This window comes from Bacteroides caecigallinarum, assembly GCF_021530995.1.
Classification (GTDB): Bacteria; Bacteroidota; Bacteroidia; order Bacteroidales; family Bacteroidaceae; genus Phocaeicola; species Phocaeicola faecigallinarum.
In genome coordinates this window covers 1-57671 of the sequence record NZ_JADYTF010000001.1, presented here as the reverse complement: position 1 = coordinate 57671, position 57671 = coordinate 1, and the positions used below count along the sequence as shown (strand labels likewise).

The following is a 57671-nucleotide window of genomic DNA, read 5'->3' as shown; positions in this document are numbered from 1 at the left end:
GCTTTTTCGGCCTCTTCAAGGCTGATTCCGTCACAAGGTTTTCCTGTTATATGGAAAAGTCCGCTATCAAGACTTCCTGAGATATAGGCATCCACCGAACTGAATATCTTTTTTTCTAATACTAGTCTCTGTATTAGGCGAGAAGAGCGTCCGTTGCACAGAATGTCAGATATTAAATCGAAAGTGTGATAACCGCTGTCGCGTCGTCCGCATATATGGAATGCCATATAGAGGGTGTCCACTGGAACATCTCGGTACACCGTCATGCGGCGTTCTTCCGTCTGCAACTCCTCCTGTGGAATATTTCTTGGTTTGATGTCTCTAGCCGGGATATCTCCAAACCACTTCTCGGCGAGGCGTATTGTCTCATCGAAGGAGATGTTTCCGCTCACTGCGAGTATAGCGTTGTTTGGGGCATAGAATCTGTAGAAAAAGTCTTTTACTTCCTCAAGAGTGGCATTGGTGATATGGCTAATCTCTTTACCAATTGTCGGCCAACGGTATGGGTGAGTCTTGTATGCCATATCTCTCAGTATGTGCGACACGTCGCCATACGGTTGATTCAGGTTCCTTTGTTTGAACTCTTCTGTCACTACATTTTTCTGTACCTCAAGACTTCTTTCGTTGAAGTCCAGTGACAGCATTCTGTCACTTTCCAGCCAAAAGCCAATCTCTGCATTGTTTCGTGGTAAAGTGATATAGTAGTTTGTTATGTCGTTATTGGTCCACGCATTGTTCTCTCCTCCGGCATTCTGGACTGGTGTGTCGTAGTCGGGAATGTTTATGGAGCCGCCGAACATCAGATGTTCGAACAGGTGGGCAAATCCTGTATGTTCAGGATGCTCATCTCTAGCTCCTACATCGTACAATACGTTAAGTGCTACCATCTGTGTGGTAATATCTTCACTGTGTACAATGCGCAGACCATTTTTCAGAATATGGCGATTAACGGTTATCATTCAAATTTAAAAGTTAATGGAGTTATTGAGTTCATGATATTAATTGATTACTGTCGCCTTAGTGATACGGATGTCTACTTTTGGACGGTCGGCACGGTTTGTACCAACTTGCTCAATCTTTTCCACTACATCCATTCCGTCCACCACTTCGCCAAATACTGTATAAGCTCCATCCAAATGAGGCGCTCCACCAATTGTTGTATATGCCTGTTTCTGTTCCTTGGTGTATCTCAGTGCAGGTTCTTTATCGACAATATTTCTTGCCTGCGATTCCAAAGAGTCCTGAAGCTCAAGCAGACCTTCTGTGTCGCCGGCCTTGCGCATTTTGTAAATTTCTTTCATGTGTTTGCGTGCCAGATTATTGAAAACTTCTTCCAGACGAGCTTCGTTCATGTGGTTTTCCATATTTATCATCTGAGCCTCACTGAATTTTCGTCCTGTTACGATGTAGAACTGACAGCCGGATGATTCCCTTTCCGGATTCACTTCGTCGCCCTGGCGTGCAGCTGCAAGAGCTCCTTTTTTATGGAAAAAGTTTTTGTTGAACTCTGCTGGAATTGTATAACCTACATCTCCACTTCCCAGTGTAGTGGTATCAGTAGCATTTTTACTGAGAGGGTCACCGGCCTGAATCATAAAGTTTTTTATAACGCGGTGGAAAAGAGTGCTATCGTATGCCCCTTCTTTTACCAGTTTAATGAAATTCTCTTTGTGTTTAGGTGTCTCGTCATACAGTTTCACTGTGATGTTGCCCATAGTTGTTTCCAGGCATACCAATGTTTCTTTTACATTTTCCATATTTAGTTTTTTTTCTGATTTGCTGTTCCCTGCGCATGCTGTAATGAAGATGGCAGTAATTAATGTGATAAAAGTTTTTTTCATGGCTGTTACTGATTGTTGTGTTTTTAAAACGGATATCCGATTGCAAAATGCAGTCCCATTCCATCTTTGAAACGTGGTATGTTATAATATCCTTTCTTTCCTGTATCGTATGGCACATGGAGGGCGATACCCAAGTCAAGGCGTAGGACAAGAAATTCCAAATCATAACGTATTCCGGCTCCAGTACCGAGAGCTATACTGTCGAAAAAACGATTGAATGTGAATTGTGCATCAGGTCTTGCGGGATCTTCTCTGAGAAGCCATACATTGCCTGCATCCAGAAAGACTGCTCCGTTCAGATTTCCGCCTGCAAATTTAGACAATAATCTGAAACGATACTCTATATTAGCTTCAAGTTTTATATCTCCGGTCTGGTCGACATATGAATATGTATTGTCGGCTGACGGCTGGTATCGTCCCGGACCTATGGAACGGATAGTGAAAGCACGTATACTGTTTGCTCCACCAACATAGAATTGCTCGGTATATGGAGCTATGGTTTTGTTCCCGTACGCCCATATTATACCTCCCATAGCCCTGAAAGCCAGCTGGTGCATATCGTTGAACCATACGGTATTCCGTACTTCTGATGAATATTTCAGAAATTGGGCGAAAGGAGTTCCCAACAGCTTTTTGTCTTTTTCAGTGAACTTTTGTCCGAACGCTGCATATACCAGGGAAGTGATGTTCCCGGCACTTGTAAGCGAGTTTTCCCACCACACACGGTGCTTACGTTTCCGGAAAGAATTGTCAAATGTAACAGTGTACGACTGCGACGGGATAAACTGATCGTTCAAACTATAGAAAAGCATAGGATTTTGTGCCGCTATCTGGTTGAACTCATCAGTCCTGTTCTGTAGTGTGTTGAATGCCAAATTAAGTGGTGTAACAGAATGTTTCATACTTCTTTTCGGCTGAAAACTGTATGATACAGTTCCCCCGAACGACAGCATCTTAAAATATCTGGCACGGTTTATTTGCTCGGCATACAGCTTGAAATTTGTGTTCGACGGAAACCGGAACGGGTCAATCCTGTCTCTAAGCCAAGGAAGGATGATACGAGGAAACTGTAGTGATAGTGCTGCTCCAAGCTCATAAGAGTTCATTACTGAGCTGCGCCCGTCCACAGTGGAACTGGTTTGCCATTCGTAAGATCCTTTCAACTCCAGATTCAGCGACGCTCCCATACGCATGAAATTCTTCCTCGAGAGATTGAATTTCGCACCCGGACCTGTCTGTTTGGTATCTTTTGTAGTAAGATTGAACTCAAGTTCGCTGTCGTATGGCAGATCGAACATAGAGTTTACCTTTATATCAAGAGTATCCGAGCCATTTCGTGGGGTATATTGGAATTCGTTGAATTTAAACACTCCTAGTCTGGCAAGTGCCTCCTGAGTATAGTTCTGTCTTGTCAACGAATAAGTTTCACCGCTTCTATAGATAAATCTTTTCCTCAGTACTCCATATTTCAGTTCCGGTTTCTCCCCGAAATAATGAACGGTGAAGTCTCTTGCACAGATGGAATCACTGGGCTGTTCGCCATTGTAACCTATGAGCCTTACATCAGTTTTGCCTATTACGTACTGTGTTTTAGCTTCTTTGGGAATATTACTCCCGGGAACAATTTTCAGGCTGACGTATCCCGGTCTGATCAATGTGTCTGCCAGAAAAGATATATATTCGCTACGGAAGAAATAGTAACCATTATCCTTGAACAGGTTTACAAGTCTTTCACGTTCGCTATTCAAGCGTGTAACGTCGAAATTCTCATTGCTTCGGATTATTCTTTCGTCGAAATGCTTTCTTATTATATTGTCCGCTTTTTCCGGGAATCCCTCATATGTCACAGTATCTATCAGATAAGGCTGCCCCATATTGATGTCATAGCTCAGTTTTACCGCACGTGGATTTTTAGTGCTGTCCACAGTATAAGTGACGTTTCCATTGAAATATCCATAATCTTTCAGCAGATTGGACGCAATTTTCGTGCGGGTTTCAGGATTTACAGACGATACCGTCACGGGGTTTGCAGCCAGTTTCCGGAAAATCCATCTGCCCAGTCCTTTTTCATATTTCTGGAAACTGTTGTATATCCATAGTCCGAAAGGAAAGGGAATACGATGTTTCGCACTTCCCAAAACGGAGTTGTTCGGAGCTACACTCACGGCGGCAGTAACCTCGTCCAGAGTCTTTTGCCCATGTTCGGACATGTCTTTATCCTCTATACTGATATTTTTTATACCGGTATATAGAGTCTCGCCCTCGGGAAGATTTTTTGTAGTGGAACATCCCGAAAGTATGATTGCAAGGAAAGCTATTGTTATATATCTGTTTTTTGTCATTGTAAATTCTTTAATATCTGAAAACATTTAGTCCTCATCCTTTTTCTTTTTCCTTTGAAATATGAATAAATCCTTTATTCGTGCCACTTTCTTTTTCAGTACTATACCTGCTCCGGTTTCAGTCACTTCTCCTTCCAGCACATTGGCATATTTCTTGTCGTGGAAGAGCTTGACGTACCTTGTACCACTGTTGTCCAGTCTGTATTCAAGCGAGATATTGTCGATGAACGATTCATCCCTAACAGCGGCATTACCAGTCGAAATCTTTCCGCCTATCACCACACGTACTCTGTTGTTCCAGAAACGTTTTGCAAACTGGAAGTTGTAGTCCGTACGCTGGTCTCCGGTTTCCGTAGCGTTTGTAGTCTCCATGCCTACACTCAGGTCAATCGTCTTGAGTGCATTACCGGCTATATTGTTAATCTGTCCTTGCAGATATGAGTTCAGAGCACTGTTTGCATCCAGTTTAGCCGTCGAACTGTCAGAAATGTACATTCCCGTAACCAGCATTGTTACTGCTGCTTTGTTTTTTTGTGAGGCAGACATTGCCGCCAGTTCGTTCTGCATTGAGCCGTCTTCCGGTGCATCCAAAGTAAATTCGAATCCCAAATCACTTAATCTGTTGGTAATGCTTACACCAACGTCGAATCCTACCATTCTTGCTGCCTGTCCTTCCTGAGTGACAGACGTTCTTGTACGTTCGTATGCCTGGATGTTCAGTCGTGGATCCATTACGTTTCCAGTCCATTCTATGTAGCTGCCTTCACGAATACGGAATGTCTTGAGCGGTATGACCGGCATTTCATATTTCATTTCACCGCTCATAAGCTGGTAACGTCCGTTCAGCAGCATGTTTCCATCCGGAGTATATTGGAATGCCAGGTCGCCGCCACCCTCCACACGCATATAGTTCGATCCGCTTTCGTTTATATCAACCTTGCATTGTACAGCCTGGTCAATATGCAGGTTTACCAACATATCTATACCTCCTGGACGTACCTCCTGTAGAGGTTTTCTTTTTGCTGCGGCCGTATCCGCAAAATTTACGAATGTCACTGTCTCTGCCAGCCTGTCTTCCACAGTCAGAGGTGACTCTCTTAATACGTATGTAAAGTCGCTGCTTCCAAGGATATTTGCGTTACCTTTCACCGAAATGGCATCAGGTGTTCCTTTTATTGATGTATTTAGGTCTATATACATCTTTCCGTATACCAGCGATTTACGATTTTTCTTAGAGTTGAACACTTCGAAGTTTCTGGCTGTCATCATCAAGTCCATACGCATGTTTTCCATATCGGAGAAATCTATTGTCCCGTCTATTACGTATGGGTTTTTTCCTCTTGAGTAGATACTGTATTTATCGAACATCAGTCTGTTGTTCGTCACTGTTATGGGTTTGTTCTCAAACCTAAGGTTCATCGATGTCATTGGTATGAACACGTTTACACTGTCCGTTTGCATACTACCGTTTATTGCAGGCGATGATGTGGATCCGCCTATAGATACATCCGCACTTGCATATCCTGATAGCGATGCCATATCTTCAGGAACGAACGCGCCGGCAAGTGCCAGTGGAAATTGCCGGATGTTCAGACGAGCATTTATATTGTCTTCTTCTCCGTCTTTTTCTGCAGCCTTATACTGTCCGTTTATCTCCGCCAGAGTTTTGTCGTCGCGTGTTATAAATCCGTCCACGTGGTGTCCTCCATCGTCAGTAGGAAGATATACCGCACTCATATTCCAATTACCCAGAGGTGCTCCTCCGTATGCAAAACTTTCTATTCCTGTCTCTATGGCAGTCATAAACGATTCTTCGTTTTGCTGAACATAGTGAGCTTCGGCATTTATAATACCCTGTACAGGCGGCATATATGGAATTATCCGCTTGAATTCTCCTATGTCAAGACGGTTTATTGCTACAGTAATATCTTGTAATGAAGTTGAGTCCGGAACAGAGTAAATCTGAAGTCCCGTTCCGTTATCGTCTGTAAGGCGCATGTCTGCCAATATTCTTCCCTTATCGGCCAGGAAAATATAATTTTCCGGATTCAGATTGAATTTGCGGTATACTAGAATAGGATTTTCCGGTATTACATGCAGGCTTATCCCCCTTTTGCGTAATACGGATTTCAGTCCTATATGAGCTCCGGTTTCACCCTTTTCATTGTTGTATCTCACAATCAGGCTGGCATTATCATTCCGGATTTCACCATTCAATGTAATTCCGAAAGCCTCCTGCTTCTTCGTTTTTCCTGCTTTTACCCCACCTGTAAGTATAATACCTGTGGAGTCTTGTACGGCATTAAAATTTATTGTGTCCAGGCGTAGGCTGTCAGTATACAGACCATACAGATAAGCCTTGCTTTCTATTCCCTTTGCGGAAGATGTGGCAAATGATGCATACATTCTTTTTAAACCTATGCCTCTCATTTCCATAGTATTTACAAATGGATTGTCATCGCCGGCAAATATCCTGAATGTTGTTTCGGGCAGCATTTCTCTAATAGAATCCAGATTCATACTCCTGTTTTTCCATTGCTTTTCTATTACAGAAGAAATCCTTGAGATTCTTTCCGAGATTAAGTCTATACCGCCGGTCGTTCTAAGGAGCATAGTCATATCGCCTGAGTTAATGTAACTTCTCAGCGAATCTTCCGTCATACTGATACCAAGGTTAATATCCTTGGTTTTGAAAGTCCTTTTAGGAGTAATCAGCCTGATATCGCCCACTTTGACTTTTGCGCTGTGCCTTTGGCTCATGTCCGTTTGTGCGTCTATACTTATAGTTTCAGCCATCTTGAAAGGCTCTGGAGAAATTCCCATGGCATGCAGGTCAAGCCTTTTGATATCTGTTTTTATTCCTGCAGCAATTTTTTCAGCCGAGATATCAGCGCGCAACACTGATGAAATGTCCATCAGATTGTCATTGATGTCAATAAGAGCATTCAGATTGCCATTCTTCAGACTGGCGTTTATGTTTACGCCAGACACTGCACGCCTTGCATATTCCAGGTTCGTGATACTGGCTTTTGCTTCCATATTGCTTTGTGGCGACATGAAATCAAGCCCGCTTCCATCAGCCCTTACCGAAGCACTGACTCTGAACAGCGAATCTTCAGGCATGAAATTATGCATGTTCAAGTCTGCGATATCAATACCGGCAAAGTAAGCTTCACGCTTGGGTATATATCCTGCATTCAGACTGACGTTGCCATCACCTTGCTGTACATTGACCGATGCAGTCACGCTGTCGTTTTTCAGATCGAAAGTTCCGCTCATAGTCAAGTCGGCCGGTACTACGGTCGAGCCCAAAAATGATTGTGCAAACTTCACATCCGGAAAATCAGCTTTCAAGTCTATGTGTGCACACATTTTTGTAGTGTCCATGATGTCGTTTGCATATCCGTCGGCTGCAAACCTTATATGTCCGGGTATTTCAGCACTTACCGATGTTATACGCAAAGCATTGACACTTCCGTCCACTCCGGCTCTGATTTGGAGCGGAACAGAAGGAAAGTCTTTTTTGAATTGAGAAATTGGTAAAGCCGATTCTTCCGGCACGTCTGCGATAAAGCGTAACAGGTCGTGTTTGCCTATGTCGGCCATTATTCTGGCTGAAATACTTCCGTCATTATCCCATATTCCGGCACTTGCCTGCATCGTTATGTATGAGTCTGTAGTCTTCAGCTCAAAGCCGGAAATATTCATGCCTTTGTCATTCATGTTTATTTTTCCCTCGGCAGAAATAATTTCCATTGGCTTTGCCGACTTGTCAGTTCCGCAACTCTCCTTCATCCTCAAATGATTGATTCCTGCCCTTATGGTGTTGCCGCAGTAATAAACCGAATCCAAACCTATATTAACTCCTGTCAGTAATATTTGTGAAGGATTGAATCCTTCAGTTTTTATACTGTCTGTATTTCCGGTTATGTATTCAGCAGCAGAATTTTTTACAGATAAAGTTTTTAGTGAATATTCTTCCTTTTTCAGGTCTATCATACCACCAGCCAGTAATGCCTGATTAAGCTTAAGATTCATATTCATGCTGTCAAGAGGCATGTTAAGTTGTACAGCTACATTGTCTATTTGGGCTTTCTGTAGCATTATTTTCCAATATAGAGGTTCGCTGGCTGTAGTATCTGCAGCCGTAGTATCTGCTATACATACATCCAGATCAGTGTCTTTTATTCTTAGTTCATTTATTATAGCTGTTTCCGGACTTAATGCTATCCCGTGCGATTCCAGATAAAGCTCTCCCATCAGTCCTTTCAGTGTAAGCCCCTCTATCATATTTTTTGTGTTGAGGCTGATGTCTTTCAGCTTGAAAGCATCAATCTCTACTTGTTTTTTCAGAAGCGGGCGCATCTGTATTTTCAGGCTTATCTGTCCTGCACTAAGTAGCGTATCTCCATTCTCTATGGCCGAAACACGGTGAATATTCAGATTAAGTGGAAAAGATAGTGTTATTTTGCCTACGTTTATATCCATACCAGCAGCCTCCGAAGCTATGGTAGCTGCTTTCCTGACTGCAAAATTTTGTATAGGTGGAATGTATATCAGGATTGAAATTATGATGAGTAAAGCGAACGGAATAGATATGATTATTCCTGTCCATTTTAAAAACTTTTTCATGTCTGGTGTTACTTTATGCTTGCGAATATACTAAAAAAATAACTACAAATGAATATAAATTGTTCAGGAACTATTCCATTAATAATATAATGTCTATCTTTGCATAGTTACTAACTAAAATTAAAACTTATGAAACCAACATTATTTGTATTGGCAGCCGGTATGGGAAGTCGTTACGGTGGCCTTAAACAGCTTGACGGACTGGGTCCTAATGGTGAAACTATCATGGATTATTCTATCTTCGATGCTATTCGTGGCGGATTTGGTAAGATAGTTTTCGTAATCCGTAAAGACTTCGAAGAAGACTTCCGCAATAAAGTCCTTTGTAAATATGAAAACCATATTCCTGTAGAAGTAGTGTTCCAGGCATTGGACAAGCTTCCTGCAGGTTATACTTGTCCTGAAGGACGTGTTAAACCTTGGGGTACAAACCACGCAGTATTGATGGGTAAGGATGTTATCAAAGAACCTTTTGCAGTAATCAATGCTGACGACTTCTATGGAAGAGACAGTTTTGCTGTTATTGGCAAATATCTTTCAGAACTTCCTGAAGGTTCAAAGAACAACTATTGCATGGTAGGTTTCCGTGTAGGTAACACTTTGTCTGAAAGTGGTTCTGTAGCACGTGGTATCTGTTCTGCTAATGAAGAAGGCAACCTGACTACAGTAGTTGAGCGCACTGAAATCATGCGTGTAGACGGAGTGGTTAGCTATAAGGATGAAAATGGCGAATGGGTAGGTATTGAAGACAACACTCCTGTTTCTATGAACATGTGGGGTTTCACTCCTGACTATTTCAAATATTCAGAAGACTACTTCGTTGAATTCCTCGATGCAAACAAGGAAAATCTGAAAGCAGAATATTTCATTCCATTGATGGTAAATAAACTTATCAACGAAAATACTGCCAATGTTAAGGTTCTTGACACTACTTCTAAGTGGTTCGGTGTTACATACGCAGCTGACCGTCAGAGTGTGGTTGATAAGATTCAGGCTTTGGTTGATGCTGGTGAATATCCTTCAAAATTGTTCTGATAAACAATTTTACAATATATACTAAGAAACGGATTGTCTCGTTTCGGGGCAATCCGTTTTTCTATAAATATCTTATTTCACTTTGATGTTGTAAATCGGTTGTTGTTTCTGAGTATCCATAGGCACAGCGCGATACTTCACTTTATTGAAATCAATTTCCTTTAAGTCTATACTTCTTATGGCACTGTTATACATCGAGCGGAAGTATATCTTCAGGTTATTCATATCTGTAGCCGAAGTCCACTGTGTGGCACTAGGTATGTCCACTGGAATTTGACCGCGTGCAAACTCTATTCCTAATGGAATATCAAAATTATTCAGAATCTGGAACCCTTGAAGCACAGTCTCTTCCGAAGTGTTCTGTACTGGTGCTGTTGCCTGATAGAATGCTGCTCTTACAAATCTGGATGGGGGAGTGACATCACCCGGAATTCCGAGGAATCCGCTGCCTGCTCCAAACTGTGAAAGTTCAGTTTCTCCAAGTTTCTGCGATGGGGCTGAGCCGGGGAAGAGGTTCACGTAATTGTTCAGATTGGTCATCTGCCAGTTAAAATCAGGCGAATTTGTCAGTACTCCAAGCTCATTCTCATAGAATATAGGCTTCCCGTCGATTATTTCAAGCACTATTTGTCTTCCTGTAGTGTCGGCAAATCTCCAGTGAACGGTTGATGCTCTCGGGTCTATGGCTATTACATGAATCTTGTTTATAGCATCTTTCACTTCATCTACGCTGGCACATTCCCCAAGAATCCATGAAACCAATTGCAGATCGGCTATGCTTTGTTCTTTTTCTGCTGCATTGTAGTCTTCATATTTTCCGTATTTGGGGAAATAGAACAGGCCGGCAGAGAGACCTTTTTCGTTAAGTCCTTCAGCGATAAACTCTTTTTGTTCTACAGCCAAACCCACATATCCGTATTTCGAAGTAAACTTCATTCCGTCTACCCCTCCTGGTATGTACGACTGTGCTGTGTATCCGCGAGGAACTATCACATACTGGCTGTTTAGGTCGCTTCCTCCCCATTCTATTGTTCTGGCCAGGATTTTTGTACTGTCTTTAGCTGTAAGTGTGATGCCGGTGCAGGCATTTGCTGTGTTTGTGTCTGTAACTGCAATTGCTGTAGCCAGACACATTAACTTCATTGATCTTTTGATTAATTTCGTTGAGCTTCCGGTTGTAAGAATTTGTTTTTTCATAAACTATGAATGTCTTTGTTCTTTTACGATACTAAACAACATAAGTAACAGTTTTGTTGCTTATACCCTCAAAATTAAAGACTTTGTTGATAAAAATCAAGTATTTCTTTGAAAAAACAGTTTTAGTCAAGCATTTTACCTTTTTTCTTTTTCCAAAATATGATATGTTTCGGGCTTCCTATCACCTGTGAGGTGTAAATTCCGGTATGACCTGAAAACATGTATGCTGTGACACATGCTATACCGATATAAACAGCAGCATCGGCTCCAAACAGTTCTATACCCATGAGAGTGCATGCTATAGGGGTGTTGGTGGCACCTGCAAATACTGCAACGAAACCCAATCCTGCCAGTAATGATACGTGCAGTGGAAGTATAGCGGACAAAGCACTGCCTAGTGTTGCACCAACGAAGAACAACGGAGTAACCTCTCCTCCCTTGAAGCCTACACCTATAGTAAATGTTGTGAGAAGTATTTTCAAAAGGAAGTCATACCACATCTGAACCTCGCTGAATGATGCTACTATAGTGGGAACACCTAGACCGATATATTTGGTGGTACCGAGTAGATAGACACTGAGTGCGATAAATATACCTCCTATGAAAGGACGCATAGGAGGGTAGCTTATGTATCTTTTAGCTAGACCGCTCCAAACCTCAATGAAGCGTGAGAATGTCATTGCTGCCAGTCCGAAGATGATACTTGACGCCAGTACAAGTAATAATGTCTGTATGTTTATAGCAGGAGTTTGACTGATGCAGTAATGTGTGTGTGCTATTCCCCAGGCATGACATGTAAGATTGGCAAAGAATGCTGATAGGAAAACCGGTAGTATGGCGTCGTATCTCAGTCGCCCTACAATGATTACTTCAAGGGCAAAAACCGCGCCTGCAAGTGGAGTTCCAAATATAGATGCGAATCCTGCTCCTATACCTATCTGAATCATAATCTTCCTGTCGTAAGGATGCATCTTGAACAGACGCGACATAAAGTCTGCAATGGCGCCACCCATCTGTACTCCGGTACCTTCGCGTCCGGCAGAACCACCGAATAGGTGAGTAAGTACCGTACCTATATATACCAGTGGTGCCATCTTGAAAGGAATGATGTTTCGTGACGAACGTATCTCCTCTATCAGAAAATTATTGCCTTTAGCTGCAGTTCCTGCCAGAAAATGGTACATCAGTCCAATAGCAAGGCCTCCTAAGGGAAGTAAAGCTATAATCCAAAGGTGACTTTCACGATAATCTGTAGCCCAGTTAAGTGATGCTAGCAGTAATGCTGATGCTGAGCCTATCAATGCTCCTGCCACTGCCCCTATGATTGTCCATTTTATCAGGTACCATAATATGGGCAGCTGTTCCGTCTTGTTGCCAATCTTAGTAATGTTTCTGTCAAGTCTCATTTTTTTGCGAAAATCAATTGCGGTGCAAAGTTAATTCAAATGAACCAAAGGTCAGCGAGAAGATAATTATTAATTCACTATTCGCATAACGATGATTATTCATGACTCTTCAATTTTTTACAAAATCAGTAGGCAGTATGCCGAATTGCTTTTGGAAACATTTATAGAATGTAATAATTACATCCAACTTAAAAAACTCTTTTCTAATGTTTTCGTTTTTTATTTATATCATGTAATTTTATGACGGATTTGAATTCTATTTGATTTTATATTAAAGAGGCATTTATAAAACTTCATCTGTCTGTTTTGTTAGCAGGTGGAACAGGGGTATTCGGTAAACTGATAACATTGAACGAGTTTATGCTGGTATGGTATCGGTTATTATTGGCTGCAATATTATTTTATTTTGTGCTTAAGATATCCGGTAGCCTTAAAAAAGTAAGTAGAAAGGATATTCTTAAGATTGGACTAGTAGGAACTTTGTTGGCATTACACTGGGTATTCTTTTATGCCAGTATTAAGTTCTCGAATGTTTCTATCGGAGTGGTGTGTCTGTCGCTGATGAGTTTTTTCACTGCGATTTTCGAACCTTTCATAAACAGGAAACGTGTCTCTGTAAAGGAGATAGCTTTCAGTCTGATTGCTGTGGCGGGAATATTTCTGATATTCCACTTCGATACCAGATATAGAACAGGGGTTCTGTTGGGGATAATATCATCGGCTTTGGCTTCATTGTTTACCATAATGAACAAGAAGGTGTCTGTAAATTATTCTTCAGGAACTATGTTGCTATATGAAATGTGTGGAGGATTTGTCGGGCTTACGGTTTTAATGCCACTGTACAGTTATTGTTTCAATACGGATTTTGTAATACCCGGAGTTACGGACTTTTGCTACCTGTTGGCACTGGCATCCGTGTGTACGGTATGCCTGTACATCTTGCAGATTCAGGTTCTGAAGGTTATATCGGCTTTTACGGTTAATCTCAGTTATAATCTTGAACCTATTTACAGTATTATATTAGCGATGATGTTGTTTGATGAGGGGCATTATCTGGATAGCAGTTTCTATATGGGATTGCTACTGATATTGTTCTCTGTAGTCTTACAGTCGATAGATGCGTTTATAAGGAATAGGTCCTTGTGATTTTATTAAAGAAGTTTGTCTCCACACGCCCGTGTCAAGATCTCGACACGCTCGTGCGGAGCTCTCCACACATTCGTGTCGAGTGCTCCACACGGCCGTGTGGAGATAACTATATTATATCATAGAATCAATCCAGTTGATTTATTATGCAACAATCTTTTCCATTTATGTTCTGTAAATTGCTATTTATATATAATAATGTGATAATAATACTTTTCTTATCAGGCTGTAATATGTATGAAAAAATATTTTATACCGTTTCTTATTTTAGGAACATCAATGTTGTATTCATGTACTAAAGAAGAAATTATTTCGGATACAAATTCTTCAAGTACTGAAAAAGTTAAATTGGAGTTCAAGGCAGGTATTGATCCGGTTTCGCGTACAGTTTTGGTTGCTGGAAATAAAGTGAATTGGGAAGAGAATGATGCAATATCTTTATTTGATCAAAATAGTAATAATAAATTTATTACATCTACGGGAGGAGAATCTGTAATTTTTACAGGCTCGGCACAAGACAATCAGAATACATATTATGCTTTGTATCCATATGATGCTGATGCTACAATTTCAGGAGATGGAATTACAACTACATTACCGGCAAAACAAACCGCTCGTGCAGTTAGTTTTGCAAATAACTTAAATCCGTCGGTTGCCAAATCTGGAAGTGATAAAACTTTGATTTTCAAGAATGCTTGTGCACTAGTGAAGTTTACCCTTCAGTATTCCGGAAGCAATAAAATAACAAAAGTGATGTTCCGTGGTAATAGTGGTGAAGCATTAGCTGGTAAATTATTTGTTCAAGTTAATGATGCAACTCCTTTAACGGCGGTTGAATCAGAAATTAGTACTGAAGTTATTTTGTCAGATGATCAAGGATTTGAAAATCAAAAAGACTATTATTTTGTTGTAGCTCCTTCTGAATTAAAAAACGGAATTACACTTGTTCTTTACGATGCCAACGGTATGGAATGGAAACGTAGTAGCAATAAACCTGTAACATTGAAATCCGGGCATATTTTAAATTTGGATAAAATAGAACCTGGTGAGTTTAAAAAAGTAATACGTATTAGTACTGCTGAACAATTGATTGCTTGGGCAGAAAGTGAAGATAGGTTGACTACAGATGTCATATTGGATGCAGATATTGAAATGAAGGATATGAAATGGACTCCTGTAGGAAGCAGTATGGATATTGGTAAAGGATATTCTGGAAATTTTGATGGAAATGGAAATGCTATAAAGAATTTGAGTTTGAGTGGAACTGGTAATATAGGTTTCTTTGGAGGACTTGCTATTGGAGCAAAGGTTCATGATGTTGTATTTACCGATGCAACAATTAAAGGAGATGCATCTTCTTCTGTAGGTGTGATAGCAGGTACTAGCTTAGGTATAATAGGTAGTTGTAAAGTTAGTAACTCTACGGTATCTGGAAGTAATAATGCTGGTGCCATAACTGGAAATAACAGTGTTCAAGTTAATAACTGTAGTGTACAGGATGTTACTATAAATGGTAAATATGCAGGTGGAGTAGCTGGTGTTAATTATGGAAAGATTGAATATTGTAAAGCATCAGGTTCTAATACTAAAATTACATCTACTGGTCTAAGTGCTGGTGGAATTGTAGGTTCTAATTCAGAGGAAGGTGGTACTAAGACAAGTGGTCGTGTCTTAAAATGTGCTGCATACGAAATTACAATATCTGGTAATAGGGCAGGAGGTATAGCTGGAGAAAATGGCTTTGGAACAGTAGCGCAATGTGTAGTAGATAAATGTACTGTCATTCATAATTCAACAGGTAGTAGTGCAAATCTTGGTGGAGTAGTTGGATATAATGCTCGTGGTGAAGTGGTTGCAAGCTATTCAGCAAATTCTATTGTGGGTGCAGATAATTTAACCTCAGAGGCTATAGGTGGTATTGTTGGTTATAATATGAATTCGACATCGTCACCGGCTTATATTTATGGATGCTATTCAACACATGTATCATTACTTGGTAATGCAGGTAGTAATATCGGTGCTATTGCGGGATATAATAACGGACACGTAACTTCATGTTATGCTGTATTGCCTGAAAATGTAGCAGGTATTAAATTGGTTGGCAATAATATTGAGGTTAATGGAATTGACCATTGCGTAGAAGTAGGAGGAAATAATTATAATTATCTTGAAGAAGCCGATAATCTTAAAGTTACCGATGGTACAATTTGGATTGCTGCAGAAATTTGGGAAATAACAGAAGATAGCTTTCCTTCCGTAAATGCAAATTATATTGGTGAAGGAATTCCTTCAAATTAGTATTTCCCGGTCTGTAAAAAAACTAGGGATATGATTTTAAGTAATGAATCGTATCCCTAGTTTTTTACATTTTAATTAGTTCCTGCTAGGTAGCTTAGGTACAATGCTTTCTATCCTGTTTTCTATCTCGTCAGGTAGTTTTGAGAAGAAATCCATCCCAGTAACATTTTCCACACTATCCACAGTTACCATGTATTTCTCTATATCTTGTGAATGGGCGGTGTTTTTGAAAATAAATCCCATAGCTATAGGATTTTTTCTATTATATATAAGTATAACCTTGAAGAATCTGTCAGGTACGGCAACCTTATGTCCGCCAATCCTTTTAGGTGATTTGGAATCGAAAATTGGTCCGCATGCAATGTATATTCTTCCATATTTGTCTGCCCAGTCTCTGCAAAGTTCTTCCAGGTCGTTCCAATCACCACGATTCAGATTGCCAACTTGAGGGCATATATTGCTCATATAGAACGATTCTATCATAGCCTGTCTGTTCCATTTCATATCCGCTGCCGGAGCCATGTGACCTCTGTCGTATCCGCTTTTGGTATAGTCCTTATGAACAACTCTCGGCTCAGGCAGGTCCGGATCGGGCATGAACCTGTCATATCTTTCTGTTTCTCCTTTAGTTTCTTCCCTGGTCAGTTCCCATGCCACCCAATTGGGGTTCTTATAATACTGGTTGTATGATAGGGTATAGCCTGTTCTGTTTATGATGATTTCCTTCTCGTATCTTCCCGGATATGTATAAACAGGTATTTCCAGATTAAGTTTAGGTGTTTCGGCAGATGAGGTTGTCTCTTCCTTGTTTCCTGATCTTATCTTTTCAATTACCGGTTTCAGGTTTTCTGCCTGTGCTACTATTTCATCCTTAATCTTGTCGGCTTCCTGAACAGTCTTCTTTAAAGTTTTCTGTATTTCCTTATTGTCCGGGAGTTCCGGTAGATTTATGTTTTTATTCTCAGAATAAACATAGTAACCTCCGGCGCATAATCCGATAAGTATGATTAGCAGCAACGGTTTCCATTTAATACCACTTTTCGCTTTTTTCTTTTTTGCCATATTACTTAATAAGTTTGAATCTTATCCTCAGAATGCCGTCGTTATAGTCGTGGCTTATAATTTTGAATGTTCCAATTTCTGATGTGTTATTAACATGGAGCCCAATGCAGAGGCATTCGTCGTAATCGCCAACCTTTACTATTCTCACAGTATCCGAGGCGTTTTCTGGCAAGCGTTTCAAGTCAAATCTGTCTGCAGCTTCCTTCTGTGTTATGAATTCTGTTGTCACATCAAGATGCCGTGCAATAACACTGTTTACGGTATCTTCTATTCTTGTAATATCTTCATCGTTCAGAGGCTGTGGTATGGCATAGTCCAGTTTGCTTTTCTTCCTTTCGATATGTGCCGAAACAGCTCTTCCGCATCCGAAGAGGTTTATCATTGTTCTGTTGATTATGTGTTCGCAGGTGTGCATTGGAGGAAATTCCTGTTTGTTGTGTGCGTTAAGTTGGGTTTCCATAAATTTAGTTATTCTGATTAATTAGATTTACAATTACTTTTACAATAATATCTTTTTCTTCTGTTCTGCTTTCTGCAATCATTAATGTAATGGCTACTAAAGTATTGTCGGCTATTCGTTTTTCTCCATTCTGTCTGTAAAGTATCCCATTGTTTTCCATAAACCAGAGAAACAGCATTGCGGCTATTCGTTTGTTCCCATCACTGAAAGAATGATTCTTAGTCACTAAATATAGTAGCATTGCTGCTTTCTCTTCAATACTTGGATAAAGCTCAATTCCACCGAAAGTCTGGTATATAGTAGCGATTGAACTTTTGAATGACTGATCTTTCTCATGTGCAAACAATTCGCTTTCACCGAATTTTCCTTTCAGGCTATTGATTGCTTCCATTGCATTCTCGTAAGTAGCCTGGAATTTATCACCTTTAGTTGTATGCTCTATAGTAAGTTGCTGATAGTCATATTTGTCAAGAGTGTCTAATGCATATACATAATCAGTCACTACGGCTAAAAGTCCTTTTGATTGGTCGGAAGTTAGCTGTTCCTGATTTTTTATTGTGTTTCCAAGAATGCGAACAATATCTTTAAGTTCCTCATATCTTTCCAATTTTATTTTCTGATTAATGGCATATCCCTTTATAATGTATTCTTTCAGGATTTTATTGGCCCAGATTCGGAATTGGGTACCACGTTTGGATTTTACACGATAACCTACTGATATGATAACGTCTAGATTGTAAAGTGATGTTTCATACTTTTGATCACCTTCATAACCCATATGTGCAAATTTTGCACATGTGATATTTTTCTCTAATTCACCTTCTTTATATATGTTATTTATATGCCTTCCAATAACTGTTCTGTCTTTTTGAAACAGTTCGCTCATTTGCGCCTGTGTCAGCCAAACAGTGTCATTATTTATTTTTACATCCAGTTTGATTTCACCATTCTCAGCCTGATAAATAATTATATTGTCTGAAAGCTCGGATGCGTTTATTGTAGGATATTCCTGCTCGTTGTGTATATTATGCTGAGTTGATGGTTCCATAATTAACTACATTATTGTTTGTTCTGCAAATTAACTAAAAATATTCATTACTCTGATAGAATTGTTATTCTACATTCTGATTTTTCATTGCTATGATGATAGAAATAATTACTGATAAATTAGAGAAATATCAGGCATTTAGTGAGTAAATGTCTTTTTTCATACATTGAAAATAGGCGATTTTTCATTATCTTTGCACTCAAATTAATTTTTACGCATTAGAAAACGAATGAAGAATATCAGAAATTTCTGCATAATCGCACATATAGACCATGGAAAGTCAACTTTAGCAGACCGACTGCTGGAATACACACAGACAATCAAGGTCACTGAAGGACAAATGCTTGACGACATGGATCTGGAACGTGAGCGTGGTATAACAATCAAGAGCCATGCCATCCAGATGGAATATACCTACAACGGTGAAAAATATATCCTTAATCTTATTGACACTCCGGGACACGTGGACTTCTCATACGAGGTTTCACGCTCAATCGCCGCATGCGAAGGAGCTCTTCTTATAGTAGATGCTTCGCAGGGTGTACAGGCTCAGACAATCTCGAATCTTTATATGGCACTAGAGCATGACCTGGAGATTATTCCGGTTCTCAACAAGTGCGACATGGCAAGCGCTATGCCTGAAGAAGTGGAAGATGAAATCATAGACCTTCTGGGATGCAAGCGCGAAGAAATTATCCGTGCGTCTGGTAAAACTGGTATGGGTGTTGAGGAAATACTAAAGGCTGTTGTTGAACGTATCCCTCATCCGGAAGGTGACGAAGAGGCTCCTCTGCAGGCTCTTATCTTCGACTCTGTATTCAACTCTTTCCGCGGAATCATTGCATATTTCAAGATTGAAAACGGAGTATTGCGTACAGGTGATAAGGTAAAATTCTTTAACACAGGTAAGGAATATGATGCCGATGAGATTGGTGTACTGAAGATGGATATGGTACCTCGCAAGGAACTGCGTACAGGTGACGTGGGATATATCATTTCAGGTATCAAGACATCCAGAGAAGTAAAGGTAGGAGATACTATTACTCATATAGCAAATCCGTGTGATAAGGCAATCGAAGGTTTTGAGGAAGTCAAGCCTATGGTCTTCGCAGGTGTATATCCTATTGAGGCAGAAGATTACGAGAACCTTAGAGCATCATTGGAAAAACTACAGCTTAACGATGCTTCGTTGACATTTCAGCCTGAATCATCATTGGCTTTGGGTTTCGGTTTCCGTTGCGGATTCCTAGGATTGCTTCACATGGAAATCGTTCAGGAACGTCTGGACCGCGAGTTCGATATGAACGTCATTACTACTGTGCCTAACGTATCGTATATGATTTACGACAAACAGGGTGGAGTACAGGAAGTGCACAACCCTGGCGGTATGCCTGACCCAACATTGATTGACCATATTGAGGAGCCGTTTATCGATGCTTCCATAATTACTACTACCGATTATATCGGTCCAATCATGACCTTGTGTCTTGGCAAGCGTGGTGAGTTGGTTCGTCAGGATTATATATCTGGTAACCGTGTGGAATTGCATTACAAGATGCCGCTTGGTGAAATCGTGATAGACTTCTATGATAAGCTGAAGAGTATCTCCAAGGGATATGCTTCATTTGATTATCACCAGTCTGGCTTCCGTCCTTCAAAACTAGTCAAACTTGATATTCTTTTGAACGGTGAGTCTGTGGATGCGCTTTCTACTCTTACCCATTTCGACAATGCATACGACCTTGGAAGACGCATGTGTGAGAAACTGAAAGAACTTATCCCACGCCAGCAGTTTGAAATCGCAATTCAGGCTGCAATCGGTGCGAAGATCATTGCCCGCGAAACTATCAAGGCAGTGCGTAAGGACGTAACTGCCAAGTGTTATGGTGGTGACGTGAGCCGTAAGCGTAAACTTCTTGAAAAACAGAAGAAGGGTAAGAAACGTATGAAGCAGATTGGTACTGTGGAAGTGCCGCAGAAGGCATTCCTTGCAGTATTGAAACTTGACTAATATATTTACTGAATAGTAAAACGAACCCATGACGTATGATTTATACCGTTGTGGGTTCGTTTTTTTTCTTGTTATAAACTTACTATATAAGTATTTTTTTTGTAAGTTTGTATCACTATAAAGAAACGGCAATGCAGTTGAAAAAACATTACAAGACAATAATATTATCAGACCTTCATTTGGGAATGCCTCATGCCAAGGTAAATGAGCTTATTCAGTTTCTTCGTTCCGTGTCATGCGAACGGTTGATTCTGAACGGTGATATTATTGACGGGTGGTACATACACAAGCATCCAAAGTGCGCTTGGAGAAGTGACCTGATGCGTCTGTTTCGTACCATATCGGAGATGATGAAGAACAGCACGTCTGATGTTATTTATACATACGGCAATCACGATGACTTCATGCAGAGGTATGTAGGTAAGGTGGTAGTAGGTATAAAAGTATTCAGAGACTTTACTCTCTCAAGTGGAGGCAAGAAGTTCCTTGTTACGCATGGTGATTGTTTCGATACCGTAAACCGTAAAGCCACATGGCTCTCAAAAGTTGGAGCTTCATGCTATGAGTTTCTTCTTTTCATAAATGAGTTTTATAACAAATACAGGGCTTTGCGTCATAAACAGCCGTTTTCTTTCGCGCAGGTAATAAAACGATGGACAAAGAAACTGGTCTCTAATTTTACAAATTTCGAAAAGCAGATAACAGACTTTGCCGTAAAAAATAATTACGACGGTATTATTTGCGGACATATCCATCACCCGGAAGATACTCATCTTGGAAATATCCGCTATCTTAATTCCGGCGACTGGATTGAGAATAAGTCAGTTCTGATAGAAGATGAAGACCAGAACTGGAAAGTCCTGATGGCATAATTCTGACTTATTCCTTTTTTTTGATGTGATAATAAAAAAATACCAGACATATCCTTCGATATGCCTGGCATAAACCTATTCTGTAATAGTAAATTATTTCTTGAAGTATCTGTTGTACAAACCTTCGAAACCTTTTCCGTGACGAGCTTCGTCCTTAGCCATTTCGTGAACTGTATCGTGGATAGCGTCAAGGTTAAGAGCTTTAGCACGAGTAGCGATACGTTTCTTGTCAGCGCAAGCACCGCTTTCAGCGTTCATACGCTTTTCCAGGTTAGTCTTAGTATCCCATACGCAGTCACCAAGAAGTTCAGCGAACTTAGCAGCATGTTCAGCTTCTTCCCAAGCGTAACGTTTGAAAGCTTCAGCTACTTCTGGATAGCCTTCGCGGTCAGCCTGACGGCTCATTGCCAAGTACATACCTACTTCTGTACATTCGCCCATGAAGTGGTTGTTAAGGTCTTTAATCATTTCTTCGTCGCAACCTTTAGCTACACCGATAACGTGTTCGTCAACGAATTCAAGACCGCCTTCTGTTTCAACCATTTCGTTGAACTTAGAAGCTGGAGCCTTACACAATGGACACTTTTCAGGAGCTGAATCACCTTCGTGGATGTAACCACATACTGTACAAATAAATTTCTTCATAATAGTAATAAGTTAGTTAGTTGTTAAATTAATATTTTGTAATCCGATTTTAATTTTTGTCGGAATTATTCTTTTTGCAGTCTGGGCAAACACCTTTGTAATAGTTGTGTACCTCTTCAACGCTGAATCCTTTGTCTGCCATGTCATTCATGGCTTTTTCGTTGATATGCATAGGCATATCGAAAATCTTACCGCAGCATTTGCACTGGAAATGTGCATGTGCCGATGTGTCACCATCAAAACAAGCGTTGCGCTCGTCTATCGTTAGCATCTTTGCGGCTCCATGTTCAACAAACAACTTCAGCGTGTTATATACAGTTGTTTTTGAAAGGGTAGGAATATCATCGTGAAGTGCCATATAAATCTCATCAATACAAGGATGAGTGTGGTGCTTCATCAGATAGTCCATGATTGCGATGCGTTGTACGGATGGCTTGATGTCGTAACTAAGCAAATATTCGTAAACGTTCATACTCTCTTTCAATTCTGTAATTATTACAATTTTATTTCAATGGCAAAGATACAAACTTTTTTCTAAACTACAAGTTCCAAACTTACTTTTTTGTTTTTTTTACTTTTAACTTAACTGCTGTGCAAAGGAATAATTTGTATTTTTGCACAGACTATACATTATATATAACAAATTATATGAAATTTGGTTTTGTAAAAGTGGCGGCTGCCATTCCGACGGTAAAGGTGGCCGACTGTAAATTCAATGCACAGCAGACCGAGACACAGATTATGGTGGCTGACGGCAAGGGTGTGCAGATTGTGATTTTCCCCGAACTGAACCTTACGGGATATTCATGTGGCGATCTGTTTTCGCATAAACTGCTTATTGAACAGGCTGAAATGGCTTTGATGCAGGTGATGAACAATACACGCCAACTGGATATTATATCTATAGTAGGCATGCCGGTAGTGGTCAATTCTACTTTGGCCAATTGTGCTGTAGTCTTTCAGAAAGGAAAGATTCTTGGAGTAGTGCCTAAAACTTATCTTCCCAATTATAAGGAATTTTATGAGCAGAGATGGTTCGCGTCGTCGCTCACTTATGCAGGAGTTTCTTCAGTAAGACTTTGCGGACAGATTGCACCGTTTGGCAAGAACCTGCTTTTCGATACGTCGGACACATGTTTCGGAATAGAAATCTGCGAGGATGTATGGGCTCCAGTACCTCCAAGCTCTGAACTTGTGCTGAAGGGAGCAGAGATAATATTCAATATGTCTGCCGATACAGAGAACATAGCAAAGCATCAGTATCTGCGTTCATTGCTCGCACAGCAGTCTGCACGCTGTCTGGCAGGATATGTTTTCGCTTCAAGCGGTTTTGGCGAGTCTACCACAGATGTGGTGTTTGCCGGCAATGCGCTTATTTATGAGAATGGAGCCTTGCTTGCTGAGGCTGAACGCTTTTCTTTCAATGCGCAGTTAGTAACCAGCGAGATAGATGTGGAACGTCTGCGTGGTGAGCGCCTTGTAAATACCACATTTGCAGCCAGTGTCAGGGCATACTCTTCTGCGGACGTACAGCATCTTCAGACTGAACTTGTAAACAGTCGCGAACTCTCGCTTACAAGATATGTCGATCCTCATCCGTTTGTTCCTGCAGGCGGAAAGCTTCTTGACGAAAGATGCGAGGAGATATTTTCCATTCAGGTGGCAGGACTTGCAAAACGACTTGTGCACACCAATTGTAAGACTGTGGTAGTAGGAATATCCGGAGGTCTGGATTCTACATTGGCTCTTCTTGTGTGTGTAAAGACCTTCGACAAGCTTGGATTGCCGCGCAAGGGTATAGTAGGTATCACAATGCCGGGATTCGGAACGACGGACCGTACATACAATAATGCCCTTACCCTGATGAGTTCTCTTCAGGTCACTACCAAAGAGATAAGTATCAAGGACGCCTGCATACAGCACTTTAAGGATATTGAGCACGATATGTCTGTTCATGATGTCACATACGAAAACGGTCAGGCTCGCGAACGTACACAAATCCTTATGGACTATGCCAACAAGATTGGCGGTCTGGTGATTGGTACGGGGGATTTGTCTGAACTTGCTCTCGGATGGGCTACTTATAATGGCGACCACATGTCTATGTATGGTGTTAATGCCAGCATCCCTAAGACGCTGGTACGTTATCTTGTAAACTGGGTGGCTCAGACTGGTGTAGACGTGATATCACGCAACACGCTGCTTGATATTATTGATACGCCGATTAGTCCGGAGCTTATTCCTGCCGACGAAAACGGAAATATCAAGCAGAAGACTGAAGACCTGGTAGGTCCGTATGAACTTCACGACTTCTTCCTGTATTATTTCCTAAGATTCGGAATGCGTCCGGCAAAGATTTTCTATCTTGCAGAGATTGCTTTCAGAGGAACATACGATAGTACTACTATAAAGAAATGGCTCACAAACTTCTGCCGCCGTTTCTTCAACCAGCAGTTCAAGCGTTCATGTCTTCCTGACGGACCTAAGGTCGGTTCCGTATCACTCAGTCCTAGAGGCGATTGGCGTATGCCGAGTGATGCAAGTGCGGCAATGTGGCTCAAGGAATGTGAGGAACTTGTAGGATAATATTGTCAGATTCTTAATTGCATGATGTAAAACGTAACGGCATAAATGCCGTTACACGAACGTGTTCTGCTCGGAACACGTTCGTGTCGCGCGCGTTGCGCGTTCGTGTTTCGGGCGGAACACGAACGTGTAACGCTTTCTTTTTATAGATATTCAATGATTTGTATCAGTTGATATACTTTTCAGTAAACGCTTTTACCCTCTTTGTATATTCTTCAGGATAGTTTTTATACGATGTGGCATGGTCGGTTTCTGGCACGAGCCATATTTCTTTCGGCTCTGATTTCGCGGCATATACTTCGTTCACCATGTATGTAGGAACGAAATCATCTTTGTCGCCGTGTATGAAGAACATCGGTTTCTTGCATTTCTTTACTTGTTCTATAGCCGATGCTTCGTGGAAATTCCATCCGTTCTGAAGTTCGCAAATCCAGCTGGCAGTATATAGCAGCGGGAATGCCGGAAGGTTGAACTGCTCTTTAAGCTCCTTTTTGAACTGTTCCCAAACGCTGGTATATCCGCAGTCCTCTACAAAACATCTGATATATTCAGGCAATACTTCGCCCGAGGTCATCATCGTAGTGGCTGCCCCCATTGATATTCCGTGTACAACAGCCTGGATAGAGTCGCCGAAAATTCCCGGAGTCAGGTTTATCCATTCCTTTACGTCAAGACGGTCCAGCCAGCCCATCTGTATGGCATCGCCTCCGCTCAGTCCGGTGTATCTCAGGTCAGGGATTATGATGTTGTAGTCCAATGACTGATTGTACATATACCCGATGTGGAACATTCTTATGGCACTGTCTGTATATCCATGTACTATAACCGCTGTCTTTTTTGTAGGGCGTGATGCGTATGCATAATAAGCATGCAGCCTGATTCCGTCCGGTGCGGTGATGAAAGTGTCTTTCAGCAATTGGTTTCCCTGAAGACTGTCCAGCCATCCGTTTATCTGAGGATAGGTGTCTCGCATATAGGCTTCAGAACCTGCCAGGTCCTTACCTCTGTTTTCGGGGCGAAGAGAATAGTCTATCATGTAGAGACTTCCGCCCACCAGTCCGCCTGCAATCACAATGATAATGATTGCCAGGCTGATTATTAATTTCTTGTGTTTCATTTTTTTATGTTATTTGTTCCAGATTTCCCATGCACCGAAGGCCTGCAGCAGAAGCATTTCAAGTCCGTTTTTTACTATTGCTCCTTTGTCCGAACCGTTTTTCATAAATAGCGTGGTGTCCGGATTGTAAAGCAGGTCGTAGAGCAAGTGTTCCGGAGTGAGACAATCGTATGGGATATTAGGACATTCGTCTGCCTTGGGATACATACCTGTAGGTGTGCAGTTCACTATCACCTTATATTCTTTCATCACTTCCGGAGTAATGTCATCGTATGTGATGGTATTCTCGTTTCTTTTCGATCTGGATACGAATTTCGTTTCAAGCCCCAGTTTGTGAAGTCCGTAGTTGATGGCTTTCGATGCTCCTCCTGTACCTAAAATGAGGGACTTCTTGTGGTGTGGCTCAAGCAGCGATTCTATAGACTGTGTAAATCCCATTACATCAGAGTTATAGCCTATAAGTTTCACCTTACCCTTGTTCCTCTCTATCTTTATCACGTTTACTGCCCCTATTGCCGCGGCGTCTTTGTCAAGTTCGTCCAGATATCCTATAACTTGCTCCTTGTATGGTATAGTCACATTAAGTCCGCAGAGAGTAGGGTTCGCCTTTATCACTTTGTTAAAATCCTCTATTGTAGGAATCTCAAAATTTACATACTCTGCATCAATGTTTTCCGAATGAAATTTCTCGTTGAAAAAGTTTTTTGAGAAAGAATGCCCCAAAGGGTAACCGATTAAGCCGAATTTCTTCATTGTAGTAAAAATTTTAAGTTATTTTGTCGCAAAGTAGAGTGTACAGATACCTAATGTAAGTCTTTTGAATGTCACTTTGCTGAAACCTGCCTTATATAGAATCTGTTGCATTACTTCTCCCTGTGGAAAAGCCTTTATGGATTGTGGCAGGTATGTGTATGCACTGTTGTCTTTCGATAGTAATTTCCCGATTGTAGGAATTACGACTTTCGAGTAGATGGCATAAAGCTGTTTCATCGGAAATGTTTCCGGCTCGGACAGTTCCAATATGACCAGATGTCCGTCTGTTTTCAGAACGCGGTGCATTTCTGTCAGACCTTTGTCAAGGTTCTCGAAGTTGCGTACCCCGAATGCCACTGTTATGGCATCGAATCTGTTGTCGGGGAAGGAGAGTGAAGTACAGTCTTCCTTGGCAAAGGAAATCTGTCTTTCCAGTCCACACTGTTTTACCTTTTCACGTCCCACATTCATCATACCCTCCGAGATGTCGGTACCTATAAGCTCTTCCGGCTGAAGCACACGGCATGCCTGTATGGCAAAATCGCCTGTTCCTGTAGCTACGTCCATCATGTGCATAGGGCGGTATGGCTTGAGCATATTGATGGCCTTGCGTCGCCAGCTCTTGTCAATACCAAGCGAAAGTACATGGTTCAGATTGTCGTAGGTAGGGGCAATGTTGTCGAACATTTTTTCTACCTGTACAGCTTTGCTTTCGTCCTGATTATAGGGTTTTATGTTTTCTTGAGGATAGTTTGACATCTTGTGAGTTAGTGTAGGATTTGTGGATAGAATATATGATGGGCGGGAAAAGCCCCGCCCGGTCATAATTATTTCAAGTATTCAGTAACGTTCTTTTCGATGCGTGATGCAAGTTCTGCTGTATCAGCCTTTACGAATGTTTCACCAGTGATGTGTTCGTAAAGTTCGATGTAGCGTTCGCTGATAGAGTTTACTATTTCCGGAGTCATTTCAGGAACAGTCTGTCCTTCCTTGCCCTGGAAGCCGTTAGCCATCAGCCATTCGCGTACGAATTCCTTAGAAAGCTGTTTCTGAGGTTCGCCTTTTTCGAAACGTTCTTCGTAACCTTCTGAGTAGAAGTAGCGGCTTGAGTCAGGAGTGTGGATTTCGTCCATCAGATAAATCTGACCGTTGTGCTTACCGAATTCGTATTTAGTGTCAACGAGGATAAGACCGCGTTCTGCAGCTATCTTTGTACCGCGTTCGAACAAAGCCAGAGTATATTTCTCCAGTGTAGCATATTCTTCAGGAGTAGCAAGACCTTTAGCGAGGATTTCTTCTTTAGAGATATCTTCGTCGTGCATACCCATTTCAGCCTTAGTGGTAGGAGTGATGATTGGTGTAGGGAATTTCTGGTTCTCGCGCATACCTTCAGGAAGTTTCACACCGCAGATTTCGCGAACACCGCTCTTGTAAGCACGCCATGCGCTACCGCACAAATAACCGCGAACAATCATTTCTACAGGGAAACCTTCGCACATTACACCTACAGTGACCATTGGGTCCGGAGTAGCGAGTTTCCAGTTTGGACAGATGTCAGTTGTAGCATCAAGGAATTTGGCTGCAATCTGGTTCAACATCTGGCCTTTGTAAGGAATACCTTCAGGCAATACAACGTCGAATGCCGAGATACGGTCTGTTGCAACCATGACTAATTTTTCACCGTTGATGTTGTAAACATCGCGAACTTTTCCGTGGTAAACACTCTTCTGACCAGGAAAGTTGAAGTCTGTTTTTGTTAATGCTTTACTCATCTTTTCTATATATTTTAGGAAGTAAATATGTTGTTTCCATTATTGTTTTGACGCAGCTTTCTTTTCTGTTTTTTCAGCTTTGTCCTTTTCTTCTTTTTCGGCTTTTGCTTTCTCCGCTTTCTCGGATTTTATTTTCTCCTCGAATTTCTCGTAAGCCTCCACAATTCTTGTCACCAGTTTGTGTCTTACGATATCCTTTTTGTTAAGCTCTATGAAACTGATGCCTTTCACTCCTTTCAGGATTTTCATTGCCTGTACCAAGCCTGATGTCTGCGACGAATGAAGGTCAATCTGCGTCATATCGCCAGTGATAATCATCTTGGTGTTCATACCCATACGGGTGAGGAACATCTTTATCTGCTGAGTGGTAGTGTTCTGAGCTTCGTCAAGGATTACTACCGCATCGTTCAGCGTACGTCCGCGCATAAATGCAAGAGGAGCAATCTGAATGATGTTCAGTTCCATGTATTCCTTCAGTTTGGCGGCAGGAATCATGTCTTGCAGAGCATCGTACAGCGGTTGCAGATACGGGTCTATCTTGTCCTTCATGTCTCCCGGTAGGAATCCCAGTTTCTCGCCTGCCTCTACAGCCGGACGGCTTAATATGATTTTTTTGATTTCCTTGTTTTTGAGAGCTCTCACAGCCAGAGCTATTGCGGTATAAGTTTTGCCCGAACCGGCCGGTCCTATGGCGAATATCATATCGTTTTTTTCGAAATCCTTTACCAGTTTCAGCTGATTGGGACTTCTCGGAATGATAGGTTTTCCGGTGACGCTGAACACGATTGCCTCGCTGTTCTTTTCTATTTTTGTGTTTTTGCCTTTTACTATGTCCAGAATAACCTCCTCGTTGAGTGAATTGTATATCGAGCAGTGTTTTTCCAGTGCTGTCACAGCTTCTTCGAAGGCACACATTTCCTCCTCGTCTCCCATTATCTTTATGACATTTCCTCTAGCCACTATCCTCAGTTTGGGAAACAGAGCTTTAATCATTTGCATGTTGACGTTGTTCACGCCATAGAAGATAACCGGATCGATATCTTCAAGTACAATATGTTTTTCTATCATTCAGTCAAATTCAATATCCTTTAGTTTTGTATATTTTTCTGCAAATTTAATGAATCCTTTTGATTGTTATGTACAAACAGGTATAAAAAATGCCGGCTTATGACTAAAGCCGGCAAAAAAATGATACGAAAAACGGTACCGTAAGGTCTATCAATATCCCGTGGAAAATTGCTACGGGAATCATGTCTTTTCCTGAATACCTTGTTATAATAGGTAGTACTACATCCATAGAGTTTACTCCGGCAGCTGATATAGGTGCCAGTTTGCCGAAATATTTCACCAGCAGCGGTGTCCCCAGCAAAGCCATCATCTCGCGGAAGATATTCGAAAGAAGGGCTATGGTTCCCAATTCCGTAGCAAGCTGAATGCCGAGAGATGCTTCCTTGAACTGTGTTATCAGTATTGAAGACAGTGAATAATAGGCAAATCCGCTACCCACAGCCAGACAGTCGAAAATGCTCCATTGCGAAAGAAGCAGACTGGCAAATGCCGAAAACAGCAGTGTGCCGATAATAGTGGCAAGAGGTATGAGCAGATATTTGGGACGTATATCCTTTACTATAGACTTCAGATCCTTGCTCGAACCTATGCTTAGTCCCACCTGCAGCATAAGTGCATACAGTATATACATTGACAGGTTGCTTTTCTGCAAGTCGAGAGGTATTATGTCCAGTACTCCCAATATGCAACCTGCCATAAAAAACAGAAGAACAATCATGCTACCCTTCATGGCTTTCTCCTTTCTTGAAAAACAGTGTCAGTACCAGCCATGCCGCGATGATGCTTCCGCAAGTAGCCGAGAACGCTATTATTGCCGCCTGCCATCCGAAGCTTCCCAGGTTTTCTATTATCCTGTCGTTCGATCCTACTGACAGCCCCATTATGAACAAAAGCAATATGATAGTATAAGAAATGGTCTTTTCTGTTTTTTTCAGAAAATCCAGGTTTCTGAAAATATAACCCAAAATAATTCCTGTGAACATTGTTCCTATGATTGTAAACATAACCGTACTATATTAAAAATGAGAGAATATGATTGCCTTGGGATACATATATAATGTACCTCTTAATAAAGAAAAATGATATGTAGAAGTTATGCTTATTCGAATCCGCTGAACCAATGAACGGACGCACTGCGATGTCCAAATGTAAGATAAATTCGGAGCGGAGTGTGTGGTTGTATGTATGTCAGAATTTTGTTCATCGGTAGTTTGTTTGTTTTGTTTTGCGATGCAAAGGTAAGATGAAATTGCATATTTTCCAAATATTTATAAGTTTTTCATTTGGTATGGAAATTATTTCATTCATAATATGGTAGATAATTGAGTGAAAGTAATAACTTTGCAACTATTAATAATGTAAACATTTATATTTGATATGAATACAGCATTTAACTTTGTTTCTTTATCCTACAGGCAGAGCAGGACATATCTGTTTTCTGTTCTCTTTATACTTGGAAATATACTTCTGCCTCAGTTGTGTCATCTGGTTCATCTTGGCGGTCCTACTATGTTGCCTATTTATTTTTTCACTTTGGTTGGGGCATATAAATATGGAGTGAAGCTTGGTCTGCTAGTTGCAATTCTTTCTCCTCTTGTAAATTCATTTTTCTTCGGAATGCCGGTACCGGCTTTGCTTCCGGCTATAATATGTAAGTCTGTACTGCTTGCGGTGGCAGCTGGATTTTTGGCTAGCCGTACCGGAAAGCTTTCTATATTCTCACTGATAGGTGTCGTACTGTTTTATCAGATAGTAGGCGGGATGGCAGAATGGGCTATAAGTGGCAGTTTTGATGCAGCTCTTCAGGATTTCAGAATAGGTGTTCCGGGAATGCTTCTTCAGATTTTCGGAGGATATTGGCTTTTAAAATCGATTTCAAAAATTTAAATTCATAAAAACATATGACAACATTATTACTATTGGGGATAGGGATGCAGGAAGTCCTGCTTATCGGACTTATTTTTTTGCTTTTGTTTGGTGGAAAGAAGATACCTGAACTGATGAAAGGATTGGGTAAAGGAGTAAAGAGTTTCAAGGATGGAGTGAAAGGAATAGAGGACGATATCGAGATGTCCGATAAAGAAAATAAAGATAAGAAAGCGCAATAAAAGTGGAGCAGGACGATAAAGTGATGACTTTTTGGGACCACTTGGAGGAGCTACGAGGTGTGCTTTTCCGTATAGTTGGGGTGGTAGCGTTGTTCACCATAATAGGCTTTTGTTTCAAGGACCAGCTTTTCGCGGTTGTTCTTGCGCCTAAGGAATCCGATTTCATTTTTTATAGATTCCTATGTCGTTTGTCAGAGTTGCTTGGTATGCCTGGGTTATGTCCGGGCGAATTCTGTTCCACGCTCATCAATACTCAGTTGGCTGGTCAGTTTATGATGCATGCCATGGTGTCAATATACGCAGGTCTGATTGTAGCATCACCATATGTCATCTACAAACTGTTTCATTTTATATCACCTGCGTTATATGAGAATGAACGTAAATATTCTGTTCGTGTGGTAACGAGCGGGTATCTGCTGTTTATTATCGGTGTGTTGGTAAACTATTTTATCATATTCCCGCTTACATTCCGTTTTTTGGCATCCTATCAGGTCAGTCTTGATGTTCAGAACACAATAATGCTTTCATCGTATATCGACACGCTGATGCTTCTGAGCCTGTTGATGGGAATAGTTTTCGAGATACCGGTAGTTTGTTGGTTCCTTGCCAAGATAGGGGTATTGCATTCTTCGTTCATGCAGAAATATAGAAAGCATGCATACGTTGTGGCACTTATAGTGGCGGCTGTGATTACTCCTACGTCTGATGTGTTTACATTGTTGCTTGTTTCAGTACCGATATTTGTATTATACGAAGCAAGTATTCTTATAGTAAGAAAGGTTGATAAGAATGTCGATGATTGATTTAAGAAAATCTATATTTGCAATCTTGTGTTGTATTGTCTCAGCGTCTTATGCCGGCGATACAATAAAGTATTGTTCTCCTCTTGATTTTCCACTGTTATTGAGTGCCAACTTTGGTGAGTTGCGACCGAATCATTTTCATAACGGTCTGGATTTCAAGACAAAAGGTACGGTAGGACATCCAGTAAGATGTATTGCCGACGGGTATGTATCACGTGTTGCGGTTCAGCATAGCGGATATGGTCAGGCTATATATATCACTCATCCCGACGGGCATACTTCCGTATATGGTCATGTTCTTTCATTTGCTCCAGAAGTGGAGAAGTATGTAAGGGACTACCAGTATTCCAACGAGACTTTTGTATGTTATCTCTATCCCGAACCCGGCCAATTCGAGTTCAAGCAGGGCGACATCATAGCATTGAGCGGTAATGAAGGTTCATCTGCCGGTCCTCATCTTCATCTTGAAATAAGAAAAACCGGTACAGATGAATATCTTGACCCTATGCCTTATTTCAGCAGCAAGATAAAGGATACCAAGGCTCCGAAGGCAAGCTTTATAGGACTTTATCTTGTAAAGGGTAAAGGAGTAGTGGAAGGCTCTACCAATAAAAAGATTTACCCTGTGGCATCAATCAAGTCGCCGGTTACTGTATGGGGGCAGATATATGCTGCCATTAGTGCCAAGGATTATATGGACGGCACATCCAATTTCTATGGAGTACATTCCGTAACTCTTTATGTCGATTCTGTTGAGGTGTTCAACAGTAAGACGGACAGGGTTCTTCCCGATGAAAACAGAATGATAAATACCTTTACAGATTATGATGAACTTGTGCGTTCACGCAGATTGATGATGCGTTCGTACAAGTCTCCCGGAAACAAGCTGCGTCTGCATCATACAGGTGATGGAAGAGGTGTAGTAAACATCGATCAGGAGAAGGATTATAAGTTTGTATATGTACTTGAAGACAGTTTTGGTAATAAAAGCACGTACAGGTTTACAGTGAGAGGAAGTAAGCAGGAAATCCCGGAATACCATATGAAAGGAGAGGAACTGTTGCAGTCTTCTCATACGGCTATTATCCAGCGTCCAGGTATGGAGTTTATTATCCCAAAAGGAATGCTTTATGACGATGTGGAAGTTACTGTAGGTATTTCATCCGCAGATACAACAGCCGTTTCTCTTGAATATGATATTGATGCCGGAAACACTCCGCTTCACGGTTATTGTCCACTCGCTATAGGAGTAAGAAAACTGAATACTGTATCTCCCGATAAATACTATATCAGGCAGATTGACGACAGGAGGACATATTATGTAGGAGGTGAATACGACAATGGCTGGATGAGGGCAAAGGTACGTAACTTCGGAAAATATTCTGTGGCTGTTGACACTGTTCCTCCTTCTGTCGTTCCGCTTGATAAGGCAAAATGGCGTTCTACTTCGAATATCCGTTTCAAGGTGTCCGACAAGGCTACAGGGATAGCTTCATATAAAGTATATATCGACGGAAAGTTCGTTCTCTTCGGTCTGAAGAAGGGTATCCTTGTCATCCAGGATAAGGAAAAAGTAAAGAGGGGAGTACCTCACAAGCTGGAGGTCGTGGTGACCGACAATTGCGGAAACGAAACACGTAAACAATTAAATTTCTAAATAACTATTCAATCACAAACGCTTATGACAAACAGATTGTTGATGGCTGTGGTGTTGCTTACAGCCTTTGTAGTAAACGGTTGGGCTTGTACCAACTTTATTGTCGGTAAGAAAGCGTCTGCCGACGGTTCAGTAATAGTGTCTTATTCTGCCGACTCTTACGGTATGTTCGGATGGTTGTATCACTATCCTGCCGCTACACATCCTGATGGTGCCATGCGTGATATTCACGACTGGGATACCGGAAAGTATCTCGGACAGATCAAGGAAGCGAAGCAGACATACAATGTAGTGGGTAATATGAACGAATATCAGGTTACTATAGGCGAGACCACATTCGGTGGTCGTCCTGAACTGGTTGATACTACAGGTATCATGGACTACGGAAGCCTGATTTATGTAGCTCTCCAGCGTTCGCGTACAGCCAAGGAAGCCATCAAGGTTATGACAGACCTTGTAAAGGAATACGGCTATTACAGTAGCGGTGAGTCATTCTCTATTGCCGATCCTAACGAGGCATGGATAATGGAAATGATTGGTAAGGGTCCCGGCATCAAAGGTGCAGTATGGGTGGCAGTCCGCATTCCGGACGACTGTATCGCTGCTCATGCCAACCAGAGTCGTATCCACAAATTCAATCTTAATGACAAGGATAACTGCCTTTATTCTCCGGACGTAATTTCGTTCGCCCGTGAAAAAGGCTATTTCAATGGCAAGAACTCCGACTTCAGTTTTGCCGATGCATATTGTCCACTTGATTTCAGCGGTCTCCGTTTCTGTGAGGCACGTGTATGGAGTTTCTATAATATGTTCAGCAAGACAACTGGTGATGCTTATCTTCCATATATCCTTGGCGAGAGCAAAGATCCTATGCCACTTTATATAAAGGCTGATTCAAAACTTTCTGTACGCGATGTCCAAAGAGCAATGCGCGACCATTACGAAGGTACACCGCTTGACATCACTAAGGATTTGGGCGCAGGTCCTTTCGAAACTCCTTACCGTCTTTCTCCTCTTACATTCAAGGTTGACGGAGTGGAATACTTCAACGAACGTCCTATCTCTACACAGCAGAGTGCATTCTCTTTCGTAGCACAGATGCGTGCCAACCTGCCTGACCCTGTAGGCGGTGTATTGTGGTTCGGACTTGATGATGCGAATATGACTGTCTTTACTCCGGTTTATTGCTGCACGGACAGAATTCCTGTTCCATACGCTGAAGGAAACGGCGACTGCATCACATTCTCATGGGATTCTGCTTTCTGGATTTACAACTGGGTGGCAGACATGATCCGTCCTCGTTACAGCCTGATGATAGATGATATGCGTGCCGTACAGAATGAGCTTGAAGATACTTTCGAATCTGCTCAGTCAGGAATAGAATCCGCTGCACTGAAGTTGTATCAGGAAGACCCTGCAAAGGCTAAGGATTTCCTTACTAACTATACAGATATGACAGCGCGTACTACTATCGACCGCTGGAAGAAAATTGCAGAATTCCTTATCGTACGTTATAATGACGGTGCAAGAAAGAAAGTCAAGAACGGCAAGATGGTTGCTCCTGAAACAGGAAATGTTGCTCCGCTTGAGCGTCCGGGATATCCTGAAGAATTCCTTAAGGAACTTGTGAAAGCTACAGGCGACAGATATAAATCAGTTGAATTGAAATAAAAAAAGAGGCCCTCGGGCCTCTTTTTCTGTTATTGTTAGTTGCGGAAACTCAATCCGTCTCCACCACGTTCCACTATGATTGGTTTTGTGCGGTCTACTTCTTGTGAAAGAAGTTTCTTTGACAAGTCGTTGAGCAGATAACGCTGTATTGCACGTTTTACAGGACGGGCACCGAACTCTGGATCGTAACCTGCTGTAGCTATGAAATCGACAGCCTCGTCAGTCATCTGGAGCTGTACACCGTTCTCTTCAAGCATCTTTCTAATGCCGTTTATCTGCAGACGTACAATCTGTTCTATTTCATTCTTGTTCAAAGGCAAGAACATGATAGTCTCGTCTATACGGTTCAGGAACTCAGGACGGATAGTCTTTTTCAGCATATTCATCACTTCATTCTTGGTTTCCTCTACTATCGTATCATGATTCATCGGAGTGATTTTTTCAAACTGGCTTTGTATGTATGAGCTTCCCAAGTTTGAAGTCATGATGATGATAGTATTCTTGAAGTTCACCGTACGTCCTTTGTTGTCTGTCAGACGACCATCGTCCAATACCTGAAGCAGGATGTTGAACACGTCAGGATGAGCTTTCTCGATTTCGTCGAACAATACTACAGAGTAAGGTTTACGTCTTACTGCCTCAGTCAACTGTCCGCCTTCATCGTAACCAACGTATCCCGGAGGCGCTCCGATAAGTCTTGACACAGAGTGTTTCTCCTGATACTCACTCATATCTATACGTGTCATCAGCGATTCGTCATCGAACAGATATTCTGCCAGTGCCTTGGCCAACTCAGTCTTACCTACACCGGTCGTACCGAGGAAGATGAATGAGCCTATCGGACGTTTAGGATCCTGCAGTCCTGCACGGCTACGTCTTACGGCATCGGATACAGCCTGAATAGCCTCGTCCTGACCTATGACACGCTTGTGCAACTCGTCTTCCAGATGAAGAAGTTTCTCACGTTCGCTTTGCAGCATCTTGCTTACCGGTATTCCGGTCCAGCGTGATACCACGTCAGCAATGTCTTCTGCGGTAACCTCTTCCTTAATCATGGCGCTGTCACCCTGCTTGTGTTTCAGGTCTTCCTGAATATTCTTGATTTCAGCTTCCAAAGCCTGTAACTTGCCGTAACGTATTTCAGCCACACGACCGTAGTCACCCTCACGTTCAGCCTTGTCGGCTTCGAACTTGAGTTGTTCTATTTCCTTCTTGTTCTGCTGAATTTTATTTACAAGTTCTTTCTCACTTTGCCATTTAGCCTTGTAAGAAGTCTCCTGTTCTTTCAGTTCGGCAATCTCCTTGTTAAGCTGTGCAAGTTTAGCTTCATCTTTTTCACGTTTGATAGCCTCACGCTCGATTTCAAGCTGTTTCAATCGGCGTTCAATCTCGTCAAGCTCTTCAGGCAATGAGTCACGTTCCATACGCAGTTTAGCAGCAGCCTCGTCCATAAGGTCGATAGCCTTATCCGGCAAGAAACGTTCTGTGATATACCTGTTACTCAATTCAACAGCGGCTATGATAGCCTCGTCTTTGATACGTACCTGATGATGATTCTCATATCTTTCCTTCAGACCACGTAGGATTGATATTGAGCTCTGGGTGTCAGGCTCGTCCACCATTACAGTCTGGAAACGACGTTCAAGGGCCTTATCCTTTTCGAAATACTTCTGGTATTCGTCCAGTGTGGTAGCACCGATACTTCTCAGTTCGCCACGGGCCAATGCCGGTTTCAGAATGTTTGCGGCATCCATCGCGCCTTCGCCTTTACCTGCACCAACCAGAGTATGTATCTCATCGATGAACAATATTATGTTACCGTCCGATTTTGTTACCTCATTGATGACAGATTTAAGTCTTTCCTCAAACTCTCCTTTATATTTGGCACCTGCAACCAACGCACCCATATCGAGTGAGAACAGCTGTTTGTTCTTCAGGTTCTCAGGCACGTCACCACGAAGGATACGCTGTGCCAGACCTTCCACGATAGCTGTCTTACCTGTACCCGGTTCACCTATCAGGATAGGGTTGTTCTTTGTACGGCGGCTCAAAATCTGAAGTACACGTCTGATTTCCTCATCACGACCGATTACCGGGTCCAGCTTTCCTGTACGTGCAGCCTCAATCAGGTTTATCGCATACTTTGAAAGTGACTGATAAGTGTCCTCGCTTGACTGTGAAGTGACTTTCTGTCCCTGTCTCAATTCGTTGATTGCGGCACGCAATTCCTTGTCGGTCATTCCGGCATCCTTCAGAATTGTTGCCACAGTACTCTTCACATTGAGCAAAGCCAGAAGTATAGCTTCAAGTGAAACGAACTCGTCGCCAAGTTCTTTTGAGTACTCAACTGCCTTTTGCAATACATTGTTGGTATCGCGGCTCAGATAAGCTTCGCCACCGGAAACCTTAGGCAACGATGCAATCTGACGGTCAAGAACAGTAGCTACCTGCTGGCCATTTATTCCAAGCTTCTGGAATATGAAGTTGGTCACGTTTTCGCCCACCTTCAGTACGCCCGCAAGTATGTGTTCCGGCTCTATGGCCTGCTGTCCGCGGCTCTGTGTCAAGTTCACAGCCTCCTGAACAGCCTCTTGCGATTTGATTGTAAAGTTGTTGAAATTCATATATATTCTCCTTTCTTATTTTATACTTTATTTGTTATCCAAAAATCTTTTTACCTGTTATTCCAATACCTTGTTATCCTTGTTTTTACCTTTTGTTTTTAATCACGCTTATACTACTCCAAACTTCTTGCCAAACCCGTTTTTTGAATGATTATATGTCTAAATGTCAGATACTTAGCGCAAAGGACTGCAATTTTGTCCTTTTTCAGGACAGTTTGTCTGTAAAGTTTTTAGTATCTTTACACGGTAATTGAATTTTTATGGAAAAGAAAATAGAATTTGCACCAAACGTGATGCTTATCGATGCATCGTATCTTGATAGAGTGGTCCGTGATATGGCCAATCATTTTTCACCAATAATTAATAGAGAATTGCCTAAGGCGGACCTTGCTTCGTTGCTTGAATGTCTGGCGCTGGATTCCGGAGTTGTGTTGGGTGACAATGCAGTTCAGGTAATTTTCATATACGACTCTGCGGAGCCACGTATGTCGTTCTGTACTCCGTCCGGTTTGGATAAGGAACTCAACAATGTCGCTTTCAAGAGTCAGCTAGGCGAATTTTCCATCTATTCATTCCAGCCTTCTGATATGGCTACATGCGAGGACCTTTTCAACGAGGCTCTTATGCTGGCAGGAGAATCCAAGGACGTGAAACGTGTCGTTACTGTTGCCGATGAAGACGCCTATCAGCAGAAAACACATTCCACACTCAACAAGATAAAAGGAAAAGACAGCGTGACTCTCTTCGGTATGAATCCGCCTAAAGATGAGGCTGCATATTCTTTTGAGATGTTAGGCTTTGCAGTCCTTCAGGCATTAGGTATAAAAGCAGAAGAACTGTGATTTTTAGACAGCTCTAGGTGCTGACGATGGTCAGCACCACTGCCGACGATGGTCGGCACCTCTGCTCACGATGGTCGGCAGCTCTGCCGACGATGGTCAGCAGCAGAATGCATATAGATATTTAAACGGCATTTAAGTACCGTTTAAACAGTATTTAAATGCCATTTAAAAATAAATTAGCCATGTCCGATTTCCGTCTTAAAGTATTTTACAGTGTTGCCAAGAACCTAAGCTTTACAAAAGCCTCACAGGAACTGTTTGTCAGTCAGCCGGCAGTGACAAAACATGTACACGAACTGGAAAGCATGTACCACGTGCGTCTGTTCGACCGTATGAACAACAAGATAACCCTGACCGAAGCTGGAAAGGTGATGATGGAACATTGCGAGCGTATCCTTACGGAGTATCGCAAGATGGAATACGACATGCATCTGCTCAATAACGAATATGCAGGCGAACTTCGTCTGGGGGCAAGTACTACAATAGCCCAGTACATCCTTCCTCCGATACTGGCAAAGTTTACGGAGAAATATCCACAGATAAAGGTGTCGCTCATCGATACCAACTCCCGTAATGTGGAGAACGCCGTATCGGAACATACTATAGACCTAGGTATGGTGGAAGGAGTGTTCCGTACTCCAAATCTGAAGTACGAGGCCTTCCTTTGTGATGAGCTCGTTCCGGTAGTACGTTCGTCAGCATTTCCTGCCGATGTAGAGGAAATAACCCTTGAAGAGTTCTGCAAGATTCCGCTTGTCCTGAGAGAAAGAGGTTCGGGAACACTTGATGCAATCGAGACTGTCCTTGCCGAGGAAGGTCTGAAGCTTTCGTCGCTCAATGTAAGAATGCATTTGGGCAGTACTGAGAGTATCAAGTCATTTCTTTCATGCAGTGATTGTATGGGGATAATATCAATAGCTGCCTTGGTGAAGGAGTTGGGAGAAGGTCTGTTCCGTGTGATAGACGTGTCCGGACTTCAATTTACCCGTCATTTTTGTTTTGTATCAGCACAAGGGCAGGAGATAGAGGCTGCACAGTTGTTCATGCGTTTCGTGCGTAGCAGTCTTGGCAAAGAAAACAAATAAAAATACAATATATAATAATGAGTACAAGAGAAGAACAGATGAAAGCGTTCGGCCGTCTGCTTGATGTGCTGGACGAACTGCGTGAAAAATGTCCGTGGGACAGAAAGCAGACTAACGAGAGTCTGCGTCCCAATACTATAGAAGAAGTTTACGAACTTTGCGATGCCTTGGTTCAGAATGACAAGAAGAACATATGCAAGGAGCTGGGCGATGTACTTCTTCACGTAGTGTTCTATGCAAAGATAGGCAGTGAGACCGGTGATTTCGATATAAAAGATGTATGCGACAAACTATGCGACAAACTTATATTCCGTCATCCGCACGTATTTGGCGAAGTGAAAGCAGATACGGCTGAGAAAGTCTCGGAAAACTGGGAACAGATAAAGCTTAAGGAAAAAGACGGAAACAAATCCGTTTTGAGTGGAGTGCCTGCCGCACTTCCTTCGCTGATCAAGGCATACCGTATTCAGGACAAAGCGCGTAATGTAGGCTTCGACTGGGAAGACAGGGAAGATGTATGGAAAAAGGTAAAAGAAGAAATCACCGAGTTTGAGTCAGAAGTCGGCAATATGGATAAGGAGAAGGCAGAGGCCGAGTTTGGCGATGTGATGTTCAGTCTTATCAATGCGGCAAGGCTGTATAAGATAAATCCTGACAATGCCCTGGAACGCACGAACCAGAAATTTATCCGCCGTTTCAACTATCTGGAGGAACACACTATCAAGGCTGGAAGAAACCTGAATGATATGACTCTCAGCGAGATGGACGAGTTATGGAACGAGGCAAAAAGCAAAGGACTATAGATTTTTGCGATATTTCGGATTGAAACTCTTTCATTTTGAAATCAATTGACTATCTTTGCCGATAAATTAGTTATTAAATATCAATTAGAGATGAATAAATCAATTATCACCGTAGTGGGAAAAGATACTATAGGTATCATTGCCAAAGTGTGTACATATCTGGCAGAAAACAATGTAAACATACTCGACATTTCGCAGACTATCGTTCAGGAATATTTCAACATGATGATGATTGTTGATATGTCAGCTATCGATAAACCTTTCGAACAGATAGCTACAGAAATGTCAACTCTGGGAGAGACAATGGGAGTGCAGGTGAAATGTCAGAGAGAGGAAATCTTCGACAAGATGCATCGTATCTAAGGAGTTGTAAGTTCTTAGTTTCTAGTTTTTAGATTAAAAACCCACAAACTTATGATAAATATATCCGAGGTTATTGAAACCAATAAAATGATAGAAAAGGAAAATCTTGATGTCCGCACCATCACTATGGGTATCAACCTTCTTGATTGTGCCGACGGCAATCTTGATGTCCTTTGTCAGAATATATACAACAAGATAACACGTCTTGCCGGTAAGCTGGTAAGTACAGGCGAGGAAATATCAAAGGAATTCGGTATTCCTATCGTGAACAAACGTATTTCCATCACTCCTATAGCCCTTGTAGGGGGAGCAGCATGCAAGACTTCCGACGATTATGTAAAGATAGCTCAGACTCTGGACCGTGTGGCAGCCGAATTGGGAGTGAACTTCATAGGAGGATACTCTGCCATCGTATCAAAAGGCATGAGCCATAGCGACGAACTGTTCGTACGTTCTATTCCTAAGGCATTGGCATGTACAGAGAGAATATGCAGCTCTGTCAATGTAGGTTCTACAAAGACAGGACTCAATATGGATGCCGTACGCCTTATGGGAGATATCATAAAGGAAACTGCAGAGATGACAAAAGACCGTGACTCTTTGGGTTGCGCCAAACTCGTAGTACTTTGCAATGCTCCTGATGATAATCCGTTCATGGCAGGTGCATTCCACGGAGTGTCTGAAGACGATGCTGTTATAAACGTGGGAGTAAGTGGCCCTGGAGTAGTGAAATATGCACTCGAGCAGATACGTGGAGCAAGTTTCGAAGTCCTTTGCGAAACAATCAAGCGTACTGCATTCAAGATTACACGTGTAGGTCAGCTTGTAGCACAGGAGGCGTCTCATCGTCTTGGTGTTCCTTTCGGTATTATCGACCTTTCGCTGGCACCAACACCTGCTGTTGGCGACAGTGTGGCTGAAATCCTTCAGGAGATAGGACTTGAGTATCCGGGTGCACCGGGAACAACAGCAGCCCTTGCATTGCTTAATGATCAGGTTAAGAAAGGCGGTGTTATGGCGTCATCATACGTAGGAGGACTTAGTGGAGCATTTATTCCTGTCAGTGAAGACCAGGGAATGATTGATGCTGTAGTGGCAGGAGCTCTTACAATAGAGAAGCTGGAAGCCATGACATGTGTATGCTCTGTGGGACTTGACATGATAGCAATTCCTGGCGATACTCCGGCTACATCTATTGCAGGTATGATAGCCGATGAGGCTGCCATAGGTATGATAAACCAGAAGACGACAGCGGTACGTGTAATTCCTGTAGTGGGAAAGACTGTGGGCGAAACAGTGGAATTCGGAGGTCTTTTGGGTTATGCTCCGGTTATGCCGATTAACCGTTTCAGCTGTGATGCTTTCGTAAATAGAGGAGGACGTATTCCTGCTCCTATACATAGTTTTAAGAACTAGAAAGAAATAATTTAGTATAGATGACGAGTCTTTCTCTTTAAGAGTATGGCTCGTCATTTTTTTATGTGTTGTTTGCGGTTAACTCTAGTTAACCGAGTGTTAGCTATGAGTTAACCGCAAATCTGGTTCCAACATACGATCTTTGTCATATAAACATTAAATGAATGTATTTATGAGAAAGATTATTACCTTTATTCTATTTCTTTCGGCTGTTGTGCTGAATGCGCAGGAAACAGCCTTGTTTCGCGTCACATACGATTGTGATGCTTTGTATAGTAAGACACGCAAGACCTACAGATGGTTTCTGGATGTAGGCAAAACCCAATCCGTTTTCTATAATCCGAATAACAGGGCATGGGCGTCGGAATATGATAATATTTCCAAAGAAACGGATATTGCGACAGCCTTGGCGAGGGCACAGAATGCAAACATAAAGTATGGAAACAAGAACTCTCTGGAAGTTCTGACGGGTGCGCCATCGTCTGATGAATATACCTATATGAAGTATATCAAGACAAATAAGTTTATATACACCGAGAAACTTCCGCAGATAGAGTGGGAATTATCTGACAGTACCAAAACGATTTGTGATTATCAGTGCAAGAAGGCCGTAGCAACAGTTTATGGCAGAACATGGACTGTGTGGTACACACCAGATATCCCAGTTTCGGCAGGTCCTTATGTTCTGAAAGGTTTGCCCGGTGTTATTCTTGAGGCATGCGATGCTGACAATCTTTTTCATTTTGTTGCGGTAGGTCTGGAACAGAATGTTTCTGACGCCAGAATAGAGTTGTTCGAAAAGGACAAGGCTCTGAAGTGTTCACGTTCGAAATTTCTGAAACTGAGGAAATCCGAGGAAGGGAAGACTTATGGAGAAGCGGTAAAAGAATTGGGTATCAACCTGGTAAAGGCTGTTGATATCAACGGTAAAGATATAACCAATACAATTAAGCCTGCAAGTAATTATCTTGACCTTGAATAATACCATTTGAAAATACATCATTCGTATGGTTATGGTAAGAATCATTCTATTGTGTTTCTCTCTTGCTGTTTCTTTGTGTCTGTCTGCGCAATCTTCTGCTGTTATCTCTGGTAAGGTGGTTGATACATCCGAAAATGGAATGTATGGAGTGAATATTGTGGCTTATAATGAATCAGGCAGGCAACTGTGTTATGCCATTTCGGATGCTGAGGGTTACTTTACTCTTAAGTCTGTAGGTGGAATTGCATATATCAGATTCAGCTTTCTGGGGTATGAAACACAGACTGTAAAGTATAATCCTGCGGTAAATAAGGTTGTTGTCAGAATGAAAGAAACAAGCTTTCAGCTTCGTGAGGTTTCTGTAAAAGCCGAACGTATAAGTGAAAGGGGTGATACTCTGACATATTCCGTAGCAGGTTTCAAGCAGATACAGGACCGCAGTATAGCCGATGTGATAAGGAAAATGCCAGGTCTGGAAGTAAAGCCTAACGGCAGTATATCTTATCAGGGAAAATCGATAAATCATTTTTACATTGAAGGTCTTGATCTGATGGGAAGTCAATATGCCCAGGCCAGCAATAACATATCGGCAGACAAGGTGGAGAGTGTTCAGGTCTTGGAAAATCATCAGGCTGTAAAGTCCTTGCGTGATATTGAGTTCAGTGATAAAGCAGCATTGAACATAGTTCTTAAAGATGATGCCAAGTCTGTTTGGACGGGTTTGGCTGATATAGGATTGGGATGGGCGGAAAAGAGTGATGGCTTCCTTTACGAGAACCGTCTGATGGGGATGAATTTCAAGAAGAATTTCCAGACATTGTTGCTTTATAAAAACACCAATACAGGGACAAATATTGCAGATGAGATTTTAAGCCTTTCCGACTTGTTGGAATATCGTGGAGAAGCGAATATTATCAGTTTGCTAGATTTGGGCGGTCCTGCCTTTGATGCCGAAAGATATACATTCAATAAAAGTCATCTTCTTTCCGGCAACTGGCTTTGGAGGACCGGAAAAGATTCAGACCTGAGAATACAGGCAAGCGGACTGTTTGACAGTGAGGAGCAGCAGAGAAAGAGTTCCACTACATATCTGGATTTAGACGGTTCGCCGGTAATCACGGAGGATTGGAATGTGGAAAGCAGACGAAAGGAGGCAAAGGGAGAAATCACATATACGCTGAATAAGGAAAGGACATATCTGAAAAGCATTTCGAAAGTGTATTACGACTGGAATGTAAGTCAGGGCAATATACTTTATAATGACAGGCTTACCGCTCTTTCTGTCAAACCTTATAAACGTATGGTTTCGGAAGATTTACTGTTGTCGCATACTACGGCAGGGGGGAATGTCATTCAGTTCAATTCCTCTACCGGTTATACCCGTTTGCCGGGACAGTTGCTTACGATAAACGGCATCAGTCAGTTGCTTGATATGGATTTATTCTCTTCGAAAAATCATGTGCAGTATAAAAAGAAGTTCGGAGCATTGTTTTTTGATAATATGATTGGGTTTGACAGTCGTTATCAGAAGATAAACAGTACAGACTGGAAGCTACAACAGTTATATTGGAGTCCGTCTGTTAGTCTGAAACATAAGGGGCATGAGATAACGGCAAAAGCCAAGGTCAGCTATGTGAATCAGTTATTGGATAATTCGGGGAATGGGACTGCTGATAAGCTTCGTTCTTCAGACTTCTGGATTGAGCCTAATCTGAACTGGAGATGGGAAATGTCTCCAACATCGAAACTTATTCTTGATTACCGTCTGGCGGCCGATCCGTATGATGCAAAGAAACTTGTTACAGAACCTCTTTTCACTTCGTATGCTCAATGTACTGTAGGAATAGGGGAACCGGAAACTCAGTTTGCTCATTCTCTGAGCGCTTCGTTTACTTATCGTAATCCTCTTTACGGTCTGTTCGCCTATCTGCGACCTGTGTATATTCATAATAAGGGTAACATTCTGTATAGCGGAGAGCTGGATTCCGGAGTGTATAATATGGTGGCTACATCCGGGCGTTATAGTACAGATTCATATATAGTTGACGGACGCATAGCCAAGAATTTCTTTTGGGCAAATACCACTCTTGGGATTGGAGGGGGAGTAAACTCCTCCGAATCGCAGATATTAGTTTCCGGAGTGTTGGCTAAAAACAGGATGAATGTGTATAATGCGTCGTTAGACTATTCATTGAAGCCTGTGAAAGGTATATCAATACAGGGTGAGTCAAAAATGATGATATGCAATAGACAGGAAAAAACAGCTCCATACAATGAAAGTGCTGTAATTGACTGGTCGCATTCGCTTGGGGTAAATTTCAATCCCGCAGGCGGATGGATATTCTCGCTGAATAATGAAATATATCACAGCAATGAAAAATCTTTTGGAGTGAACAGCTTCTGTGATATCTCTGTAGGGTATAAATCAAAGAAGTGGGAACTGTCGCTTGTGGCAGACAATATTATCGGCAATTCTGTTTATGAGCAGGTTAATGTAAGTTCAATCACCCGTTTTTACTCTATGACCCGACTCAGACCACGTGAATATCTCATGAAGTTGAGTGTGGATTTGTGATTATATTGCCTTAAAACTATTACTTTTGTTCTGTTAAACAGATTTATTTGGTATGAAGATAGACAATAAACATAGATTTCTGATTATTGCAGTAATTTCAGTTGTCATGATTGCTGCTTATGAGGGGTATTGGCTTTCGGGGCTTTACAAGTCTCAACGAAAATCTTTGGAGGTACAAATCAGTTCATTGATTTCCAAGTCTGAGCTCGCAGCTTATTCGTTTCATTTAAAACGAGAGCAACTGACAGACTCCATAGCATTTTTGAGCCCTGATAATTTGTCGAAGATTGTATCAATAAAAAGAGACTCTTCTTCTGATAATAAAATAAGGTCAATAAGTGTATATAGGCGTGACGACTTTAACAAACAGGTGGCATCTTCAGTGACTTCTCCGGAATTTTATGAAATGATGGACTCCATACTTTTTCAGAATTTTAAGGAGGCAGGTATAGATGAAGTCTTCCGTCCGTTGGATACACAGGAGTTTGTATCTAACGTAAATCCCGATTCTGTTGTTCGAGATGGATATATCATAGTTAAATCAACTTTTGGTAAAACACCTTATTCATTTGATACCGGGCTGATGACCGGATATATACTGTTGAATATGTCAGGCATTATATTCACTTCGTTGATGGTTGTCGCCATAGTGATATTCTCTTTCTGGTTTTTTATTAGAACGCTGAAAAAGCAGATGGAATTGGATGAAATGAAAAGCAGTTTTACGAGCAATATCACTCACGAACTGAAGACTCCAATTGCAGTGGCATACGCGGCAAATGATGCATTGCTGAATTATGGCTTGGCGGATAATCCTGTAAAAAGGGAGGAATACCTGCTTGATACAAGGGAACAGCTGGAAAAACTGAGTGCCCTTGTGGAACGTATTCTTTCGATGTCAATGAAGGAAAGGGGTAATTTCCGGTTGGACGTATCGGAGACAAATATTAGAGATATGTTTGAGAAAATAGTACAGGAAACCAGGTTACGTACTGCAAAAGCCTGTGATATACAGATAGAGGCCGATGAAAATCTGACTGCAGTATTCGATGCAAAACTGATGTCGAGCGTGGTTTCTACTTTAGTTGATAATGCGGTAAAGTATTCAGGTGAACCGGTGAGGATATTGCTCAAGGCAATCAGAAAATCAGATAAGTTGTTTATTTCAGTATCAGACAATGGAATTGGAATAGCACCGGAACATCAGAGACATGTGTTCGGGAAATTCTATCGTGTTCCTCATGGCGATGTGCACGAAGTGAAAGGATATGGCATAGGTCTTTATTTTGCAAAAACGATTGTGGAAAGACATGGAGGACGGATTTCATTGACAAGTACTCCGGGTAATGGAAGTACGTTTACAATTGAATTATAATGATATGGGAAAGATAAAAGTATTGCTTATTGAAGATGAAATAACTCTGGCAAAGATAATTAAAGATACACTGGAAAGTGTTGGCTTTGACGTCTGTTTGGCATACGATGGCGAGGAGGGATTGAAACTATTCTTTGAATCAAACCCCGATGTCCTGGTTTCTGATATAATGATGCCAAAGATATCAGGGCTGGATGTGGTAAAGAAAATACGTAACACCGATAAAACTACACCAGTAATATTTCTGACGGCAAAAACGGAGGTGGATGACGTAGTGGCAGGATTTGAAACCGGTGCCAATGACTATATCCGCAAACCGTTTGCTATGAAGGAACTAATAGTACGTATAAAAGCTCTGACCGGACGTATTTCTTCAAAAGAGGAATCGGAACAGCATATGTTTAATATTGGAGATTATGAGTTTGATGCGGACAAGGGTATTCTTTTATATATACCTACTGGTGAAACAGAACAACTTCCAAATAGAGAGACAGAGGTCTTGAAAAGATTCTGTCAGAATTTCGATTCTATTGTTCCCATGCAGAATGTGTTGCTGGAATTATGGGGAAACGATGATTTTTTCTGTACAAGAAGTCTGCAAGTGTTGATAACAAGGATACGGCACCGCTTGTCGAAGGATAAACGTATCCAGATTATTAATATTAGGGGAAATGGATATAAACTTTCGTTGGATTAGTTTATTGTATTATTTGAAAGATGTTTCTTGCTGTAATCTTGATGAAATAGCAACATAGTTTTATTTCAATTTTGATTGCTGTTGTCGTTCTTTTTGTTTTTACGTCTTATTTGATAAAAAAACATTAGGATAATTTGTTTTCATTTTATATTTTTGTGCATAATTAATCATATAATCAATAATCATTTTAATAATAACTAATCATGGGAAACGAAGAATTAATTAAGCTTTGTATTGAAAAGGCACAGAAATGGTTGACACCAGCATATGATGCTGAAACTCAGGCAGAAGTAAAACGTATGATAGAAAACGAGGACAAGACAGACTTGATTGAAGCATTCTATAAAGATCTGGAATTCGGTACAGGTGGTTTACGTGGTATCATGGGTGTTGGCTCAAACCGTATGAACATCTACACTGTAGGTGCTGCTACTCAGGGATTGTCCAACTATCTTAACAAATGTTTTGCAGGCAAGAAAGATATCTCTGTAGTTGTTGGTCACGACTGCCGTAACAACAGCCGCCTGTTTGCTGAGATTTCTGCTAATATCTTCTCTGCAAACGGTATTAAGGTATATCTTTTCGATGATATGCGTCCTACTCCTGAAATGTCGTTCGCTATCCGTCACCTTGGCTGCCAGAGCGGTATCATCCTTACTGCTTCACACAATCCAAAGGAATACAACGGCTACAAGGCATACTGGGATGATGGTGCACAGGTTCTTGCTCCACACGACAAGGGTATCATCGACGAAGTTAACAAGATTGCTTCTGCTGCAGATATCAAATTCGAAGGCAACAAAGACCTTATCCAGATTATCGGTAAGGATGTGGATGATGTTTATTTGGAAAAAGTTCACTCAATTTCTATCGATCCTGAAGTTATCAAACGTCAAAAAGATCTTAAGATCGTTTATACTCCTATCCACGGAACAGGTATGATGCTTATCCCTCAGGCTCTTAAGATGTGGGGATTCGAAAATGTTCACTGCGTACCTGAACAGATGGTAAAGAGTGGTGACTTCCCGACTGTAATATCTCCAAACCCTGAAAATGCTGAGGCTCTTACACTTGCTATCAACCTTGCAAAGAGTATCGATGCTGATATCGTTATGGCTTCCGACCCAGACGCTGACCGCGTGGGTATGGCTTGCAAGAATAGCGAAGGCGAATGGGTACTTATCAACGGTAACCAGACTTGCTTGATCTTCTTGTACTACATCATCAAGAACCGTATCGCTATGGGTAAGATGAAGGGTAATGAGTTCGTTGTGAAGACTATCGTTACTACTGAACTTATCAAAGCTGTGGCTGACAAGAACAATATCGAAATGTATGATTGCTACACAGGTTTTAAATGGATTGCACGTCAGATCCGTCTGAACGAAGGTATCAAACAGTATATCGGTGGTGGTGAAGAAAGCTACGGATTCCTTGCTGAAGACTTTGTTCGTGATAAAGATGCAGTTTCTGCTTGTGCTCTTCTTGCTGAAATCTGTGCTTGGGCTAAGGATCAGGGCAAGACATTGTACGATGTATTGATGGAAATCTATGTTGAATACGGTTTCTCTAAGGAAGTGACTGTTAACGTAACTAAACCGGGTAAGAGTGGTGCTGACGAAATCAAGGCTATGATGGACAACTTCCGTGCATGTCCTCCTAAGGAACTTGGCGGTTCTAAGGTTGCTCTTGTTAAGGACTACAAGACTCTTAAGGCAACAGACGGCAACGGTAATGTAACAGACATTGATATGCCGGAACCATCTAACGTACTTCAGTTCTTCACAGAAGACGGTACTAAGATTTCTGTACGTCCTTCAGGTACAGAGCCTAAGATTAAGTTCTATATGGAAATCAAGGGTGAAATGGCATGCCCTAAGTGCTATGCAGGAGCATGCGCTGACGCTGAAGAAAAGATTGAAGCTGTCAAGAAATCTCTTGGTATCTGATATATCTCATTTAAATGGCTTTTAAACACCGTTTAAATACTGTTTAAACAGTGTTCAAATGATATTCATACTGCATCGGATGATGATTGTGAGAACAATATCGTCCGGTGCAGTTTATTTTTTGTTAAAATCCTGATTACCCTACGTCCATGAGTGTAGAAAATACATTACCTTTGCATCCCGGTAAAAAGTACAGGATATATGGCAAAGTCTAAAGAGATGACATCTGGGGCTCCTCTGCCTCTTATATTGAATTTCACAGTTCCACTCTTATTGGGAAATCTGCTTCAGCAGACATATTCGTTTGTAGATGCTGCGATAGTGGGTAAGTTTCTTGGTATAAATGCACTGGCATCTGTAGGTGCAAGCACGTCTGTCGTGTTTCTTATCCTTGGCTTCTGTAATGGATGTTGCGGTGGTTTCGGTATTCCTGTTGCTCAGAAATTCGGTGCACGCGATTATGTCACTATGCGCAGATTTGTATCGGTCAGCCTGAAACTGGCTGGAGTGATGTCTGTTGCTATAGCCATTGTTACGAGTCTGCTTTGTGCCTATATCTTGAAATGGATGCAGACACCTGATAATATCATGGAAGGAGCTTATCTATATCTCTTGGTAACTTTTATCGGTATTCCATGTACTTTCTATTATAATCTTCTTTCCAGTATAATACGTGCATTGGGCGACAGCAAGACACCATTCTGGTTCCTTCTAATATCTACTGTACTGAACATTGTTCTCGATCTGGTATGTATCCTGGTGTTGGGATGGGGGGTTGCCGGTGCTGCTATAGCCACTGTCGTTTCGCAGGGAGTATCGGCGCTGATGTGCTACAAATATATGTATCGCAAGTTTGACATTCTTAAAACAGCTCCTGCAGACAGACGTTTCCGACCTGAATTGGCGAAACAGTTGCTCTACATAGGTGCACCTATGGGACTCCAGTTTTCCATAACAGCCATTGGCAGTATAATGCTTCAGGGTTCCAATAATGCTTTGGGGACGGCATGTGTGGCGGCATTTACTGCAGCTATGAGGATAAAGATGTTCTTCCTCTGTATGCTCGAAAGTCTTGGTATGGCAATGGCTACATACAGCGGACAGAACTACGGAGCAGGAAAACCGGAGAGAATATGGCAGGGCGTTAAAGCATCAATGTTGCTTACTGTAGCCTATGTAGCAATGGTGAATCTGGTCTTGTGGAATTTTTCTGAAGAGATAGCCATGCTGTTTGTCGATGCCTCTGAAACAGAAGTATTGGCCGACACGGCATTGTTTCTGCATGTATCGGCTTCATTCTTCATATTTTTGGGTATGGTGTGTATATTCAGATATACCATTCAGGGAGCCGGTTATACCCAGTTGTCTATGCTTTCCGGAGTGGCAGAGATGATAGCCCGTGTATTGGTCAGCGTAGTGGCTGTTCCAATGTGGGGATACTGGGCGGTATGCTTTGGTGATCCTGTGGCATGGATGTTTGCCGTGGCCTTTCTTCTTCCGGCATTCAGATATGTATATCGCAGATTATGTCATATAGTGGAAAAAGAGAAAGTTCTGCATACTGCATGATTTAGTTTTTCACTTTCATCCTTTTCCAGATGCATCGCGGTATGAGTTTCCAGAAGAATACCAGTATGCTGTATTTCCAGTCTATCACAGCTATTCTTTTATTTCTCTTTAAGGCTTTTACTATCAGCTTTGCTGCGTATGACGTTTTCATCAGCATAGGATAATTCTTGCCGTCGTTAAGCAGACTTGTAGCGACGAATCCGGGGCGTATGTCCGTGAAACGGATATCCAGCTTCTGCATAGTGGCAAGTTGCTCTAATGCATCAATATATGTATTTTGAAATCTTTTTGTGGCAGAATATGCAGGTGCTACACCCAAACCTTTCGTTCCGGCAATGGAACTTATCACTGCAATATGTCCTCTGCCTTTTTCCCTGAAATATCTGAAAGAAGTACCTACCAGTCTGGTAAATCCGGTTCCGTTTGTTTCAAGTGTATTCAGTTCTATATCGGCATCAAGTCTCGCATTCTGATATCCTATACCAGAACTGTGGAAATACATATCCATACCGCCAAGTTCGCCAATCAGAGATAGAAGTTCCTCGTCGGCATTGCAGTCCTTTACGTCTATGGCTTTTACGCATACCTGTCCTGGATATTCCGACTGTAATTTTTTCAGGTTCTCTTCTCTTCGGCCTGCCACTCCCAGTTTCCAGCCATCTGCAAGCAGAAGTCGTGCCACTTCATAGCCTAATCCTGAAGTAGCTCCCATAATTACTGCACGTTTCGTATTGTTTGTCATTGCTGTTCTTTATCTGTTTGATTTTATTTCGTAAATAAATTCTTTATATTCAGGAATATTAGTGTTTTTCCCTAAATAATATTTTGCTATCATTGGCATCTGCTCATTTAGGCTGATAAACTCTCTTCCTAAGTGACTGCAGAATGCCATATATGCATTCCTGTTAGCCATGTTTCCTGCATCATCCCTGTATATGGTGATGTAGTGGTTCGTTGGGCGTGCATGTACCACCTGGTTTATGTGCATGGCAAGATGTCTTGCTTCGATAGGGGATATGCATCCCATAATGTTCGACATATTGAATATAACAAGTTCAGGAAGTACGGAGTGTGATTTCCAGAAACTGTCGCTTACAGCCGTGATGCGTGGATACAGACTCCATTTCACGTGTTTGTAGTTTTCTGATGTAAGGAATTTTTCGCTCGTTTGTCCCATTTCTTCCGTAGGGTATATTCCCAAGTAATATATATCCGTATGGCTCAGCTGCCTGCACAGGTCTATGAATGCCAGGCCTGATGCAGCCGATTCATATGATATATCGCAGAATACCACTCTTCCCGAAACATTTCGTATGGCATTCCTCAGCCAGTTTCCACAGTCCTCGTACATTGCCATGGCAGCCGAATATTGTTTTCTCATTTCATGAAAGTTGAACAGTAGGGCGTAGTCATCTGTTTTCAAGCCGTGTAAAGAGTTGAAATCTGTTCTCCCGTATGAAATCAGTTCCTTGGCACGTGCGACATCCATTCCTGATAAATGGACTTTCTCCGAATATTGTTTTTCTATAATATCCTTGAATGCTTGTTCAAATTCCGGTTTTATGGAATACGATTTATCATCCGTTTCCCAGTTCATGTCGTATGAAGGTATAGTAAAGTTACCTTTACAGAAGTCATCTGTATTGGTATCAATAAACCCGTTGTTCATGCGGATATATTCCATCAGTTTATAGAACGTGATGTTCGCACTAAGCACCTGCGGATTGCCTGTCATTATCATCTGCTTTCTGGCACGGGTGATGGCTACATTCAGTTTCCTGTCTATGATTGCATTTTCCTCGCGGAAAGTGTTCGATGTAAGGAAATTCAGCTGGCTGGTATTTCTTACGGTGAAGGAATATATTATAATATCCCTTTGGCTTCCCTGATATCTTTCTACAGTGTCTATGGAGATATTCATCAGTTCCGGAATGCCGAGAGATGAAATTTCCTTTCTTATCATTGCTATCTGATTGCGATATGGCACAATGATTCCTACAGTTTTGTCTGTATCAAAATAGTTTTCTGTCAGGCTGTAAATTCTTTTCAACAATGCGGCTATGATTTTTGCTTCGTTTATGTTGGCTTTATCCGATGATGCTGATATATTTTCCGGGGTAGGTGCAGTGATGAAAACCATCCTTCTCGAAGTTAGAAGCTTTTCTATCATATCTGGATTTTCCGGAATATTTGCATACGGCAATTCCTCTTCCTGATGGGGTAGAGGTACACATTCCAGGTACTCACGGCTATAGAACGTCGTGTTTGGGAATTCGGCGATAGCCGGATGCATTCGTCCCTGTTTCCTCAGTACGCTTTTAGCCTTTTCATCGCTCTGTCTGTACAGTCTTTCGAACAGCGAGTTTCTGCAATCATACAGTCCTATGGTATTCAGAAGAGGGTCTGTAATCTTTGCGCTTTCTGCATTTTGGAGTGCAATGGCAGGCAACTGTTTGTAATCGCCTATAAGCACGAATTTATCTATTGCATTATAGTTGCCACTCCTGGCAGAGAGTATTCCTATCAGGTCGGGTTCAAGAATCTGCGAAGCCTCGTCTATTATTGCCATATCGAAGTGCTTTATGTCGAACAGATTGAGTCTGTTGTTTATGGCGGTAGTCGTTCCTACGAATATCCTTGTATCCGAAATTTTCTTTTTGATATCAGTCAGTTTCGGACAGTCTTCCAACTGATTTTTCAGTAGGAATGGTTCGAATCTTTTGTCGCACGACATTTCATGCCCTATACGAATAAAAGGGGTATCGGATGCTATTCCGGAATCAACAAGCATACTGCAAATCTCATCTACAGCCCTGTTGGTATATGATAATAACAGTATGGACGTATTTTTTTCTGAAAGAGCTTCTTCAACCATAAATCTCAATGCACACGAAGTCTTTCCCGTACCCGGAGGTCCTACAAGCAAGAAGTAGTCCTCTGCCTGTTTCTCCTTGAGAATGATTTCATCAAAACGTCCATAGCTGCCGTTCAACTTTACTCCCTCATTAAACGATGGTTCTCTGGCCCCAAGGAGAAGTTCCTTTCTGTCTGTACGTGCAGAAAGGAAAGAGAAAAGCCCTCTTATTCCTGCCGAAGCGGAAACGTCCGAAGAATCATGTTCTATGGCAAAAGTATCGTTATTTCCACCTATTATGTCCTTGTTCTGCTGTCCGTTCCTCAGTATTATTGTTATATTGTCGGGAGTTATTTCTGTTATGTTTCCTTTCATGAGAATTTCGTCTCTCACGTCTGGTTTTTCTGTATATGGATAGAATATTATTATATCTCCTTTTCTGAAGTTGGGCAGGAAATCATCTCCTTGAGCAGGTATGCTGAGTTCTATCAGGTCATATCCCTTGTTGGGTGAACTCTTGCGTTTGTCCTTTATTTTCAGACCGGTAAGGATATTACCGTTTTCTATTTTCTCGGCCAACGGAGTGTTCCAAACCGAGGCAAATCCTCTGGATAAGTCGTCACTGCCGCCTGTGCGAGCCAGTACCGATTCTTTTGATATGAATGTAAAGAAACGCTGGAAATAAGCCTTTTCCAGTGATGAGCAGTGCTTCAGAGTCTGAATTGTTTTATAAAGTTCAGGTTCCTGATAGTCGGTCCACAGTTTGTTGTGTACCTGAAGTTCGTTCAGCAGGTCTGTATCAATTTCTTCTGTCACTTTAGAAATGGCTCCTTCGCTGAAAGCCATTTCGTTGCACACTATCATGTTTCTCAGTTTGATACTTTCACGGAATAGTTTGTCGGTAAAGTGTTCAATGATAAGTCCGTCTGTATATCTGGAATAAAGCAGGAAGGTCTGCATATCTTCAGTGGCCTTTCCGAAATTATACATCAGAACACCCTGATACAGCATCATCTGTATGAAATGGTCTTCCTTATGCCTTTTGTTGTACTCATCCTTTTTGCCTGATTTTTGTTCTATCAGTACCTTGAAATCCTTCTGAAGCAAGTCCACACGTCCCTGCAAACCGAGTTTTTCGCATATAAACGATGCTTCAAGCATAACCTTGTTTCTGTCGAAAGAAGGAATGCTGTGCGGTAGAATATCGTTTACGAAGGAACGAATATTCATCATCTGTGCCTGTGCCATTGTATGGAAATTGTCAGGTATAGGGCAGGTACAGAAATCAAGTGCCGAAGCCGAGAAGAATTTCTTCAGGCTGCCTGCGTATGTCACAGGTTGTGTATTCCTTTCGTTTATATAATCGTCCAGAAACAGTCCGGCGAGGTTACCCATAAGTATGTGGTGTGTATTTGCCTTAGGCTTTATTCGGCTCATGAAAAAGTTCAACGGATGATGTCCGTACTCCCTGAAGCATGAAGCCAGCGAACTGATATCTAGCAGAAAGTCCGGATGTAATATTATCAGTTCCGGTATATAGTGGTTTTCTTCATCTACTTTAACACCAAGCAGGTTTATCTGCATGTTTTCCTCAAGCAGATCATTCAGATACAGCATGTCGCCGTTAAATCCTCCCTTGGCATAGTTGATTACTATCATCGGATCATCCTCGCTGTCGGTAGATGCGAAAATAAGATTCTCGTTCCAGCTGTTCACTGAGGCTCTAACGTAAGGAATATGCGAAAGGCGTGTTCCGCTGTACGGGCGGTTGGAATGAGGAATCTGAGGAAGTATGGATGCCGGTATGTCCTCTTCAAAACCTAGTGATATAAATCTCACTATAGCTCTGAGGTCGTAGAGATATTCGTTCATGTCCGGCTGGAATTTATCACCCATTGCCGAGTTGCAGTTACGCCTCATAGTCTGTATGGCGTATCTGTCCGAAGGAGTCATCTTCTTTTCCTTGCATATAAAGTCCAGTCTGGAGAACATATTTGCAAATGAAGCTGTCACTCCTGTGGTTAGTTCGTAGCATGCCTGTTGCAGAACCTTATATAGCAAAATATACTTAGCCCGCAGGTTGTCTTGCGACGCTGCGGGCTGAGTATGTATTTTTTCTATTCTTTGGAAAAAATCAAAAGACTGTATATCTATGTGTTCCGGTCTGTCTGTCATCAGTTTTCGGTTGTGTCTTCCAGAATATATTCAATTGTTGCCTTTTCAAGTCTAGGATACTGACTCTGATATGTTTCAGTCACATCATGTCGAAGAACCTTATATGTGTAATTGTTTTCAGTTTTATCAATCAGATCCAATTCTATTTTGTTGTTTCCTGCCAGTGATATGTCGAAACTTAATATCTTGTTTCCATTTTCCGGATCGTAAGATTCTTTCTGACTGAAAATTCCTGTTACTGCACTTGCACCCTTTTGTGGATATATGGTAACATTACCTCCGTTAAGCTCTTCTACAGTATAGGTAAATTCTATAGATCCTCCAGTCTTCATTATTGCGCTGTTTGTTATATCTTCTTCAATCATTTTTGTTTCATCCTGAGTTAATGCTCCTCCTATAACTTCAGTAGAGATATTATTTACATGGAATATGCGTGCCTGATTTTTAACGGTTATAACAAATCTGCTTTCATTCTTCTCGTAATCAGTAATACGCATAATGCCATTTCCTATCTTTACTGGAGTAAGCGATAATTTTTCTCCATTGTATTCATAGCTGACGATATCTTTGTTAAGATTTTCCAGTATATATTTTCCGTTGCCTCCCTTGATGTAGAAATCCTGTCCTTCTGTGAAAGCATCGATATATATAGTGTCATTATTTGTAATATGAGTCTTTCCGTCAGCACTGACCAATGTTATCGGAGCATAGCTTTCACCGCAAGAGGCAAGGAAAGCTGTTAATAATATATTAGTAATTACAATTAGAGTTGATAATAGATTTCGTTTCATATGTTTCATTTTTTTTGTTATTATGTCACAAAGATATATGT

The 57671-nt window shown here is 41.5% G+C and carries 43 protein-coding genes and 1 pseudogene (1 of these 44 running past the window's edge); 22 read left to right on the top strand and 22 right to left on the bottom strand.

Annotated features, from left to right (window positions below; genetic code table 11):
• The 4 genes and pseudogenes from I6E24_RS00220 to I6E24_RS00205 all read right to left on the bottom strand — a co-directional run.
• A pseudogene (locus I6E24_RS00220) lies at positions 1–959 on the bottom strand (M16 family metallopeptidase) (its annotated part extends 277 nt beyond the left edge of the window); the annotation flags it as partial.
• A 39-nt stretch (positions 960–998) separates the two neighbouring features.
• The gene (locus I6E24_RS00215; protein ID WP_235325284.1) at positions 999–1841 is read right to left on the bottom strand and encodes a peptidylprolyl isomerase; all 843 of its coding nucleotides are present in this window, start codon (positions 1839–1841) and stop codon (positions 999–1001) included.
• A gap of 23 nt (positions 1842–1864) precedes the next feature.
• Positions 1865–4183, bottom strand: a complete 2319-nt coding sequence (gene tamL / locus I6E24_RS00210; RefSeq protein ID WP_235325282.1) for a translocation and assembly module lipoprotein TamL — start codon at positions 4181–4183, stop codon at positions 1865–1867.
• A gap of 27 nt (positions 4184–4210) precedes the next feature.
• Complete coding sequence (locus I6E24_RS00205; RefSeq protein WP_235325280.1) at positions 4211–8815, bottom strand: translocation/assembly module TamB domain-containing protein; 4605 nt, start codon at positions 8813–8815, stop codon at positions 4211–4213.
• Between the two features lie 129 nt (positions 8816–8944).
• Here I6E24_RS00205 and I6E24_RS00200 point away from each other — a divergent pair, with 129 nt between their 5' ends.
• Entirely contained in the window at positions 8945–9850 is a 906-nt protein-coding gene (locus I6E24_RS00200; RefSeq protein WP_235325278.1) for a glycosyltransferase family protein, read from the top strand.
• A 72-nt stretch (positions 9851–9922) separates the two neighbouring features.
• Here I6E24_RS00200 and I6E24_RS00195 read toward each other — a convergent pair whose 3' ends face one another.
• Together I6E24_RS00195 and I6E24_RS00190 are read right to left on the bottom strand one after the other, a co-directional pair.
• Entirely contained in the window at positions 9923–10993 is a 1071-nt protein-coding gene (locus tag I6E24_RS00195) for a linear amide C-N hydrolase (RefSeq protein ID WP_235325276.1), read from the bottom strand.
• 176 nt (positions 10994–11169) lie between these two features.
• Positions 11170–12453 (bottom strand): voltage-gated chloride channel family protein, encoded by a 1284-nt coding sequence (locus I6E24_RS00190; protein ID WP_235325274.1) that lies wholly within the window; start codon positions 12451–12453, stop codon positions 11170–11172.
• A gap of 270 nt (positions 12454–12723) precedes the next feature.
• On the opposite strand from I6E24_RS00190, the gene I6E24_RS00185 reads away from it, so the two are divergent.
• Positions 12724–13599 carry a DMT family transporter gene (locus I6E24_RS00185; protein ID WP_235325363.1) on the top strand — a complete coding sequence of 292 codons (876 nt, stop codon included), beginning with the start codon at positions 12724–12726 and terminating at the stop codon, positions 13597–13599.
• Positions 13600–13836: 237 nt separating this feature from the next.
• A complete protein-coding gene (locus tag I6E24_RS00180; RefSeq protein ID WP_235325272.1) occupies positions 13837–15897 on the top strand; it encodes a fimbrillin family protein in 2061 nt (686 codons plus the stop codon).
• Between the two features lie 75 nt (positions 15898–15972).
• Here the strand turns inward: I6E24_RS00180 and I6E24_RS00175 are convergent, their stop codons facing one another.
• From I6E24_RS00175 to rhuM, 3 genes are read right to left on the bottom strand one after another with little or no spacing between them, the layout of a single operon-like run.
• Entirely contained in the window at positions 15973–16959 is a 987-nt protein-coding gene (locus I6E24_RS00175) for a DNA/RNA non-specific endonuclease (RefSeq protein WP_235325270.1), read from the bottom strand.
• Between the two features lies 1 nt (position 16960).
• Positions 16961–17419 (bottom strand): alanyl-tRNA editing protein, encoded by a 459-nt coding sequence (locus tag I6E24_RS00170; protein WP_235325268.1) that lies wholly within the window; start codon positions 17417–17419, stop codon positions 16961–16963.
• 4 nt (positions 17420–17423) lie between these two features.
• Complete coding sequence (gene rhuM, locus I6E24_RS00165; protein ID WP_235325266.1) at positions 17424–18467, bottom strand: virulence protein RhuM/Fic/DOC family protein; 1044 nt, start codon at positions 18465–18467, stop codon at positions 17424–17426.
• Positions 18468–18696: 229 nt separating this feature from the next.
• Here rhuM and lepA point away from each other — a divergent pair, with 229 nt between their 5' ends.
• Entirely contained in the window at positions 18697–20478 is a 1782-nt protein-coding gene (gene lepA, locus I6E24_RS00160; RefSeq protein ID WP_235325264.1) for a translation elongation factor 4, read from the top strand.
• Positions 20479–20609: 131 nt separating this feature from the next.
• The gene (locus I6E24_RS00155; protein WP_235325262.1) at positions 20610–21350 is read left to right on the top strand and encodes a UDP-2,3-diacylglucosamine diphosphatase; all 741 of its coding nucleotides are present in this window, start codon (positions 20610–20612) and stop codon (positions 21348–21350) included.
• Between the two features lie 93 nt (positions 21351–21443).
• Here the strand turns inward: I6E24_RS00155 and I6E24_RS00150 are convergent, their stop codons facing one another.
• A complete protein-coding gene (locus I6E24_RS00150) occupies positions 21444–21995 on the bottom strand; it encodes an NADH peroxidase (protein ID WP_235325260.1) in 552 nt (183 codons plus the stop codon).
• A 49-nt stretch (positions 21996–22044) separates the two neighbouring features.
• Complete coding sequence (locus I6E24_RS00145; protein WP_235325258.1) at positions 22045–22467, bottom strand: Fur family transcriptional regulator; 423 nt, start codon at positions 22465–22467, stop codon at positions 22045–22047.
• A gap of 176 nt (positions 22468–22643) precedes the next feature.
• Here I6E24_RS00145 and I6E24_RS00140 point away from each other — a divergent pair, with 176 nt between their 5' ends.
• Positions 22644–24581: an NAD(+) synthase gene (locus I6E24_RS00140; RefSeq protein WP_235325257.1), complete on the top strand. Its 1938-nt coding sequence runs from the start codon at positions 22644–22646 to the stop codon at positions 24579–24581.
• A 166-nt stretch (positions 24582–24747) separates the two neighbouring features.
• On the opposite strand, the gene I6E24_RS00135 is transcribed toward I6E24_RS00140, so the two are convergent.
• The 7 genes from I6E24_RS00135 to I6E24_RS00105 all read right to left on the bottom strand — a co-directional run bounded on the left by I6E24_RS00135 (position 24748) and on the right by I6E24_RS00105 (position 30295).
• Positions 24748–25698, bottom strand: a complete 951-nt coding sequence (locus I6E24_RS00135) for an alpha/beta hydrolase (protein ID WP_235325255.1) — start codon at positions 25696–25698, stop codon at positions 24748–24750.
• A 9-nt stretch (positions 25699–25707) separates the two neighbouring features.
• A complete protein-coding gene (locus tag I6E24_RS00130; protein ID WP_235325253.1) occupies positions 25708–26451 on the bottom strand; it encodes a shikimate dehydrogenase family protein in 744 nt (247 codons plus the stop codon).
• An 18-nt stretch (positions 26452–26469) separates the two neighbouring features.
• Complete coding sequence (ubiE, locus tag I6E24_RS00125) at positions 26470–27210, bottom strand: bifunctional demethylmenaquinone methyltransferase/2-methoxy-6-polyprenyl-1,4-benzoquinol methylase UbiE (protein WP_235325251.1); 741 nt, start codon at positions 27208–27210, stop codon at positions 26470–26472.
• Positions 27211–27278: 68 nt separating this feature from the next.
• Positions 27279–28223 (bottom strand): phosphoribosylaminoimidazolesuccinocarboxamide synthase, encoded by a 945-nt coding sequence (locus tag I6E24_RS00120; protein WP_235325249.1) that lies wholly within the window; start codon positions 28221–28223, stop codon positions 27279–27281.
• 39 nt (positions 28224–28262) lie between these two features.
• The gene (locus tag I6E24_RS00115) at positions 28263–29291 is read right to left on the bottom strand and encodes a PhoH family protein (RefSeq protein WP_235325247.1); all 1029 of its coding nucleotides are present in this window, start codon (positions 29289–29291) and stop codon (positions 28263–28265) included.
• A 103-nt stretch (positions 29292–29394) separates the two neighbouring features.
• On the bottom strand, positions 29395–30021 hold the full coding sequence (locus tag I6E24_RS00110) for a lysine exporter LysO family protein (protein ID WP_154043011.1): 627 nt from the start codon (positions 30019–30021) through the stop codon (positions 29395–29397).
• The gene (locus tag I6E24_RS00105; protein ID WP_154043010.1) at positions 30011–30295 is read right to left on the bottom strand and encodes a LysO family transporter; all 285 of its coding nucleotides are present in this window, start codon (positions 30293–30295) and stop codon (positions 30011–30013) included. Before I6E24_RS00105 ends, I6E24_RS00110 begins: the two co-directional genes overlap by 11 nt.
• Before the next feature lie 373 nt (positions 30296–30668).
• Between I6E24_RS00105 and I6E24_RS00100 the strand changes: the two genes are divergently transcribed.
• The 5 genes from I6E24_RS00100 to I6E24_RS00080 are packed head-to-tail and all read left to right on the top strand — an operon-like array spanning position 30669 to position 35530.
• Positions 30669–31178 (top strand): ECF transporter S component, encoded by a 510-nt coding sequence (locus I6E24_RS00100; RefSeq protein ID WP_235325245.1) that lies wholly within the window; start codon positions 30669–30671, stop codon positions 31176–31178.
• 14 nt (positions 31179–31192) lie between these two features.
• Positions 31193–31399, top strand: coding sequence for a Sec-independent protein translocase subunit TatA/TatB (locus tag I6E24_RS00095; RefSeq protein ID WP_235325243.1), 207 nt, complete (start codon positions 31193–31195; stop codon positions 31397–31399).
• Between the two features lie 2 nt (positions 31400–31401).
• A complete protein-coding gene (gene tatC / locus I6E24_RS00090) occupies positions 31402–32202 on the top strand; it encodes a twin-arginine translocase subunit TatC (protein WP_235325241.1) in 801 nt (266 codons plus the stop codon).
• Positions 32195–33859, top strand: a complete 1665-nt coding sequence (locus I6E24_RS00085) for a M23 family metallopeptidase (RefSeq protein WP_235325239.1) — start codon at positions 32195–32197, stop codon at positions 33857–33859. The genes tatC and I6E24_RS00085 overlap by 8 nt, the downstream gene beginning before the upstream one ends.
• A 24-nt stretch (positions 33860–33883) precedes the next feature.
• Positions 33884–35530 (top strand): C69 family dipeptidase, encoded by a 1647-nt coding sequence (locus I6E24_RS00080; protein WP_235325237.1) that lies wholly within the window; start codon positions 33884–33886, stop codon positions 35528–35530.
• A 35-nt stretch (positions 35531–35565) separates the two neighbouring features.
• Here I6E24_RS00080 and clpB read toward each other — a convergent pair whose 3' ends face one another.
• On the bottom strand, positions 35566–38154 hold the full coding sequence (clpB, locus tag I6E24_RS00075; RefSeq protein ID WP_235325235.1) for an ATP-dependent chaperone ClpB: 2589 nt from the start codon (positions 38152–38154) through the stop codon (positions 35566–35568).
• A gap of 260 nt (positions 38155–38414) precedes the next feature.
• On the opposite strand from clpB, the gene I6E24_RS00070 reads away from it, so the two are divergent.
• From I6E24_RS00070 to I6E24_RS00020, 11 genes are all read left to right on the top strand, one after another.
• Positions 38415–38996 (top strand): DUF6621 family protein, encoded by a 582-nt coding sequence (locus I6E24_RS00070; RefSeq protein WP_235325233.1) that lies wholly within the window; start codon positions 38415–38417, stop codon positions 38994–38996.
• 182 nt (positions 38997–39178) lie between these two features.
• A complete protein-coding gene (locus I6E24_RS00065; RefSeq protein ID WP_235325231.1) occupies positions 39179–40081 on the top strand; it encodes a LysR substrate-binding domain-containing protein in 903 nt (300 codons plus the stop codon).
• A 17-nt stretch (positions 40082–40098) separates the two neighbouring features.
• The gene (mazG, locus tag I6E24_RS00060) at positions 40099–40884 is read left to right on the top strand and encodes a nucleoside triphosphate pyrophosphohydrolase (RefSeq protein WP_235325229.1); all 786 of its coding nucleotides are present in this window, start codon (positions 40099–40101) and stop codon (positions 40882–40884) included.
• Between the two features lie 90 nt (positions 40885–40974).
• Entirely contained in the window at positions 40975–41247 is a 273-nt protein-coding gene (locus I6E24_RS00055; protein WP_235325227.1) for an ACT domain-containing protein, read from the top strand.
• A gap of 51 nt (positions 41248–41298) precedes the next feature.
• Complete coding sequence (locus tag I6E24_RS00050; protein WP_235325225.1) at positions 41299–42663, top strand: PFL family protein; 1365 nt, start codon at positions 41299–41301, stop codon at positions 42661–42663.
• Between the two features lie 172 nt (positions 42664–42835).
• A complete protein-coding gene (locus I6E24_RS00045; protein WP_235325223.1) occupies positions 42836–43645 on the top strand; it encodes a GLPGLI family protein in 810 nt (269 codons plus the stop codon).
• A 25-nt stretch (positions 43646–43670) separates the two neighbouring features.
• The gene (locus tag I6E24_RS00040) at positions 43671–46220 is read left to right on the top strand and encodes a carboxypeptidase-like regulatory domain-containing protein (protein ID WP_235325221.1); all 2550 of its coding nucleotides are present in this window, start codon (positions 43671–43673) and stop codon (positions 46218–46220) included.
• A 52-nt stretch (positions 46221–46272) separates the two neighbouring features.
• Positions 46273–47595 (top strand): sensor histidine kinase, encoded by a 1323-nt coding sequence (locus I6E24_RS00035; protein WP_235325219.1) that lies wholly within the window; start codon positions 46273–46275, stop codon positions 47593–47595.
• Between the two features lie 4 nt (positions 47596–47599).
• Entirely contained in the window at positions 47600–48292 is a 693-nt protein-coding gene (locus tag I6E24_RS00030) for a response regulator transcription factor (protein ID WP_235325217.1), read from the top strand.
• Positions 48293–48495: 203 nt separating this feature from the next.
• On the top strand, positions 48496–50241 hold the full coding sequence (locus tag I6E24_RS00025; protein ID WP_154042994.1) for a phospho-sugar mutase: 1746 nt from the start codon (positions 48496–48498) through the stop codon (positions 50239–50241).
• A gap of 201 nt (positions 50242–50442) precedes the next feature.
• On the top strand, positions 50443–51810 hold the full coding sequence (locus I6E24_RS00020) for an MATE family efflux transporter (RefSeq protein WP_154042993.1): 1368 nt from the start codon (positions 50443–50445) through the stop codon (positions 51808–51810).
• A 1-nt stretch (position 51811) separates the two neighbouring features.
• Here I6E24_RS00020 and I6E24_RS00015 read toward each other — a convergent pair whose 3' ends face one another.
• The 3 genes from I6E24_RS00015 to I6E24_RS00005 all read right to left on the bottom strand — a co-directional run.
• Positions 51812–52552, bottom strand: a complete 741-nt coding sequence (locus tag I6E24_RS00015) for an SDR family NAD(P)-dependent oxidoreductase (protein ID WP_154042992.1) — start codon at positions 52550–52552, stop codon at positions 51812–51814.
• 9 nt (positions 52553–52561) lie between these two features.
• Positions 52562–56839 (bottom strand): AAA domain-containing protein, encoded by a 4278-nt coding sequence (locus tag I6E24_RS00010; protein ID WP_235325215.1) that lies wholly within the window; start codon positions 56837–56839, stop codon positions 52562–52564.
• Positions 56839–57671, bottom strand: an 833-nt coding sequence (locus tag I6E24_RS00005) for a hypothetical protein (protein ID WP_235325209.1), incomplete at its 5' end; no start/stop codon positions are given. The genes I6E24_RS00010 and I6E24_RS00005, both read right to left, overlap by 1 nt.

Coding starts and splice junctions, on each gene's coding strand:
- I6E24_RS00215 (WP_235325284.1), bottom strand. CDS start 1,841: ATGAAAAAAACTTTTATCACATTAATTACTGCCATCTTCATTACAGCA.
- tamL (WP_235325282.1), bottom strand. CDS start 4,183: ATGACAAAAAACAGATATATAACAATAGCTTTCCTTGCAATCATACTT.
- I6E24_RS00205 (WP_235325280.1), bottom strand. CDS start 8,815: ATGAAAAAGTTTTTAAAATGGACAGGAATAATCATATCTATTCCGTTC.
- I6E24_RS00200 (WP_235325278.1), top strand. CDS start 8,945: ATGAAACCAACATTATTTGTATTGGCAGCCGGTATGGGAAGTCGTTAC.
- I6E24_RS00195 (WP_235325276.1), bottom strand. CDS start 10,993: ATGAAGTTAATGTGTCTGGCTACAGCAATTGCAGTTACAGACACAAAC.
- I6E24_RS00190 (WP_235325274.1), bottom strand. CDS start 12,453: ATGAGACTTGACAGAAACATTACTAAGATTGGCAACAAGACGGAACAG.
- I6E24_RS00180 (WP_235325272.1), top strand. CDS start 13,837: ATGAAAAAATATTTTATACCGTTTCTTATTTTAGGAACATCAATGTTG.
- I6E24_RS00175 (WP_235325270.1), bottom strand. CDS start 16,959: ATGGCAAAAAAGAAAAAAGCGAAAAGTGGTATTAAATGGAAACCGTTG.
- I6E24_RS00170 (WP_235325268.1), bottom strand. CDS start 17,419: ATGGAAACCCAACTTAACGCACACAACAAACAGGAATTTCCTCCAATG.
- rhuM (WP_235325266.1), bottom strand. CDS start 18,467: ATGGAACCATCAACTCAGCATAATATACACAACGAGCAGGAATATCCT.
- lepA (WP_235325264.1), top strand. CDS start 18,697: ATGAAGAATATCAGAAATTTCTGCATAATCGCACATATAGACCATGGA.
- I6E24_RS00155 (WP_235325262.1), top strand. CDS start 20,610: ATGCAGTTGAAAAAACATTACAAGACAATAATATTATCAGACCTTCAT.
- I6E24_RS00150 (WP_235325260.1), bottom strand. CDS start 21,995: ATGAAGAAATTTATTTGTACAGTATGTGGTTACATCCACGAAGGTGAT.
- I6E24_RS00145 (WP_235325258.1), bottom strand. CDS start 22,467: ATGAACGTTTACGAATATTTGCTTAGTTACGACATCAAGCCATCCGTA.
- I6E24_RS00140 (WP_235325257.1), top strand. CDS start 22,644: ATGAAATTTGGTTTTGTAAAAGTGGCGGCTGCCATTCCGACGGTAAAG.
- I6E24_RS00135 (WP_235325255.1), bottom strand. CDS start 25,698: ATGAAACACAAGAAATTAATAATCAGCCTGGCAATCATTATCATTGTG.
- I6E24_RS00130 (WP_235325253.1), bottom strand. CDS start 26,451: ATGAAGAAATTCGGCTTAATCGGTTACCCTTTGGGGCATTCTTTCTCA.
- ubiE (WP_235325251.1), bottom strand. CDS start 27,210: ATGTCAAACTATCCTCAAGAAAACATAAAACCCTATAATCAGGACGAA.
- I6E24_RS00120 (WP_235325249.1), bottom strand. CDS start 28,223: ATGAGTAAAGCATTAACAAAAACAGACTTCAACTTTCCTGGTCAGAAG.
- I6E24_RS00115 (WP_235325247.1), bottom strand. CDS start 29,291: ATGATAGAAAAACATATTGTACTTGAAGATATCGATCCGGTTATCTTC.
- I6E24_RS00110 (WP_154043011.1), bottom strand. CDS start 30,021: ATGAAGGGTAGCATGATTGTTCTTCTGTTTTTTATGGCAGGTTGCATA.
- I6E24_RS00105 (WP_154043010.1), bottom strand. CDS start 30,295: ATGTTTACAATCATAGGAACAATGTTCACAGGAATTATTTTGGGTTAT.
- I6E24_RS00100 (WP_235325245.1), top strand. CDS start 30,669: ATGAATACAGCATTTAACTTTGTTTCTTTATCCTACAGGCAGAGCAGG.
- I6E24_RS00095 (WP_235325243.1), top strand. CDS start 31,193: ATGACAACATTATTACTATTGGGGATAGGGATGCAGGAAGTCCTGCTT.
- I6E24_RS00085 (WP_235325239.1), top strand. CDS start 32,195: ATGATTGATTTAAGAAAATCTATATTTGCAATCTTGTGTTGTATTGTC.
- I6E24_RS00080 (WP_235325237.1), top strand. CDS start 33,884: ATGACAAACAGATTGTTGATGGCTGTGGTGTTGCTTACAGCCTTTGTA.
- clpB (WP_235325235.1), bottom strand. CDS start 38,154: ATGAATTTCAACAACTTTACAATCAAATCGCAAGAGGCTGTTCAGGAG.
- I6E24_RS00070 (WP_235325233.1), top strand. CDS start 38,415: ATGGAAAAGAAAATAGAATTTGCACCAAACGTGATGCTTATCGATGCA.
- I6E24_RS00065 (WP_235325231.1), top strand. CDS start 39,179: ATGTCCGATTTCCGTCTTAAAGTATTTTACAGTGTTGCCAAGAACCTA.
- mazG (WP_235325229.1), top strand. CDS start 40,099: ATGAGTACAAGAGAAGAACAGATGAAAGCGTTCGGCCGTCTGCTTGAT.
- I6E24_RS00055 (WP_235325227.1), top strand. CDS start 40,975: ATGAATAAATCAATTATCACCGTAGTGGGAAAAGATACTATAGGTATC.
- I6E24_RS00050 (WP_235325225.1), top strand. CDS start 41,299: ATGATAAATATATCCGAGGTTATTGAAACCAATAAAATGATAGAAAAG.
- I6E24_RS00045 (WP_235325223.1), top strand. CDS start 42,836: ATGAGAAAGATTATTACCTTTATTCTATTTCTTTCGGCTGTTGTGCTG.
- I6E24_RS00040 (WP_235325221.1), top strand. CDS start 43,671: ATGGTTATGGTAAGAATCATTCTATTGTGTTTCTCTCTTGCTGTTTCT.
- I6E24_RS00035 (WP_235325219.1), top strand. CDS start 46,273: ATGAAGATAGACAATAAACATAGATTTCTGATTATTGCAGTAATTTCA.
- I6E24_RS00030 (WP_235325217.1), top strand. CDS start 47,600: ATGGGAAAGATAAAAGTATTGCTTATTGAAGATGAAATAACTCTGGCA.
- I6E24_RS00025 (WP_154042994.1), top strand. CDS start 48,496: ATGGGAAACGAAGAATTAATTAAGCTTTGTATTGAAAAGGCACAGAAA.
- I6E24_RS00020 (WP_154042993.1), top strand. CDS start 50,443: ATGGCAAAGTCTAAAGAGATGACATCTGGGGCTCCTCTGCCTCTTATA.
- I6E24_RS00015 (WP_154042992.1), bottom strand. CDS start 52,552: ATGACAAACAATACGAAACGTGCAGTAATTATGGGAGCTACTTCAGGA.
- I6E24_RS00010 (WP_235325215.1), bottom strand. CDS start 56,839: ATGACAGACAGACCGGAACACATAGATATACAGTCTTTTGATTTTTTC.